The 56,872-nt window shown below is 66.8% G+C and carries 51 protein-coding genes and 1 tRNA gene (1 of these 52 running past the window's edge); 29 read left to right on the top strand and 23 right to left on the bottom strand.

Annotated elements, in window-relative coordinates; translation table 11 throughout:
- The 3 genes from D9V34_RS04695 to D9V34_RS04705 form a co-directional block, all read left to right on the top strand.
- A protein-coding gene (locus tag D9V34_RS04695) for a sensor histidine kinase (protein WP_121687709.1) crosses the window boundary here: on the top strand, window positions 1–615 show its end. It extends 633 nt beyond the left edge of the window; the window shows 615 of its 1,248 coding nt (coding positions 634–1,248); its start codon lies beyond the left edge, outside the window; its stop codon occupies window positions 613–615.
- The gene (locus D9V34_RS04700) at window positions 612–1,319 is read left to right on the top strand and encodes a response regulator (protein WP_121687710.1); all 708 of its coding nucleotides are present in this window, start codon (window positions 612–614) and stop codon (window positions 1,317–1,319) included. The genes D9V34_RS04695 and D9V34_RS04700 overlap by 4 nt, the downstream gene beginning before the upstream one ends.
- Before the next feature lie 69 nt (window positions 1,320–1,388).
- A complete protein-coding gene (locus tag D9V34_RS04705; protein ID WP_121687711.1) occupies window positions 1,389–2,396 on the top strand; it encodes an aldo/keto reductase family protein in 1,008 nt (335 codons plus the stop codon).
- A 60-nt stretch (window positions 2,397–2,456) separates the two neighbouring features.
- Here the strand turns inward: D9V34_RS04705 and D9V34_RS04710 are convergent, their stop codons facing one another.
- Window positions 2,457–3,479, bottom strand: a complete 1,023-nt coding sequence (locus D9V34_RS04710; protein ID WP_183091846.1) for a zinc-binding dehydrogenase — start codon at window positions 3,477–3,479, stop codon at window positions 2,457–2,459.
- Window positions 3,480–3,602: 123 nt separating this feature from the next.
- Here D9V34_RS04710 and D9V34_RS04715 point away from each other — a divergent pair, with 123 nt between their 5' ends.
- Window positions 3,603–4,166, top strand: a complete 564-nt coding sequence (locus D9V34_RS04715; protein WP_121687712.1) for an ABATE domain-containing protein — start codon at window positions 3,603–3,605, stop codon at window positions 4,164–4,166.
- Window positions 4,167–4,213: 47 nt separating this feature from the next.
- Here the strand turns inward: D9V34_RS04715 and D9V34_RS04720 are convergent, their stop codons facing one another.
- Together D9V34_RS04720 and D9V34_RS04725 are read right to left on the bottom strand one after the other, a co-directional pair.
- Window positions 4,214–4,957 carry an SDR family NAD(P)-dependent oxidoreductase gene (locus tag D9V34_RS04720; protein WP_121687713.1) on the bottom strand — a complete coding sequence of 248 codons (744 nt, stop codon included), beginning with the start codon at window positions 4,955–4,957 and terminating at the stop codon, window positions 4,214–4,216.
- Window positions 4,954–6,420, bottom strand: coding sequence for a DHA2 family efflux MFS transporter permease subunit (locus D9V34_RS04725; RefSeq protein WP_121687714.1), 1,467 nt, complete (start codon window positions 6,418–6,420; stop codon window positions 4,954–4,956). Before D9V34_RS04725 ends, D9V34_RS04720 begins: the two co-directional genes overlap by 4 nt.
- Window positions 6,421–6,521: 101 nt before the next feature.
- Here D9V34_RS04725 and D9V34_RS04730 point away from each other — a divergent pair, with 101 nt between their 5' ends.
- The gene (locus D9V34_RS04730) at window positions 6,522–7,175 is read left to right on the top strand and encodes a TetR family transcriptional regulator (protein WP_183091847.1); all 654 of its coding nucleotides are present in this window, start codon (window positions 6,522–6,524) and stop codon (window positions 7,173–7,175) included.
- Window positions 7,176–7,348: 173 nt separating this feature from the next.
- Here D9V34_RS04730 and D9V34_RS04735 read toward each other — a convergent pair whose 3' ends face one another.
- From D9V34_RS04735 to D9V34_RS04745, 3 genes are all read right to left on the bottom strand, one after another.
- The gene (locus D9V34_RS04735) at window positions 7,349–8,422 is read right to left on the bottom strand and encodes a threonine aldolase family protein (RefSeq protein ID WP_121687716.1); all 1,074 of its coding nucleotides are present in this window, start codon (window positions 8,420–8,422) and stop codon (window positions 7,349–7,351) included.
- A gap of 92 nt (window positions 8,423–8,514) precedes the next feature.
- The gene (locus D9V34_RS04740) at window positions 8,515–9,639 is read right to left on the bottom strand and encodes an ABC transporter permease (protein ID WP_281272268.1); all 1,125 of its coding nucleotides are present in this window, start codon (window positions 9,637–9,639) and stop codon (window positions 8,515–8,517) included.
- Window positions 9,636–10,520: an ABC transporter ATP-binding protein gene (locus tag D9V34_RS04745; protein ID WP_121687717.1), complete on the bottom strand. Its 885-nt coding sequence runs from the start codon at window positions 10,518–10,520 to the stop codon at window positions 9,636–9,638. Before D9V34_RS04745 ends, D9V34_RS04740 begins: the two co-directional genes overlap by 4 nt.
- Window positions 10,521–10,681: 161 nt before the next feature.
- Here D9V34_RS04745 and D9V34_RS04750 point away from each other — a divergent pair, with 161 nt between their 5' ends.
- Both D9V34_RS04750 and D9V34_RS04755 read left to right on the top strand, forming a co-directional pair.
- The gene (locus tag D9V34_RS04750; protein WP_121687718.1) at window positions 10,682–11,638 is read left to right on the top strand and encodes a siderophore-interacting protein; all 957 of its coding nucleotides are present in this window, start codon (window positions 10,682–10,684) and stop codon (window positions 11,636–11,638) included.
- 149 nt (window positions 11,639–11,787) lie between these two features.
- Window positions 11,788–13,344 (top strand): LPXTG cell wall anchor domain-containing protein, encoded by a 1,557-nt coding sequence (locus D9V34_RS04755; protein WP_121687719.1) that lies wholly within the window; start codon window positions 11,788–11,790, stop codon window positions 13,342–13,344.
- Window positions 13,345–13,474: 130 nt separating this feature from the next.
- Here the strand turns inward: D9V34_RS04755 and D9V34_RS04760 are convergent, their stop codons facing one another.
- On the bottom strand, window positions 13,475–14,467 hold the full coding sequence (locus tag D9V34_RS04760; RefSeq protein ID WP_121687720.1) for a malate dehydrogenase: 993 nt from the start codon (window positions 14,465–14,467) through the stop codon (window positions 13,475–13,477).
- 126 nt (window positions 14,468–14,593) lie between these two features.
- Here D9V34_RS04760 and acs point away from each other — a divergent pair, with 126 nt between their 5' ends.
- A complete protein-coding gene (gene acs / locus D9V34_RS04765) occupies window positions 14,594–16,702 on the top strand; it encodes an acetate--CoA ligase (protein ID WP_121687721.1) in 2,109 nt (702 codons plus the stop codon).
- Between the two features lie 2 nt (window positions 16,703–16,704).
- On the opposite strand, the gene D9V34_RS04770 is transcribed toward acs, so the two are convergent.
- Entirely contained in the window at window positions 16,705–17,718 is a 1,014-nt protein-coding gene (locus tag D9V34_RS04770) for an Abi family protein (protein WP_220700531.1), read from the bottom strand.
- A gap of 205 nt (window positions 17,719–17,923) precedes the next feature.
- Window positions 17,924–18,376 carry a hypothetical protein gene (locus tag D9V34_RS04775; RefSeq protein WP_121687722.1) on the bottom strand — a complete coding sequence of 151 codons (453 nt, stop codon included), beginning with the start codon at window positions 18,374–18,376 and terminating at the stop codon, window positions 17,924–17,926.
- Between the two features lie 238 nt (window positions 18,377–18,614).
- Between D9V34_RS04775 and D9V34_RS04780 the strand changes: the two genes are divergently transcribed.
- From D9V34_RS04780 to D9V34_RS04785, 3 genes are all read left to right on the top strand, one after another.
- On the top strand, window positions 18,615–19,205 hold the full coding sequence (locus D9V34_RS04780) for a nitroreductase family protein (protein WP_121687723.1): 591 nt from the start codon (window positions 18,615–18,617) through the stop codon (window positions 19,203–19,205).
- A gap of 7 nt (window positions 19,206–19,212) precedes the next feature.
- Window positions 19,213–19,425, top strand: coding sequence for a hypothetical protein (locus D9V34_RS17455; RefSeq protein ID WP_147441615.1), 213 nt, complete (start codon window positions 19,213–19,215; stop codon window positions 19,423–19,425).
- Between the two features lie 136 nt (window positions 19,426–19,561).
- Window positions 19,562–20,491: an aldo/keto reductase gene (locus D9V34_RS04785; RefSeq protein WP_121687724.1), complete on the top strand. Its 930-nt coding sequence runs from the start codon at window positions 19,562–19,564 to the stop codon at window positions 20,489–20,491.
- Between the two features lie 58 nt (window positions 20,492–20,549).
- Here D9V34_RS04785 and D9V34_RS04790 read toward each other — a convergent pair whose 3' ends face one another.
- The 3 genes from D9V34_RS04790 to D9V34_RS04800 all read right to left on the bottom strand — a co-directional run bounded on the left by D9V34_RS04790 (window position 20,550) and on the right by D9V34_RS04800 (window position 24,759).
- Window positions 20,550–22,004, bottom strand: a complete 1,455-nt coding sequence (locus D9V34_RS04790; RefSeq protein ID WP_245991914.1) for an amino acid permease — start codon at window positions 22,002–22,004, stop codon at window positions 20,550–20,552.
- Window positions 22,005–22,199: 195 nt separating this feature from the next.
- A complete protein-coding gene (locus tag D9V34_RS04795) occupies window positions 22,200–22,508 on the bottom strand; it encodes a rhodanese-like domain-containing protein (protein WP_121687726.1) in 309 nt (102 codons plus the stop codon).
- Window positions 22,509–22,620: 112 nt separating this feature from the next.
- Window positions 22,621–24,759 (bottom strand): ATP-dependent Clp protease ATP-binding subunit, encoded by a 2,139-nt coding sequence (locus D9V34_RS04800; RefSeq protein ID WP_121687727.1) that lies wholly within the window; start codon window positions 24,757–24,759, stop codon window positions 22,621–22,623.
- Between the two features lie 309 nt (window positions 24,760–25,068).
- On the opposite strand from D9V34_RS04800, the gene D9V34_RS04805 reads away from it, so the two are divergent.
- Entirely contained in the window at window positions 25,069–26,409 is a 1,341-nt protein-coding gene (locus D9V34_RS04805) for a M23 family metallopeptidase (protein ID WP_147441616.1), read from the top strand.
- A gap of 74 nt (window positions 26,410–26,483) precedes the next feature.
- On the opposite strand, the gene D9V34_RS04810 is transcribed toward D9V34_RS04805, so the two are convergent.
- Window positions 26,484–27,437 (bottom strand): alpha/beta fold hydrolase, encoded by a 954-nt coding sequence (locus D9V34_RS04810; RefSeq protein WP_121687729.1) that lies wholly within the window; start codon window positions 27,435–27,437, stop codon window positions 26,484–26,486.
- Window positions 27,438–27,608: 171 nt separating this feature from the next.
- Between D9V34_RS04810 and D9V34_RS04815 the strand changes: the two genes are divergently transcribed.
- Window positions 27,609–28,865, top strand: coding sequence for a histidine kinase (locus D9V34_RS04815; protein ID WP_121687730.1), 1,257 nt, complete (start codon window positions 27,609–27,611; stop codon window positions 28,863–28,865).
- Window positions 28,862–29,491 (top strand): response regulator transcription factor, encoded by a 630-nt coding sequence (locus D9V34_RS04820; protein ID WP_121687731.1) that lies wholly within the window; start codon window positions 28,862–28,864, stop codon window positions 29,489–29,491. Before D9V34_RS04815 ends, D9V34_RS04820 begins: the two co-directional genes overlap by 4 nt.
- A gap of 10 nt (window positions 29,492–29,501) precedes the next feature.
- Here D9V34_RS04820 and D9V34_RS04825 read toward each other — a convergent pair whose 3' ends face one another.
- The 5 genes from D9V34_RS04825 to dnaK form a co-directional block, all read right to left on the bottom strand.
- Window positions 29,502–30,662, bottom strand: a complete 1,161-nt coding sequence (locus tag D9V34_RS04825; protein WP_121687732.1) for a methyltransferase — start codon at window positions 30,660–30,662, stop codon at window positions 29,502–29,504.
- A gap of 67 nt (window positions 30,663–30,729) precedes the next feature.
- Complete coding sequence (locus D9V34_RS04830; protein WP_121687733.1) at window positions 30,730–31,233, bottom strand: heat shock protein transcriptional repressor HspR; 504 nt, start codon at window positions 31,231–31,233, stop codon at window positions 30,730–30,732.
- A gap of 103 nt (window positions 31,234–31,336) precedes the next feature.
- Complete coding sequence (locus tag D9V34_RS04835; protein WP_121687734.1) at window positions 31,337–32,293, bottom strand: DnaJ C-terminal domain-containing protein; 957 nt, start codon at window positions 32,291–32,293, stop codon at window positions 31,337–31,339.
- Window positions 32,294–32,298: 5 nt separating this feature from the next.
- Window positions 32,299–32,913 (bottom strand): nucleotide exchange factor GrpE, encoded by a 615-nt coding sequence (locus tag D9V34_RS04840; protein WP_121687735.1) that lies wholly within the window; start codon window positions 32,911–32,913, stop codon window positions 32,299–32,301.
- A gap of 4 nt (window positions 32,914–32,917) precedes the next feature.
- Window positions 32,918–34,768 (bottom strand): molecular chaperone DnaK, encoded by a 1,851-nt coding sequence (gene dnaK / locus D9V34_RS04845; protein ID WP_121687736.1) that lies wholly within the window; start codon window positions 34,766–34,768, stop codon window positions 32,918–32,920.
- Window positions 34,769–35,013: 245 nt separating this feature from the next.
- On the opposite strand from dnaK, the gene D9V34_RS04850 reads away from it, so the two are divergent.
- The 3 genes from D9V34_RS04850 (at window position 35,014) to idi (ending at window position 37,538) form a co-directional block, all read left to right on the top strand.
- The gene (locus tag D9V34_RS04850; RefSeq protein ID WP_121687737.1) at window positions 35,014–35,547 is read left to right on the top strand and encodes a TM2 domain-containing protein; all 534 of its coding nucleotides are present in this window, start codon (window positions 35,014–35,016) and stop codon (window positions 35,545–35,547) included.
- Between the two features lie 88 nt (window positions 35,548–35,635).
- The gene (locus tag D9V34_RS04855) at window positions 35,636–36,946 is read left to right on the top strand and encodes an MFS transporter (protein ID WP_121687738.1); all 1,311 of its coding nucleotides are present in this window, start codon (window positions 35,636–35,638) and stop codon (window positions 36,944–36,946) included.
- 73 nt (window positions 36,947–37,019) lie between these two features.
- Entirely contained in the window at window positions 37,020–37,538 is a 519-nt protein-coding gene (gene idi, locus D9V34_RS04860) for an isopentenyl-diphosphate Delta-isomerase (RefSeq protein ID WP_121687739.1), read from the top strand.
- 58 nt (window positions 37,539–37,596) lie between these two features.
- On the opposite strand, the gene dcd is transcribed toward idi, so the two are convergent.
- On the bottom strand, window positions 37,597–38,202 hold the full coding sequence (gene dcd, locus D9V34_RS04865; protein ID WP_121687850.1) for a dCTP deaminase: 606 nt from the start codon (window positions 38,200–38,202) through the stop codon (window positions 37,597–37,599).
- Window positions 38,203–38,327: 125 nt separating this feature from the next.
- Here dcd and D9V34_RS04870 point away from each other — a divergent pair.
- A tRNA-Gly gene (locus D9V34_RS04870) sits at window positions 38,328–38,401 on the top strand.
- 22 nt (window positions 38,402–38,423) lie between these two features.
- Here D9V34_RS04870 and D9V34_RS04875 read toward each other — a convergent pair.
- Window positions 38,424–39,401, bottom strand: a complete 978-nt coding sequence (locus D9V34_RS04875; protein ID WP_121687740.1) for a LacI family DNA-binding transcriptional regulator — start codon at window positions 39,399–39,401, stop codon at window positions 38,424–38,426.
- A gap of 87 nt (window positions 39,402–39,488) precedes the next feature.
- Here D9V34_RS04875 and D9V34_RS04880 point away from each other — a divergent pair, with 87 nt between their 5' ends.
- The 5 genes from D9V34_RS04880 to D9V34_RS04900 all read left to right on the top strand — a co-directional run bounded on the left by D9V34_RS04880 (window position 39,489) and on the right by D9V34_RS04900 (window position 46,937).
- On the top strand, window positions 39,489–40,385 hold the full coding sequence (locus D9V34_RS04880; RefSeq protein ID WP_121687741.1) for a PfkB family carbohydrate kinase: 897 nt from the start codon (window positions 39,489–39,491) through the stop codon (window positions 40,383–40,385).
- Window positions 40,386–40,553: 168 nt separating this feature from the next.
- Window positions 40,554–42,062 carry a purine-cytosine permease family protein gene (locus D9V34_RS04885; RefSeq protein ID WP_121687742.1) on the top strand — a complete coding sequence of 503 codons (1,509 nt, stop codon included), beginning with the start codon at window positions 40,554–40,556 and terminating at the stop codon, window positions 42,060–42,062.
- Between the two features lie 54 nt (window positions 42,063–42,116).
- Entirely contained in the window at window positions 42,117–43,772 is a 1,656-nt protein-coding gene (locus tag D9V34_RS04890; protein WP_220700532.1) for a purine-cytosine permease family protein, read from the top strand.
- On the top strand, window positions 43,769–46,519 hold the full coding sequence (locus tag D9V34_RS04895; RefSeq protein WP_220700533.1) for a hypothetical protein: 2,751 nt from the start codon (window positions 43,769–43,771) through the stop codon (window positions 46,517–46,519). Before D9V34_RS04890 ends, D9V34_RS04895 begins: the two co-directional genes overlap by 4 nt.
- Window positions 46,512–46,937 carry an RbsD/FucU family protein gene (locus tag D9V34_RS04900; RefSeq protein ID WP_121687743.1) on the top strand — a complete coding sequence of 142 codons (426 nt, stop codon included), beginning with the start codon at window positions 46,512–46,514 and terminating at the stop codon, window positions 46,935–46,937. Before D9V34_RS04895 ends, D9V34_RS04900 begins: the two co-directional genes overlap by 8 nt.
- A gap of 243 nt (window positions 46,938–47,180) precedes the next feature.
- On the opposite strand, the gene D9V34_RS04905 is transcribed toward D9V34_RS04900, so the two are convergent.
- Complete coding sequence (locus D9V34_RS04905) at window positions 47,181–48,539, bottom strand: MFS transporter (protein WP_147441617.1); 1,359 nt, start codon at window positions 48,537–48,539, stop codon at window positions 47,181–47,183.
- A gap of 30 nt (window positions 48,540–48,569) precedes the next feature.
- The gene (locus D9V34_RS04910; protein WP_121687745.1) at window positions 48,570–49,469 is read right to left on the bottom strand and encodes an SDR family oxidoreductase; all 900 of its coding nucleotides are present in this window, start codon (window positions 49,467–49,469) and stop codon (window positions 48,570–48,572) included.
- A gap of 81 nt (window positions 49,470–49,550) precedes the next feature.
- Between D9V34_RS04910 and D9V34_RS04915 the strand changes: the two genes are divergently transcribed.
- From D9V34_RS04915 to D9V34_RS04940, 6 genes are all read left to right on the top strand, one after another.
- Window positions 49,551–50,120, top strand: a complete 570-nt coding sequence (locus D9V34_RS04915; protein WP_183091848.1) for a TetR family transcriptional regulator — start codon at window positions 49,551–49,553, stop codon at window positions 50,118–50,120.
- A 119-nt stretch (window positions 50,121–50,239) separates the two neighbouring features.
- Complete coding sequence (locus D9V34_RS04920) at window positions 50,240–51,091, top strand: DUF1684 domain-containing protein (protein WP_121687746.1); 852 nt, start codon at window positions 50,240–50,242, stop codon at window positions 51,089–51,091.
- Between the two features lie 132 nt (window positions 51,092–51,223).
- Window positions 51,224–52,546 (top strand): purine-cytosine permease family protein, encoded by a 1,323-nt coding sequence (locus D9V34_RS04925; RefSeq protein WP_121687747.1) that lies wholly within the window; start codon window positions 51,224–51,226, stop codon window positions 52,544–52,546.
- A gap of 88 nt (window positions 52,547–52,634) precedes the next feature.
- A complete protein-coding gene (locus tag D9V34_RS04930) occupies window positions 52,635–54,185 on the top strand; it encodes a hydantoinase/oxoprolinase N-terminal domain-containing protein (protein ID WP_121687854.1) in 1,551 nt (516 codons plus the stop codon).
- The gene (locus tag D9V34_RS04935; RefSeq protein WP_121687748.1) at window positions 54,182–55,279 is read left to right on the top strand and encodes an S-methyl thiohydantoin desulfurase family protein; all 1,098 of its coding nucleotides are present in this window, start codon (window positions 54,182–54,184) and stop codon (window positions 55,277–55,279) included. Before D9V34_RS04930 ends, D9V34_RS04935 begins: the two co-directional genes overlap by 4 nt.
- Before the next feature lie 153 nt (window positions 55,280–55,432).
- The gene (locus tag D9V34_RS04940) at window positions 55,433–56,059 is read left to right on the top strand and encodes a hypothetical protein (RefSeq protein ID WP_121687749.1); all 627 of its coding nucleotides are present in this window, start codon (window positions 55,433–55,435) and stop codon (window positions 56,057–56,059) included.
- A gap of 15 nt (window positions 56,060–56,074) precedes the next feature.
- On the opposite strand, the gene D9V34_RS04945 is transcribed toward D9V34_RS04940, so the two are convergent.
- Window positions 56,075–56,731, bottom strand: coding sequence for a hypothetical protein (locus D9V34_RS04945; protein WP_147441618.1), 657 nt, complete (start codon window positions 56,729–56,731; stop codon window positions 56,075–56,077).
- Between the last annotated feature and the right edge of the window lie 141 nt (window positions 56,732–56,872).

A 56,872-nucleotide genomic window follows, 5' to 3' on the forward strand; every position in this document is an offset into this window, starting at 1 on the left:
GAGCTGCACGATGTTGTCGCCCACCACGTCTCGCTGATGGGAGTGCAGGCGGGTGCCGCACGAATGGTGCTGGATCGGGACCCCGACGCCGCCCGCACCGCCCTGCACCAGGTCGAGACCAGCGCCCGCCTGGCGATCAGCGAACTCCGTGGACTGCTGGGCACGCTCCGCGAGGTGGACCCGGGCCTCGAGGATGCCCCCTCCACGGTGAGCCTGTCCGGTCTCCCCGCCCTGATTCGAGCCAGCGAGGATGCGGGTCTCCCCACCCGGTTTGAGATTCAGGGCACCGAGGTGCCGGTTTCCAGCCTCACCGGTTTCACGCTGTTCCGGATCGCCCAGGAGTCGTTGACCAACGCCCGCAAGCATGGCGGCCAGGCCGCCACCGCCGATGTGCGCCTCCGCTATCTGAGCGACGGGGTCGAGCTGGAAATCACCAACACCGGGGCGATGCCCCTTCCCCATCCACAGTCCGGACACGGTCAGCTCGGGATGCGGGAACGGATCGCCGCAGTCGAGGGCCGGCTCGAATACGGACCGCGTACCCGCGGCGGATACCTGGTGCGCGCCTTTGTCCCCTACGTCCTCGTATCCGATTCCGAAGGAGTCACCCGATGAGCCCGATTCGCATTCTGCTGGTGGATGATCAGGCTCTCCTGCGCGCCGGTTTTCGCATCATCCTGGGCACCCAGCCCGATATGGAGGTGGTGGGCGAGGCCCAGAACGGGTTGGAGGCCATCGCCGCCGCCGAAGAACTGAAGCCCGACGTGATCTGCATGGACATCCAGATGCCGGGGATGGACGGACTCGCCGCCACCGAAAAGCTGCGTGAGGGTTCGGCGGCGATCCTGGTCCTCACCACCTTCAACGAGGACGCCTACCTGTTCGCGGCGCTGGAGGCCGGCGCCTCCGGGTTCCTGCTCAAGAACTCATCCCCCGAGGAGCTGATCGATGCGGTCCGGGTGGTGCACGGCGGGGACGCCCTGCTCTCCCCGACGCTCACCCGACGCGTCATCGAACGCTTTACCCCGGCTCCGGTCCAGCCGGCAACCGCCACCGCTACCGCGCCGATCGTTGCGCCGCCGATCACCGATCTCACCGAGCGGGAACGCGAGGTTCTGGAGCTGCTGGCCCGCGGGCTCAGCAACCAGGAGATCGCCACCACCCTGTTTGTGGGCGAGGCAACGGTGAAAACCCACGTTTCGCGGGTACTGCAAAAACTCGGGGTACGTGATCGTATCCAGGCGGTGGTGTTCGCCTATGAGCATGGCCTGGTTGTCCCCGGAAGTGCGCGGCAGGGTCCCTCGGGAACCGCATCCTGACCGCGGGCGTTCGCTCAAAGCGAGCGCCACAACCGGTGTGGGGCACGCCCCGAGCGGTACGCTCAAGAAATGGAATTCAGATATCTCGGAAACAGCGGTCTCAAGATCTCGGAGATCATTTTTGGTAACTGGCTGACCCACGCCTCGCAGGTCGAAAACGACATCGCGATTCGCAGCGTGCAGGCGGCCCTCGAAGCCGGCATCTCAACCTTTGACACCGCCGACACCTACGCCAACACCGCCGCCGAGGTGGTTCTCGGTGAGGCCCTCAAGGGTCAGCGTCGCGAATCGCTGGAGATTCTGACGAAGGTGTACTGGCCCACCGGACCCAAGGGCCACAACGACTCGGGCCTCAGCCGCAAGCACATCATGGAGTCGATCAACGGCTCGCTCACGCGCCTGGGTACCGACTACGTTGACCTGTACCAGGCTCACCGCTTCGATTACGAGACCCCGCTTGAGGAGACGATGCAGGCCTTTGCCGACATCGTGCGCCAGGGTAAGGCCCTCTACATCGGCACCTCGGAGTGGAGCGCCGACCAGCTGCGCGCCGGTCAGGCCCTCGCCAAGGATCTGGGGTTCTCGCTGATCTCGAACCAGCCGCAGTACTCCGCCCTGTGGCGGGTCATCGAGGCCGAGGTTGTGCCCGCCTCCGAGGAGCTGGGCATCTCGCAGATCGTCTGGTCTCCGGTCGCCCAGGGTGTGCTCACCGGCAAGTACCTGCCCGGTGCCGCCGCTCCCGCGGGTAGCCGCGCCGCCGACGAAAAGGGCGGTGCCAACATGATCAAGAGCTACCTCACCGAGGAGATCCTGACCGCCGTCCAGAACGGCTTCGTGCCGATCGCCGCCGACCTGGGCCTGACCCCGGCGCAGCTGGCCGTGGCCTGGGTGCTGCAGAACAAGAACATCGCCGGCGCGATCGTGGGTGCATCGCGCCCCGAGCAGGTGGCCGACAACGCCCGCGCCGCCGGTGTGAAGCTCGACGCCGACGTGCTCGCCGCGATCGACACCGCGCTGCGCCCGGTAGCCGAGTTTGACCCGGCCAAGCTGGCATCGCCGGCCGGTCGCCCGTCCTAAACGCTCCACATCATGCGTGTGGCCCCGGGGAAACCCCCGGGGCCACACGCATTTCAGAGACTAGGGAACCAGGACCATTCGGAAGCGCGCGGCACCCGAGGACATCCGCTCATAGGCCGGGGCGGCATCCTCCAGCGTGGCGGTCTCGATCATCGGACGCACCCCGTGTCGGGCGGCAAAAGCGAGGTTATCCTCGTTCTCGATCGGGCTGCCGGTGAGCGAGCCGCGCACCCGAATGCCGCGCATCACCAGGTCCGAAGTAGAGACGGATACGGGATCCGAGGACGCCCCGACAACCATCAGCGTGCCGTTGGCGGCGATCCCGGCGATCAGCGCCGAGGACGAGGCACCGGATGCGGCGGTGGCCACGATCAGGTCGGCCCCGCCGAGCGCGTTGAGCTCGGCGACGGCGGCCGCCGGATCCTGTGCGTCCACATAGTGGTCGGCCCCGAGCTCGCGGGCAAACTCGGCCTTCTCGGTGCCGCGGGCAATCGCAATCGTGCGCATCCCCATCTGGTGGGCGTACTGGACACCGAGGTGACCCAGACCGCCGATACCCTGAATCGCAACGGTGGCACCGGGCACCACGTCTGCCTTGATGATGGCGTTATAGGTGGTGATGCCCGCGCACAGCAGCGGCGCGGCCACATCGGAGGCGAGGGACTCGGGGATCGCGACCAGGCCGCTGGCCCGGGCGATCATCACCTCGGCGTAGCCGCCGTCTACGGTGACACCGGTGAGCGACTGGTCGGTGCAGCGCACAAAGTCGCCGCGGCGGCAGGGGTCGCAGGCGCCGCAGTGCCCGCCGAGGAAGCCGACGCCCACCCGATCCCCAATCTGCCATCCGGCGACGCCCTCGCCGAGCGCGTCGATCACGCCGACCACCTCATGGCCTGGCACCATTCCGGGTTCGGATTCGGGGTGTTCGTGGACCGCCAGGCCGTCGGTGTGACAGATTCCACAGGCCTCTACCCGCAGGCGAACCTGTCCGGCTTCGGGATCGCGCAGCGGTCGGTGAACGAGTTTCAGGGATCCATCGGCGGCAACGGCGATGGCACGGTAGGTGGGGGTTTCGGAAGACAAAGCGACCCTTTCACAAAAATCTAGAAGTTATTGTCTAAAGCTGGTTAACAATAACTTATTAAATTGATGAGTCAATTTGTTTTAACTAAATATTGGTTGTCAATAACCTGATACCCTCGTTCCATGAGTACCCCAGCGACCGACCTCGGCACCCTGATCGTCGACCTGGTGGGCACGCGGGCGGGCACCCATGCCGCCGAAAGCTTCGCCGATCCCGAGTCCACCCGCACCTGGTTTTACCGGGCCGGGCTCATCCCCGAGAACACCCCGGTGTCCGAGGCCGAGGTCTGGACGGTGCGCGAACTGCGCGACGCGGTCACCGCGATCCTGGCCTCCCACCTTCACCCGGCCAAGGACACGGATACCGGATCGGCCACCGCCGCGATCGAACGCATCGCCGCGCTGCATCCACTCATGCCCCGACTCACCCCGGCAGGCATGGAACTCGTAGGTACCCAGACGGGAATGGCCGGCGGCATCGGCACCCTGCTGGCCCGGGTCGCCACGGTTGCCTCCAACCCGCGCGAGTGGGTCCGCTTCAAGACCTGCAGCAACCACACCTGCCACTCGGGTTTCCGCGACAACTCCCGCAACGGCTCGGGCCTGTACTGCGGGCCGGGCTGCGCGGCGCAGGTCAACATGCGCGCCTATCGCAAGCGTCAGGGCGGGGACGCCGCCCGCGCATAAAAACGGGTGCCGCCGGGCCACGCCCCGACGACACCCGCGAACTCGCGCTAGCGGACCATCAACCCGCCACCGTCGATCATCAGGGTCTGCCCGGTGATATAGCGCGAATCATCCCCGGCCAGGAACACCACGGCCGGGGCGATATCGGCCTCAACATCGCCGATCCGCCCCAGTGGCACACTCGCCAGGGCCGCGGCCGCCTGCTCGGGGTAGTTTTCGGTCCACCACTTCACACCCTCGGTGAGCGCGTAGGGACAAACCACGTTGACCCGGATGCCCTCGGGACCCCACTCGTTGGCCGCGACCCGGGACACCCCGCGGATCGCCTCCTTCGCCGCCGCATACGCACCCTGGGTCGGGCTCCCGGTGAGTCCGGCGCCCGAGGCGAAGTTGATGATCGATCCACCGGATTCCGCGAGCAGATCGTGGCAGACCATCATCAGGCGCTGGGTGGGCGTGAAGCTGGACCCGAACGCCTGCGCCCAGATCTCCGGGGTGGTGTCGAGTAGCGGTGCCGGGGTCGAGCGGTTGGCGTTATTCACCAGCACGTCCAGCCGCCCGAAGGCGATCAGCGCGGCCTCGCGAATGGCCTCGGCCGCACCCTCGGTGGACAGGTCTCGATGATGGAACACCGCGCGCTCGCCCAGCTCGGCCTCAAGCGCGAGCCCGGCCTCACGATTGGTGTCCACAAACAGCACCCGTGCACCCTCGCGCACGAATACCCGTGTCAGTCCGCGGCCGATCCCGCCCGCGCCGCCGGTAATAATGGCGACCTTGCCGTCTAGTTTCACTGTGCTTCCTCCTTGTGTGGGTTGCGAATAAACAGCGCCAGCACGATGGCCAGGAGCGACAGAATCGCGCCCCCGGTAAACGCGGCGTGCGCTCCCGCGGCACCGGCCAGGAGCGGGTTCTCGCCCGAGGTCAGGTGACGCGTGGTCTCATTGGTCATCAGCGTGATAAACAGGGCCGTTCCGGTGGCCCCGGCCACCTGCTGCAGGGTATTGACGGTCGCACTGCCGTGGGCGTAGAGCGAGGGACGCAGACTTCCCAATGCTGAGGAAAGCAGCGGGGTCAGGGTGAAGCCGAGCCCGGCATTGAGCAGCATCAGCAGGAGGACGATGTGCCAGGACTCGGTACCGGCGCCCACGGTCCCCGAGAACAGCCAAAGCGCGAGCGATGAGACAACGGTGCCAAACAGCACGATCCAGCGCGGCCCGAAACGGTCGGAGAGGGCACCGGACACCGGGGCGAAGATGCCCATGATCAGCCCGCCGGGCAGCATCATCAGCCCGGTTTGCAGCGCGGTCAGGCCGAGCACGTTCTGCACAAAGAGCGGCAGTACGATCAGCGCACCAAACAGGGCCAGCATGCTAAAGAACACCAGAATCACGGCGATGGTGAACGAGCGGTTGGTGAACGTGCGCAGATCCAGCAGTGCCGAGTCGGTGCGCTGCAGCACCAGCTGACGCCAGATGAACAGTCCGAGCGAGACGACGCCCACGCCGAGCGGGACCAGCGGCGAGACGCCCGCATGCCCGGTCGCCTCCTCGCCCAGGCTGCTGATGCCGTAGATCAGGCCCGCGAAACCCAGCGCCGAGAGCACGGTGGAGAGGATGTCGAGGCTCGCCGGGCGACGCTCGGTGAGGTTGCGCATCTTGAAGATTGCGGCAATCAGGGTCGCGGCGGCCACAGGGAACACAAACCAGAACATCCAGCGCCAGCTGAGGTTGTTGAGGATCAGGCCGGAGACGGTGGGGCCAATCGCCGGAGCGGCGGCCATCACGATGGCGATCCCGCCCATCGTGCGGCCGCGCTTTTCGGCCGACACCACGTTCAGGATCGTGGTACTCAGCAGTGGCGTCATGATCGCGGTGCCCACGGCCTGCAGGACGCGGGCCATCAGGAGCACCGCGAAACTCGGGGCGAGGGCGGCAAGCAGGGTGCCCGCGGTGAAGACGGCGATAGCGGTGATCGCAAGTCCGCGCAGCGGGAAGCGGTTGAGTAGGAAGCCACTGGTCGGGATGACCACGGCCATCGTGAGCATGAAGCCGGTGGCGAGCCACTGGGCGGTTCCCGCGTCGATGGCGAAGTCACGCATGAGGTGCGGCAGGGCCACCCCCATGATCGTCTCGTTGAGGATCATCACGAATGCGGCAATGAGCAGCAGCGCGATGATCGGACGCGGGTTCCCGGCCTTCGCGGCCGGATTTGATGGGGTGGGCTGCGCGATCTGGGCGCGCGGGGTTGCGGTCATGGGGAGTCCTTCGGTGTTGGTGCGTTAACCGTGTCACACTGTGCCATGATGTCGCAAGGTGACAATATGCTGCGCTAAGCTAATTCCAAGCAAGGAGCATCGTGACCACACTCTTCCCCACCCCGGACTCCCCGGGCCTCGACCTGCGCGAGCGCCGACGCCTGGAAACCAGTGCCGCAATCGGCGACGCGGCGATCACCCTTTTTGAAACCCAGGGCGTGGAGCACACCACGGTGGCCGATATTGCCGAGGCCGCGGGGATCTCGGTGCGTACCTTCTTCCGCTACTTCCCCTCCAAGGAGGCCGCGGCGGTGGATGGGCAGCCGGTTTTTGGGCCCATCATGCGCGACCTGTTGGCTACCCTGACCCCAGAAAAACCGCTGCTTCCCCAGATCGAAGCGGCCCTGCATGCGGTCCTGGTGGAGCTGGAACGCTACGACGGTGCCGTGCGCAGCCAGCTGATTCGCGTGCGTACGCTGATGCTTGATAACGCGAGTCTGCGCGCCGCCTCCCTGCGCCATGAGGATGAAAACGATCGCCTATTGGCCGCGGAAATCGCCGACCGCTATCCCCTCGCCGGCGGGGAGAGCGAGGCCTGGATCGCCGTCCACCTGGCCACCTTCACCCTGCGGACCGCCTTCGACGGCTGGGTCCAACAGCCCGAGGACGCCCCCCGCGAAACCCTGGCCGACGCCCACACTCGCCTCATCAACGCCCGCAACGCCCTGGTCGCGGGAGGAAGAACGGACGCCTGAACATCGCAGGGGTGCGCGGGGCCGTCCCGGTTCAAACGCCCACCGCTCAAACCACAAAATCCCCACACGCGGTGGGGATTTTGTGTGAAACGGGGATTCTGAGAACCCTCACCAAATTAACTTTAGGGTGCCTAAAGTTAATTTGGCTGGGAACCCGTAAACCTTAGCCGCCGCTATCGGGCGGGCAGCGCAGCGGCGATCGCCGCGATGAAGGCGTCCACATCGGCCTCGGTGGTGTCGAAGGCGGTCATCCAGCGGACCTGCTCGAGGGAGGCGTCCCAGTCGTAGAAGCGGAAAGACTCGCGCACCTTCTCGGCGGCGGCCGCGGGCAGCGAGGCGAAGATGCCGTTGACCTGGGTGTCCTGGGCGAAGGACAGGCCGGTGATCTCACCGGCGGCGATTTTCGTCTCCAGCCCCGCACGCAGGCGCGCGGCCATCGCGTTGGCGTGGGCAGCACCGCGCAGCCACAGGTCGCCCTCAAGCAGCGCGACCAGCTGGGCCGAGACAAAGCGCAGCTTCGAGGCCAGCTGCATGTTCATCTTGCGCAGGTAGTCCACGCCGTGGGCACGTTCGGGGTTCAGGACCACCACGGCCTCCCCGAAGACCAGCCCGTTCTTGGTTCCGCCGAAGGACACCACGTCGACCCCGGCGTCCGTGGTGAAGGCGCGCAGCGGCAGGTTCAGTGCGGCCGCGGCGCTGGCGATCCGGGCACCATCCAGGTGCAGGGCAAGGCCCTGGGAGTGCGCAAACTCGGCGATCGCGGCGATTTCCTCGGGGGTGTACAGGGTCCCGAACTCGGTGGACTGGGTGATCGACACCGCGTGCGGCTCGGCCCGGTGTACGTCCCCGAACCCGTAGGCCTCGGTGGCGATCAGCTCGGGGGTCAGCTTGCCGTCCGGGGTCGCGACCGGCAGCAGCTTGAGCCCGCCGACCCGCTCGGGGGCACCACACTCATCGGTGTTGATGTGGGCGGAGGCCGCGGTGATGACGGCACCCCAGCGCGGCACCACCGACTGCAGGCTGAGCACGTTGGCGCCGGTCCCGTTGAACACCGGGAACACCTGCGCCTGCTCGCCAAAGTGCCCACGCATCACCTCGCCAAGACGGGCGGTATAGACATCGTCGCCGTAGGCCGACTGGTGTCCACCGTTGGCGGCGACCAGCGCCTCCAACACCTCGGGGTGGGCTCCGGCGTAGTTGTCGGAGGCGAAGTGGCGAACGGAGGAATCGTGCAGTGCGGAGGTCATACCCTCTATGCAATCACGAATTTTGCCGGGCTCGCCACGGGCAGACAAAAGTGGCGGTGTCCCGAAGAACACCGCCACTCTCGCGCCCGGATCTAGCCGCGCAGCGCCTCGCTCAGCTTGAGCTTGCCACCGGTGTGCAGCAGCGATCCGCGGTAGATGCGGGCGGCCAGCAGAATCACCACGACCACCGAGACCAGCAGAATCGCCAGGGCCACCAGCGGCTCCCACCACTGCGCGTCACCGAAGAAGAGCCGCACGGGCATGCCCACCGGGGCGGAGAAGGGCACGTAGCTGAGCACGGTCATAACCACCGGGTTGTCGTTGAAGAAGGCGACCCCGAAGTAGGGAATCATCACCAGCATGGTCACCGGGGTGATCGCCGAGCCCACATCCTCCTGCCGCGACACCAGCGAGGCGAGGCCCGCAAACAGCGCGGCCAGCAGCACGAACCCGAAGATGAAGAACACCACAAACCAGATGATTGGTGCCCCGACTCCGGCCAGCAGCGCGTCCTGACCGGTGGCCGAGAGGCCGATGATCGCGACCGCGGCAATCGCCGCAACCTGGGCAAAGGCCAGCAGCGAGTTCCCCAGCACCTTGCCCGCGAGGAGCACGCGAACCGAGATCGTGGACATCAGGATCTCGACGATTCGGGTCGACTTTTCTTCAACCACCGACTGGGCGATCACGCTGCCGAAGGTGACCGCGGACATCATAAAGATCAGCCCGAATGCGAGCGCCATGATGAAGCGCAGCGGTCCGGTGACCCCGTCCCCTCCCAGCAGTTCGATCTGCGGACGCAGGGTCAGCGCATCGGTCAGCGCATCGGGTGCCTTCTCCTGGGCGATGATGGTGACCCCGGTGGGGTTTTTCTGGGTCGGCTGCTCGGCGATGACCGCCGCATCCACCTTGCCCTCACGCACCAGCGCGCGGGCATCCTCGTTGCTGGCGACGCTTTCCACGTCGAAGGTTTGGGTGTCCAGGATCGCGGCCACCGGACCGGCCGCGGCCACCCGAGACTTCTCATCTCCGGAGAACCCGCCCCCGGCGGCAAACCCGCTGAGCAGCACACCGATTAGCACCAGCACGATCAGCGAGGCGGAGGAGAACAGGAACGCCTTGCTGCGCAGACGCTGGGTCATCTCCCGCTCGGCGACCAGCCAGGTGGTGGACAGGACCGAGGGGGCGGCGGGGGCTACTGGGCGTGTGGTACTCACTGGACTACCTCCCGATAGATCTGGGCGAGCGAGGGACGAACGGGGGTAAACGCGTGCACGGGGCCGCGTTCGAGGGCACCACGCAGCACCAGCTGCGCGCGTTCGGCGGTGTCGGCATCGAACTCGACGTGTCCACCATCAAAGCTCAGGACCGAGATTCCGGGAACCTCACGCACCCAGCCGCCGTCCGCTTCGCTCTCCAGGCTGAAACGGTTACCGCGGTGGGCGTCGCGCAGGCTCTGGGCCGAGCCGACCGCGCGGACCTGGCCGCCGGAGATGATCACGATGTCATCGCAGAGACGCTCAACGATGTCGAGCTGGTGGCTGGAGAACAGCACCGGAACCCCGGCGTTGGCGCGCTCCTTGAGCACCGCGAGGACCACATCCACAGCGAGCGGGTCGAGGCCCGAGAAGGGCTCATCCAGCACGAGGGCCAGCGGATCATGAACCAGCGCGGCGGCGATCTGCGCGCGCTGCTGGTTTCCCAGCGACAGGCTCTCGATGGTGTCGCCCCCGCGCTCGCCCAGACCCAGCTGATCGAGCAGACGCTCGGTGTTGCGCTTAGCGGTCTCGGCACCGAGACCGTGCAGGCGCGCGAAGTAGGTGATCTGCTCGGCGACCTTCATCTTGGGGTAGAGCCCGCGCTCCTCGGGCATGTAGCCGATTCGGCGGCGATCCTGCTCCGAGAGTGGGGACCCGTCCAGCAGCACCTCGCCACTGTCGGCCTCCAGCACGCCGAGCAGGATGCGCATCGTGGTGGTTTTGCCGGCACCGTTGCCGCCCACAAAACCGGTCATCCGGCCGGGCTCGATGGTGAAGCTCATGTTTGTGAGCACCTGACGGGTGACAAAGGATTTATTGATGCCGCGTATCTCCAGCATGGGCCCTCCAATCGTGTTGTCACCCCAGGCTATTCGGGCGGCACCGTGCGGGTCGTCCCTCACCCGGCGGATTTTGCCCCTCCGCCGAATGGCGGATACGCGGCATAAAACGGCCGGAACGGAGGATTGGGTTTCCCCAGAGATTCGCCTAGAGTTAGGTAATGCTCAGCTTAGGAGAATCGCAGGTTTTGGTCCGCACCGATCGCCCCGCCTACCACCCCTGGCCCGCCAAAGTCTCGGCGGTGACCGAGCTCTCACCGCACTTCACCCGGGTCACCTTCCGGGATGATGAGCTGCAATTCTTCGGCACCGACCTGCTGGATCAGCGCATCAAGATCCTCTTCCCGCTGCCCGGGCAGGCCCTGTTTACGCTGCCGAACCTCGACGGCAACGCCTGGTGGGAGTTCTGGCGCGACCTCCCCGAGGAGGAGCGGGCTCCGTTCCGCACCTACACCGTGCGCGACGTACGACCGGCACTCGGCGAGGTCGATGTGGACTTCGTGGTGCACTCGGTTCCCGAGGGCTCCGAGGTGGGCCCGGCCGGGAAGTGGCTGCTGACCGCGCAGCCGGGCGACGAGGTGTACCTGGTGGGGCCGGACGCACGCAGCCTGGAATCCGCCATCGGCATCGACTGGCACCCGGGGGACGCCACCCGCCTCCTCCTGGCGGGGGACGAGACCGCACTGCCCGCGATTGCCGGGATCCTGCGTGACCTGCCCGCGGATGCGGTCGGCGACGCACTGATCGAAGTGCCCACCGCCGCGGATGCCCTCGAGCTGGAGCATCCCACCGGGGTCGCCGTCACGCTGATCGCCCGCGAGGGTGCCGAGCACGGCGCGGGCCTGATCCGGGCGATGGATGAGTGGATCGCCGGCCACGGCGAGCTGATTGAGGCCGCCCGGGCACCCCGTGCGCAGAAGCTGGTCGACGTGGACGTTGACACCGACATTCTCTGGGAGACCCCCACCGATGCGGACTCGGGCGAGTTCTATGCGTGGCTGGCGGGCGAATCCGGCGTAATCAAGCAGCTGCGCCGCACCCTGGTCACCACCCAGGGAGTGGACCGTCGTCGCGTGGCCTTCATGGGATATTGGCGGATCGGAAAGGCCGAGAACTAGGCTCGTTATACCCCGGAAACACGCCGTTTACCCGCCCGTCACCGAATGCTACGAGGCGTATTGACACGGTGAAATATTGGGAGTATTCATTGGGGTAGGAGCGCCGGGACGGGAATACCCGGGGCTCTTCCCCCAACGAACGGATAACCATGACCTCCCCCGTTATTCGGCGGCCCCTGCGCGCGTATGCGCCGGCCGCCGCCCTGGGTGCCGCGGCGCTGCTGCTCGCGGCACCGCTCACCGCCCAGGCACTCCCCGCCGACACCATCACCGTGGCCGCGGGTGACTCGATCCAGGCGGCGCTGAACGCCGCCCCGGCCGGAGCCACGCTCCAGCTGGCCGCGGGCACGTTCCGCGAGGATCTGCGCATCAGCAAGCCGGTGACCATCGAGGGTGCCGCCAGCCGCGGCACCGAGATCCGCTCGGCCGGGTCCTCGAAGACCATCGACCTGACCAACGTGAGCGATGTTGCCCTCAAGCACCTCGCGATCACCGGTGCCGACTCGGATGCCGCGCGCCCCAACGCCACCGGCATCGACGCCAACGGTGCCCGCGGGCTGACCCTCGAGGACATCGGGGTGCGGGAGTTCGGCAAGAACGGTATCGCGATCACCAACCGCTACACCCCGACCAGCCCGGTCATCTCCGGTGACATCACCATCAGCAACGTCCAGGCGCAGCACAACGGCTGGGCCGGCATCGCGTTCTATACCAAGAGCTCGCAGAACACCACCGACAACATCGATAACGTGAGCTTCGTGGGTGCGGCCAACGCCTTCACCGACAACGCCTACAACGTGCAGTTCGGCGACACCGGCAACACCGCCAAGGTGACCGGCGCGCAGGGCGGCCCGGTTGCTCTCGGCACCATCACCGTGGGCACCGCACCCGCACCGGTTTCGGACAAGGCGGGCATCCTGGTGCTCGACACATCGGCCGTCACCGTGTCCGCCGACGCGACCCTGGCGCTAACCCAGCCGCGGGCGATCGTTGCCGCGGACCTGCTGCCGGGCGTCACGGTTGAGGCACCGGTCACCACACCGGAGCCCACCCCGACGCCCACGGTCGAGCCGACCGTTGAGCCCACCCCGGAGCCCACGCCGACTCCGACCGTCGAGCCGACCCCGACCCCGACCCCGACCCCGACGCCCAGCACCCAGCCGAGCCAGACCCCCAAGCCCACCGAGACTCCGGCCGCTCCGGCCCCGGCACCGGCGGGCAACACCAACGCGCTGCTGAACCTGGTCAAGGACCTCGGCCTGAATGTCGCCGCCACCACCGCCTCGGTGCAGGCGGCCCCGGGCGTCGACCTGACCAAGCTCAACCCGGCCGCGCCCTTCACCGCAACCCTGCCGTGGAGCGCAAACGACGCGTTTGTGGATGTCTACGCGTACTCGACCCCGACCCTGCTCGGTAGCTTCCCGGTTGTGGACGGCGCCGTCGTGGTCGCCGGGGCCGACCTCTCCAAGCTGCCCGCGGGTGAGCACCACATCGTCTTCCAGGGCCAGACCTCAAAGACGGTGGCCGTGATCGCCGTGGCCGTCACCGCGGCCCACCCGGTCGCCGCCGGTACCCCGGCGGCCCTGGCCTCCACCGGTGCCGATGGCGTGCTGGGCCTCGGCGTTGCCGGCGGCATCCTGCTGCTGATCGGTGCCGCGGCGCTCGGTCTGGTGCGTCGTCGCCGCTCGCAGGCGGACGCAGCCTAGTCACACCCCACACACGCGGCGGCGGCCGGGAGGGTTTCCTCCCGGCCGCCGCCGTGTTTTTGATGCCCCGGGGCGACCCGGTAACGATCCGCGTAGACGCCGCTCTCGGCATACGCCGGATCGGGATGGCCTAGTCCGGCAGCAACCCGAGAGCCGCCACCGCATCGCGTTCGGCGATCAGCTCGGCCACCGAGGCGTCGATTCTGGCGCGGGAGAACTCGTCGATGTCGATATCCGGAACGATCGCCCAGCGCCCCTCGATGGACTGAGCGGGGAACGAGGAGACCAACCCGGCCGGGACCCCATAGGATCCATCGGACACCAGGGCCACGCTGGTCCAGGCATCCCCGGGGGTGCCGAGCACCCAGTCACGCATGTGATCGATGGCCGCGGATGCCGCAGAGGCGGCCGAGGAAGAGCCACGTGCGGCGATGATTTCGGCCCCGCGCTTGGCCACCCGGTCGATATACGCGCCGCGCGCCCAGTCCACATCCACCGCGGCGAGCGCGGCCACCTCGCCGATGCTGGCCTGGCTGAGGTCGGGATACTGGGTGGGCGAGTGGTTGCCCCACACGGTGATCCCGGTGACCTCGGTGACCGGGACGCCGGCCTCGGCGGCGAGGATCCCCACCGCCCGGTTGTGGTCCAGCCGGGTGAGCGCGGTGAAGCGTTCGGCGGGCAGGTCGGGGGCGTTGCGCTGGGCGATCAGCGCGTTGGTGTTGGCGGGGTTACCCACCACGATGACCCGCACGTCCGCGGCGGCGTGATCGTTGATCGCCCGACCCTGCGGACCGAAGATACCCGCGTTGGCCTCCAGCAGGTCGGCGCGCTCCATACCCGCGGTGCGCGGCCGCGCACCCACCAGGAACACGATGTTGGCATCGGTGAACGCCTCGGTGGCGTCGGTGTGTACGCTGACCTGATCCAGCAGCGGGAAGGCTCCGTCGATCAGTTCCAGCTGTGTCCCCGCGGCGGCGGCTTCGCCGGCCGGGATCTCCAGGAGGCGCAGTCGGACCGGGGTATCCGGGCCGAGCAGATCGCCCGCGGCGAGACGGAAGAGAAGCGCGTAGCCGATGTTTCCGCCCGCGCCGCTCACGGCAATGGTGACCGGTTGTGTACTCATACCGCCGAGTCTAAGCCGGGAAGGTTGCTCCTGTCCCGGATCCTTACACAATCCGTACGCGCATCCGCGTTACGGCCGGTTACGCACGGATCCGCACGCATCCGGCGCGGTGCCTACCCTAAAGATATGTCCTCCTCGCCCACGGTCCCCGCCGTCCCGTCCATCCTCGAGCCGAGTCCGGCGGCAACCGAGCCCGCGAGCCCGCACACCGATTCCGTGCTGTCGGCCACCGAGCCCGCACTGGCCGCACTGCTGGCCGAAACCCGGGCGTTCCCGGCCCCCGCGCATCTCGCGGCCTCGGCGAACGTGGACGCGAGCTGGTTTGAGCGGGCGGATGCCGACCCGGATGCGTTCTGGGCCGAGCAGGCCGCGCGTCTGGACTGGGCCCGCCCCTGGGACACCGTCCACACCTGGAAGCCCGCGACCGTGCAGGAGAACGGGACCCTCTCGGTACCCGAGACCACCTGGTTTGCCGGAGGCACGCTGAACGTCGCGGTGAACTGTGTGGACCGCCATGTGGCCGCCGGCCGCGGCGACAAGATCGCACTGTACTTTGAGGGCGAACCCGGGGACCGCCGCGCGATCAGCTATGCCGAGCTGCAGCGCGAGGTTTCCCGAGCGGCGAACGCGCTGACCGAGCTGGGTATCGGCCGGGGCGACCGCGTAGTCATCTACCTGCCGGTCATCCCGGAAACCATCATCGCGACCCTGGCCGTGGCGCGCATCGGCGCGATCCACTCGCTGGTGTTTGGCGGCTTCAGTGCCGAGGCACTGCGCTTCCGGGTTGAGGACACCCGGGCCAAGCTGCTGATCACCACCGACGGGCAGTACCGTCGCGGCACCGCGGTCCCGGTCAAGGCCAACGCGGATGCCGCGGTCGAGGGGGTGGACAGCGTCGAGCACGTCCTTGTGGTCCGCCGCACGGGTTCGGAGATCGACTGGACCGAGGGCCGCGATGTCTGGTGGCACGAGAGCGTGGACCGCGCCGCCGACACCCACGAGCCCGAGTTCTTCGACGCCGAGAACCCGCTGTTCATCATCTATACCTCGGGGACCACCGGCAAGCCCAAGGGCCTGGTGCACACCTCGGGCGGATACCTGACCCAGGCGTCCTTCACCCACTGGGCGGTATTTGATGCAAAGGACAGCGACGTGCACTGGTGCACCGCCGACCTCGCCTGGGTCACCGCACACACGTATGAGATCTACGGACCGCTCTCCAACGGGCTGAGCCAGGTCATCTACGAGGGCACCCCGAACACCCCGCATCCCGCGCGGCACCTGGAGATCATCGAGCGCTACGGCGTCACAACCTACTACACGGCGCCCACGCTGATCCGCACTCTCGCCAGCTGGTTCCCCGAGGGGCTTCCGGACACCTACGACCTCTCCAGCCTGCGTCTGCTCGGCACCGTGGGCGAGGCGATCAACCCCGAGGCCTGGGTGTGGTTCCGGCACAACTTCGGCCGGGATGAGCTGCCGATCATCGACACCTGGTGGCAGTCCGAAACCGGGTCCGCGGTGCTCGCCCCGCTGCCCGGCGTGAGCACACTCAAGCCCGGCTCGGCGACCCGTGCGCTGCCCGGGCTCAGCGCGATCATCGTGGATGAGCACGGCGAGCGCGTGCCCTTTGGTTCGGGCGGATACCTGGTGGTGGATCGTCCCGGCCCCTCGCTGGCCCGCACCGTCTGGGGCAACCCCGAACGCTACCGCGACGCCTACTGGGAGCGCTTCGCCGACCGCGGCTACTTCTTCTCCGGCGACGGAGCCAAGTGGGATGAGGATGGCGACATCTGGGTCCTGGGCCGCGTGGACGATGTGATCAACGTGTCCGGGCACCGCCTGTCCACGATCGAGATCGAGAGCGCTCTGGTTTCCCACCCGCATGTGGCCGAGGCCGGAGTGGTGGGCATCGCTGATTCGGTGACGGGGCAGGCGATTGCCGCGTTCATCATCCCGTCCCATGATCGTCCGGCCGAGGAGGATCCCGCCGCCTGGGCGGCCAAGTCGGCCGAGGTGACTCGCGAGCTGCAGGAGCACATCCGCGCGCAGATCGGCGCGGTAGCCAAGCCGCGCGAGATCATCCTGGTCCCCGACCTGCCCAAGACCCGCTCGGGCAAGATCATGCGCCGCCTCCTGGTGGACATCGCCGACGCCCGCCCGCTCGGCGACGTCACCAGCCTCCAGGACGACACGGTCCCCGCCCGGATCGCGGCGATCTTCGCCGAGCGCTAGTCTCACTGCGGACGGCGGCTTGGTGCCGTGGCCGGTTTGTCATTCGACCACAACTTCATCGCGCGCCAGTCCTCGGGAAATCCCATCTCCCGCTCGGACCGGTCAGGTAGCTCGGAATAGACGTGTTCGATCTCCCCGCGTACCTTGTGAGCCCAGGGGGATCCCGGAGAAGCGGTGCCAAGCAATTTGGCTATCAGGGTCAACCCACCGAAGAGCTGCTCGCTTTGTCCACGCGGCAGCAGCTGAAGACCCTCCACGGTTCGCAGCGCAGTCGTCGACGTCGGGATGAGGGTCCGGTTCCACATGCGGCCGTGATGCGCTCCAATGTTGCGCAAGACCGTGAGCTGCTCAAGCCATCGTGCCAGCGGGTGGTTCTTCTTCGTCTTCGCTGCCTGGTTGGGTTTGAGTCGCGAGGGGTCGATAATGATGCCCAGACGCTCGGCGACCGCAAATTGTTCGGCCGCGCGCATTCCGTCAAACAGCATCGATAAGTCCGAGAAGTCGAGCACGTCCACCAACACCCAGATCGGAATCACCCCACCATATTTTTCCCGGTGATGCGCGATCACCGGAGAACGTCGCGCCGCGCGGTCAATACGAGAGGTCACATTTTTCATCCACGTTTCATGATCAAAGCCATCGCGAAAATGTGAGCGATCCGTATGCGCAATCGGCGATGATGCGCCCAGAACGTAGCTCAGATGACTCCGCAACGCGACCTCGACACGTTCGATCCCGTCATGTACGAGGGTGCGCAGCTTTCGGTCGAATTCGTACAGGGTCTCGATCGCTGTGAAACTGGTTCCCTCGATAAATCGCTCGGCTCGCCTCACAACACCGGAACCATCACTTTCGAGTACCCGATATGTGTGCCAGTACCCGCTCAGGCGGTAGTAGTTCACCGAGTGGAGCCACTGTTTTATGTCGTGGCTCGGCACCATCCCTCGACCGCACAGAAGTTCAATCTGTTCGTCAAGGGTGAGAAACTTCTTCGGCGAAGTGAACACGAGACTCATGCTGCCAGGTTAAAGAGATCCAGCCCACACCAGCAGAAGCTGGGCGGGCTGAACGATTACCTTCAAGCTAACACACAAACCGCCACCAACCACCAAAAACCGTCGAAATAGGTGGAATGCCACTCACACTCAGGTGGTCGGTTCCGCCCGTCTCATCTCCGAGCAAACAGCGCCGGCGAAGTAGGACATCCCGTCCCACCGCAGACTACAGTTCGTCCTCCGTCGGGCAGGTTCCCGCCTCGGCCTCAGTCGGGCAGCCGTTGCCCTCGGTGGTCATCAGCTGGTTGATCCGCTGCGGGGTGAGCCGGAGCAGGCGCGCGATGTCGGCCTGACGCAGGCCCTGGTCGGCGAGTGCGCGGATCGTTTCGCGGCGCAGGCGGGCGGCCTCGGTCAACGCCGCACGACCGGCCTCCTCCTGGACGGCGGCCGCGGCCCAGAGGGCTTCGGCGTCGCCGGGGAGTTCGATCGCGGTGTCCACGATCACCCGGTCGGGTGCCACGGCCAGACACTCGCTGGCGATCTCGGCCGCGATTTCAGGGATGTCCCGCACGGTGGGCGACTGCCCCGAGGTGTCGAGCTCGGGAATTTCAATCTTCCACCAGCGTCCCGAACGCCGCGCGGTGGCCCGCAGGGGGCGAGCTTCGGTTTCCGCCGACATGATTTTCCTTCCGGCTCGAAGCCTGAATTGAGGCCTCATCTCGAAATCTCTAGGGGGGATAGAGAGTCTTCGTAAATCTTATGCAACTTTTTTCGTCATCCGGGGAATATGCATCCGGGGATGTGCGGTTACAGCTACACGTGCCCCGCGGAATCGCGCCGCACGTCGCACATAATAACCATCGTTCCGCGGGTTCCATTCCCGCATGCGGCAGCTCAGACGCCCGAAAGGACCTCCCATGACCATCACCGACACCTCACGTCACGCCGAAACCTCCGCTCCGATCAACAGCGTGCTGGCACAGCGTTGGAGCCCGCGCGCCTACATCGCCGACACCACCATCGACGAGACCAAGCTCACCTCGGCCCTCGAGGCTGCCCGCTGGTCCCCGAGCGCCAACAACAGCCAGCCCTGGCGCTTCATCGTGGCCCGTCGCGGCACCGAGTCCTTCCAGAAGGTTGTCGACGCACTGGTCGGCTTCAACCAGGCCTGGGCTCACCGCGCCAGCGTCCTGCTGGTGGCCGTGGCCAACACCAAGAACGCCGAGGGTGGCGAGCAGCCCTGGGCCATCTATGACCTCGGTCAGGCAGTCGCTCACCTGAGCGTGCAGGCTCACGAAGACGGTCTGTTTGTGCACCAGATGGCGGGCTTTGACCCGGCAGCCCTGGTGTCCTCGTTCGGTCTGGAGGAGGGCTTTGTGCCCTTCACCGTTTCCGCCATTGGAGAGCTCGCCGCCCCGGAGATCCTCGAGGACGAGTTCCTGCAGTCCCGTGAGGTGGCTCCGCGCGAGCGCAAGCCCCTCACCGAGATCGTTGTTGTCAACGACTAGGTCGCCGATGACACGTCGGCGTCGATTCTGGAAGGCCTGCACGGTCGGTTTGGCCGTGCTGCGTTTCCGGATCAGTCTGCTCCACCTCGGGTTTGTCCGGCAGGGTCTTGCCGGTCTCGAGGCGGACCTGGATTTGAACGCGCGGCCCGCACAGCCGGAAGCCGAACGTATCGACGCCCCAGCGGTGGTGGATAAACCGCTGCTCACCCCGGTGAGCTAACCCCGCAGACAAACGCCACGGACACGAAGAATGGGTTCATCGTGTCCGTGGCGTTCTGCGTTAACCCCGGGGAAATTTCGCCGCAAAACTGCGGCGTGTGCTGTGCGACGCGCCCGAGATGCGCTTGAATAGGGGGATGAAGATTCTCCCCCTTCCCCAGAGCAACCTCCAGGCTTCCAACATCATTCTTGGACTCATGCGCATCGCCGAGCTCAGCGACCAGGACATCCGCACGCTGGTGGGTTCCGCGATTGACGCCGGCGTCAACGTGTTTGACCACGCCGACATCTACGGTGGTGCCCGCCACGCGTGTGAGGAGCGTTTTGGTAACGCGGTGACCTTCACCGGTGCCGAGCGTGAAAACGTCATCATCCAGTCCAAGGTGGGCATCCGTCCGGGCTACTTCGACTTCTCCCGCGAGCACATCCTGACCACCGCCCGCGAGGCGCTGGTCGCGCTGAAGACCGACTATCTCGACGTCTTCCTGCTGCACCGTCCCGACACCCTGGTTGAGCCCGAGGAGGTGGCCTCGGCCTTCGCTGAGCTGCACGAGCAGGGTCTGGTCCGAAACTTCGGTGTGTCCAACCACACCCCGGGTCAGATCGAGCTGCTGAAGAAGTACGTGGAGCAGCCGCTGATTGTCAACCAGGTGCAGCTGAGCATCACCCACGCCCCGCTGATCGCCTCGGGTATCGCCGCCAACATGGCGGGCCTGGACCAGTCGATCAGCCGCGACAACGGTCTGCTCGACTACGCCCGCCTGAACGACATCACTCTGCAGGCCTGGTCGCCGTTCCAGAAGGTATTCTTCGACGGCGTCTTCCTGGGCGACCGCGAGGCCTTCGGCCCGCTGAACGACGTCCTGGACGAGCTGGCCGCAAAGTACGGCGTGACCCCGACCGCGATCGCCACCGCCTGGATCACCCGCCACCCCGCAAACATCCAGGTCGTGCTGGGCACCACCAACCCGGGCCGCGTGGCCGAGGCCGCCGCCGGCTCCGAGCTCCCGCTGACCCGCGAGGAGTGGTACCGCCTGTTCACCGCGGCCGGTCACACCCTGCCGTAATCAGACAAGAAATCCCCGCACGCGGTTCTCCGGGTGCGGGGATTTTTGCTGCGGAAACCTAGAGCTCGACAGGTGCGTCGGAGATACCTAGGGCCCGTTCCCGCGCCACCGCGTTGATGCGGCCGCGGGTCAGGAACCAGCCGATGATGAGCAGCGGGATCAGTGCCAGCGAGCCCACGAGCACCCAGCGACCCTGCTCGCTAAAGCCGAGTGATCCCAGCGCGAATCCAAGGAATGCCAGGGTGATGTAACCGCTCCAGGGAGCACCGGGCATGCGGAACGTGGGGCGCTCGATTTCCCCGCGGCGCGAGAGACGGTAGAGCCGCAGCTGGCAGAGCACAATCGTGGCCCAGCCCATCAGCACCGCGATCGAGGCCACCTGGATCACGATCTCAAACGCGGCCTCGGGCAACAGATAGTTCAGCCCCACCCCGAGCACCGCGCAGGCCACGGTCAGCGTGATCCCCCCGGTCGGCACCCGGTGTTTGGAGAGCTTGCCCACAAACCTCGGCGCCGAGCCGTTAACCGACATCGAACGCAGGATCCGCCCGCTGGCATAGAGCCCGGCGTTGAGCCCCGAGAGCGCCGCGGTGAGGACCACCAGGTTCATGATTGATCCCACGATTTCGCCGGTCTGCGCCGACCCCAACCGGGCGAAGAAGGTCACAAAGGGCGATTCCCCGGCGCGGTACTGGTCGGTCGGAAGCAGCAGGGTCAACAGCAGCACCGAGCCCACATAGAACACCGCGATGCGCAGGATCACGCTGTTGACCGCGCGCGGCATGACCCGCGCCGGCTCGCTAGTCTCCCCGGCGGCGACCCCGACCAGCTCAATCGAGGCGTAGGCAAACACCACCCCGGTGAACACCACCAGCGCCGGGAGAATACCGTGGGGCATCCAGCCACCGCTCTCGGCGATCATGTTCCAGCCCACCGGGCCCGCATCCGTCTCGGCGCGCAACACCAGCAGCACGATGCCCACGATCAGGAATGCGATCAGCGTGCCCACCTTGATGATGGAGAACCAAAATTCCAGCTCACCAAACACCCCGACCGCCACCAGGTTGACCGCAAACATCACCGCCAGCGCGATCAGCGCTAGGACCCACTGCGGGGTATCGCGCAGCGGCGCCCACAGGTGACCCCAGAAGCGCAGATAGAGGGCGACCGCGGTGACATCGGCAATCGAGGTCATCACGTAGTTCAGAAACACCATCCAGCCGGCGACAAAGGCCAGCTTCTCCCCGAAGAATTCGCGCGCATAGGAGACGAATGAGCCGGAGGTGGGCCGGTGCAGCACCAGCTCCCCCAGCGCCCGCAGGACAAAGAAGACGAATATGCCGCAGAGAAGGAAGACCAGGACGAGGATCGGCCCGGCCTCGTGCAGGCGGCCTCCGGCACCCATGAATAATCCGGTGCCAATGGCCCCGCCGAGGGCGATCATCTGAATGTGTCGGGGACGCAGCGAGGTGCTGTATCCCGTATCCGCGTCCCGGAACGGCGCGCGAGGCACGGCACCGGTCTTCCCCGCTGCCGACGCGCGTGTGTGCTCGCCCGATTGTGACCGTTGCATCCTTGCCCCCGTTGTCCACCGCGGGGGCGAGTCCCCCCCAGACGGCAGTGGGATCCTACAGAGCAAGCCTGGGGGACACGCGCCCAGAACGCTCAGACTGGCGAGTGCATGTCACATATCAGCGGGAGGGGCGCTCTAGACCCCCGGCGCGATAACCGGCAGGCCCGCCTGAGCCCAGGCGTTCATGCCGCCCTCGACGTTGACCACGTTCAGGCCCTTCTGTTCGAGGTAGGCGCCGACGCGGGCGCTGCGCACGCCGCCGGCGCAGATCAGGTACAGGGTCTCGGCCTCGGGGAGCTCGCCCTCGCGCTTCATGAAGGTGCTCATCGGCAGCAGGGTGGCCTCGGGGGCGACACCACCGGCGTGCTCCTCGGGTTCGCGCACGTCGATCAGCGCGACTCCGGGGTTCAGGGCGGCCAGTTCGGTGACGGTGATTTCCTGCATGTCCTAAATTCCTTCCCGGGACCGAGCGGCCCACGGCTTCGAGCGTATACCTGCGCCCAGGCTAACGCGCGATGGCCCCGGGTTATGCCCCGAGGCCATCGCGTGTTGTGGGCTATTCGCCGGTGCGAATTGCCAGGCTCTCGCCGTCGAGGTCCACCACCACGGTGTCCCCGTCGCGCACACTGCCCGCGAGCAGCGCGGTGGCCAGGCGATCGTCGATCTGCTTCTGCATCAGACGACGCAGCGGACGCGCACCATACAGCGGGTCGTAGCCGCGTTCGGCGAGCCACGCCCGGGCATCCGGGGTGACCGCGAGCTCGAGTCGACGTGCAGCCAACCGGCGCTGCAGTCGGTCGATGTACAGCTCGACGATCTGGCCGAGGTCCTCCTCGCTCAGTGCCTGGAACACCACGATGTCATCAAGCCGGTTCACAAACTCCGGTTTGAATGCCTGCCGCACGGCCTGCTGCACCATGCTCTCCTTGGTGTCAGCGGAGAGGGTCGGATCGATCAGGACCTGGGAGCCGAGGTTCGAGGTGAGGATCAGGATCGTATTGCGGAAGTCCACCGTGCGTCCCTGTCCATCTGTCAGACGCCCGTCATCCAGCACCTGCAGCAGGATGTCAAAGACCTCGGGGTGGGCCTTCTCCACCTCATCCAGCAGAACCACCGAATACGGACGACGACGCACGGCCTCGGTCAGCTGACCGCCCTGCTCATACCCGACGTATCCGGGCGGGGCACCCACCAGGCGCGAGACGGCGAACTTCTCACCGTACTCGCTCATGTCGATGCGGACCATCGCCTTCTCATCGTCAAACAGGAACTCGGCCAGGGCCTTGGCCAGCTCGGTCTTTCCCACGCCGGTCGGGCCCAGGAAGAGGAACGATCCGGTGGGACGGTTGGGATCGGAGACTCCGGCACGGCTGCGTCGCACGGCGTCGGCCACGGCGGCCACGGCCTTGCGCTGACCGATCAGGCGACGGCCCAGCTCCTGCTCAAGGTTGAGCAGCTTCTCGGTCTCACCCTGCAGCAGTCGCCCCACGGGGATCCCCGTCCAGGCGGCAATCACCGCGGCGATATCATCGGCACCCACCTGGTCGTTGACCATCTTGTCCGCGGTGTTCTCCGAGGACTCGGCCTCGGCCAACTCCCGCACGATCACCGGAATCTCGCCGTAGAGCAGCTTGGAGGCCTTCTCCAGCTTGCCCTCGCGCTGGGCGCGGTCGGCCTCGATCCGGGCGCGGTCAAGCTTTTCCTTGAGCTCTCCCACGCGGTTCAGGCTTGAGCGTTCCAGCTCCCACCGGCTTTGCAGATCGGTCAGCTTCTCCTGGCGGGCAGCCAGGTCCGCGCGCAGCGCCGCCAGACGCTGCTTGCTCGCCTCGTCCTTCTCCCGCTTGAGTGCAAGCTCCTCGAGCTTGAGGCGGTCCACGCTGCGGCGCAGCTCATCGATCTCGACCGGGGCCGAGTCGATCTCCATCCGCAACCGGGACGCGGCCTCATCGATCAGGTCGATGGCCTTATCCGGCAGCTGACGGGCGGGGATGTAGCGGCTGGAGAGCGAGGCGGCCGCGACCAGTGCGCTGTCGGCAATGGTCACCTTGTGGTGCGCCTCGTAGCGCTCCTTGAGTCCACGCAGGATCGCGATGGTGTCCTCAACCGAAGGCTCCCCCACATACACCTGCTGGAAGCGACGCTCCATCGCCGCATCGGCCTCGATGTACTGCCGGTATTCATCCAGCGTGGTGGCACCGATCAGGCGCAGCTCGCCACGGGCGAGCATGGGCTTGAGCATGTTCGCGGCGGCGACCGAGCCCTCGCCGGCCCCGGCACCCATCAGGGTGTGCAGCTCGTCGATGAAGGTGATGATCTCACCGTCGGCATCGTTGATTTCCTGCAGCACGGCCTTGAGGCGCTCCTCGAACTCGCCGCGATACTTGGCACCGGCCACGAGGGCGGCCAGATCGAGGGAGACAAGCTGCTTGCCCTTGAGGGAGTCGGCCACATCTCCGGCGACGATGCGCTGGGCGAGCCCCTCCACCACGGCGGTTTTACCCACGCCGGGTTCTCCGATCAGGACCGGGTTGTTTTTGGTACGCCGAGTGAGCACCTGGCTGACACGACGAATCTCGGCATCGCGGCCGATGACCGGGTCGAGCTTGCCGGTTGCGGCAATCGCGGTGAGGTTCACGCCGTACTGCTCAAGGGCGCTCTTTGCTTGTTCCTGGGGTGGCTGCTGGCCTGGTTGCACGGGTTCTCTCCTTCTCCTGGTGCTAGCGGGAATCGTCTCCCACAAACTTGAGCCTTGTTGACTCAAGTTTACATCCTGCGACGATTTGATACCAGTCGTTAAGGGTAAATAAAACTCAGAATTCCCTGATTGAACGCCGATTCGATGCCGGGTGTTTTCTACTCATGGGCCCACACTAAATATCAAACACACCCGGAGGCCCTCCCCCAATTGGGGAAATCCGGGTTAGGTTGGAGGTACTCGACTGTCGGCGCGTCGCGCGCGCCAGCCTGCTTTGATGCGGGAAAACCGGCCGGAAGGATTAGATTCTTGAGAACTCGTAGCCGCGTAGGCACCGCCCTACTCGCCCTCGGGGTGCTCGTCTGCACCCTGGGGATTACCTCGCCGGCAAACGCCGCGGGGGCCGACTACCCCAGCTGGGATGACGTCCAGCGCGCCCGACAGAACGAACAGACGGCCGCCACCGAGGTCACCAAGGTGGAGGGCCTGATCAAGGACCTCAACACCAACGTGGCCAACACCCAGGCCGCCGCCAACATCGCCGCCGATCAGTACCAGGCGGCCGACGCGGTGGCCACCGAGGCCGAGATCAACTCCAACCGCCTCGCCGCCGAGGTCAAGGATGCCACCGCCGCCGCCGAGGAATCCGCCGGCCAGGTCGCCGTGTTGATGTCGAAGATGGGTCGCAGCACCGGCAGCTCGGTGTCCCTGGAACTGCTGGGCGACCCCAAGAACGCCGACGACGCCCTCTATAAGCTCGGCGCGATGACCAAGCTCACCGAGCGCTCCACCGAAACCCTGGACCGCGCCAAGCAGGCGGCCAACCTGGTGACCACGCTGAACGCCCAGGCCACCGTCGCCACCGACATCCTTACCCAGGCTCGCGCCGACGCCGAGGGAGCCCTGAACCGGGCCACCGCCGCCTCGGCCGCCGCCCAGAGCGCCGTCGCCGAGCAGGAGGCCAACCAATCCCGCCTGATCGAGCAGCTGGCCACCCTCAAGGGAACCCGCGTGGAGGAGGAACAGCAGTACGCCGTGGGTGTGGCTGTCCGGGCCGAGGAAGCCCGTAAGCGCGCCGAGGAGGAGGCCGCCCGCAAGCGCGCCGCCGAGGAGGAGGCGCGGCGACAGGCCGAAGCCAATAAGCCCAAGCCGGGCACCGGCGGAGGCGGCGGAGGCGTTGTCCTGCCGCCGACCCCGCCCCAGACCGGTAACGGAACCGGCACCTACTTCGCCCCGTCCAGCTCGGGCTGGTGGCGTCCGGCACCGGGTGGCATCACCTCGCCGTACGGTCCGCGTCCGGTCATGTGCCCCAAGGGCTGCTCGGCACCGTTCCACGCCGGACTCGACTTCGGTGGGGCCAGCGGCACCCCGATCAAGGCGGTGCAGGATGGCACCGTGGTCTTCGCCGGCAACGCCGGGGCTTTTGGTAACCGCGTCATCGTCGACCACGGCGGCGGAATCCAGTCCTACTACGGCCACCTCAGCGGCTTCAACGTGAGCGTGGGTAGCCGCGTCAGCGGCGGCACCGTGATCGCCTACATGGGCCAGACCGGCGTGGCCACCGGCCCGCACCTGGACCTGAAGATCTACGTCGGCGCGAACCACACCGACCCCGCCGCATTCCTGCGGGCACGCGGCGTGCGCATCTAGTCTCGGCGCAGCCCGGCACCAACACAGAAATGGCCCCCGCTTTGGCGGGGGCCATTCGTGTTGAGGGGAGGGCGTTACGGTGCGGGGGTGTGGGCCGAGAGGTAGGCGATCGTCTCGGTGGCGATGGCCTCGCTCTGGGTGTGGTGCAGGTAGTGCTCACCCTTGAGCGAGATGACCTGCCCCTGACTGGTCGTGGCCGCCTGCTCCTGGTGCAGCTCAAGCCATCCTGGCACCTCCTCGTTGTCGCTGTTGGCGACAAACAGGAGCACCGGAAGGTCCGTCGGGAAGGACTGCTTCCGGGCCGCCTCGAAGTTCTGCCCGGTCAGGCCCGCCTCGCTCACGGCCACATCGTTCAGCGCATTGTGACGCGCCAGAATCTCCATCTGCTCCTTCTGGGCGGCGGAGTAGGCGTCGATTCCCTCATACATGCTCGGTGCCAGGCTGTCCAGCACCCGCATCAGGCCCAGTGGTTTCAGACCACGCAAATCTTCGAGCCCCTGGATGCTCTCGGATCCGGGCTGGTTCGGCACACTCGAATCGATGCCCACAAACGCGGTCACCTCACTCGGGTAGGTGTTCACGTAGTCCAGTGCATAGATCCCGGCGATCGAGTGCCCCATCAGCGCGTACTTTGTGACGCCCAGCTCGGCCAGGGCCGTATGGACCTCCTTCACGATGTTGTCGCTGGTGCGCGGCACCTCGGTGTCATCGCTCAATCCGTAACCCAGCGGTTCGACCGCGACCACCCGGTAGGTGGGTGAGAGCTTGTCGATGACCGGGGCGAAGTCCACGGCCGGGGCCCCGGTGCCGAGGCCCGGCAGCATAACGATGGTTTCGGGACCATCGCCCTGCACGAGTACGTTCATCTTCTTCCCGTCCACCTCGACCAGCTGGCCGTAGTGCTCCAGGCCGCCCATTTCACGCTGGCTGGCCACCGCGTTGACCACGCTGGTGGTGCCAAGGCCGGCGGCAATCAGGGCCGCAATCGACCCGATGACGATGAGTGGAACCTTGATGATTTTCTTCATGATGTACCCGTGCTTCCTGCGGGTCCCGGTGTGGGTTTTCCGCTGATGCCTTCAGTCTGTCGACCTCGGCCTTCGGACGGCAGTTGCACGGTGTCACCTTCATCCATGACACATGTCACGGTTCCGCAGGATTCCGCCCCTGCGGCGGACAAGCGTCGCTAGGCTGGGGTCATGTCAGCCGCGTCTGCTCCGCACCCGGGACCCCTCGATTCGGGCGACCCTGCCGCGCGCCGCGGGGTCACGGACCTGGTCCGCGGACGCCGCTACACGGCCTGGAGTCTCTGGTTTGTGAACCTCAGCTTTGGCCTCATGCAACTGGTACTCGCCGATCCGCGCACCGAACCGCAGCGGATGCTGGTCCTCTCCACCCTCACCATCATCACCACAGCGCTTGCCTGCGCGCTGGTGTCCCGGGTGATCCGTGAGATGGCACAGGTCACCGCCCCGGGCGGGGTTCTGCGTCCGCTGCCAATCGCGCTCATGGTCTCGGCCCTCGCCACCTGGGTGATCGGAGCTTCCTCCTCGGTGGTCGCCTGGAACTGGGCGCTCACCCTGACCGTGGCCACCGGGATGGTGCTATGTCTGGTGCCGGTGGCGGCCCGGTTCTGGGTCTTCCTGGGCAGCGTGGTCCTGCTGGTGGGCATCTTCGCGCTCGGCGCCGTGATCGCCGGTCGCCCGGTGGATCTTCGCGCCACACTCTCGGATATCACCCTGCTCATCCTGCTCAGCATGGGCCTCGTCCTGCTCCCACTCACCTATGCCTCGCTCATCTGGAGCCTGCGTGTGCTGGAGCGGATGGATCGGGCCCGGCGGATGGCATCGGATCTGGCGATCGCCCGCGAACGCCTGCGCTTCGCCACCGACCTGCACGATATTCAGGGGCACAACCTCCAGGTGATCGCGCTCAAGAGCGAACTCGCCGAACGCCTTCTGGAGCGGGACCCTGCCGCAGCCGCGGCCGAGCTGTCGGCGATTCGTACCATCAGCCGCGCCGCGCTGGAGGACACCCGGGCGGTCGTGAACAACTACCGCACGGTTACCGTGGCGGTCGAGGCACGCGGTGCGGCCTCGGTGCTGGCCTCGGCGGGGATCGACTGCACGGTATCGATAACCGACGCGGCGATCCCGGCGGATATCGGAACGGTCCTGGCCCTGGCGATCCGCGAGGCCACCACCAACCTGCTGCGACATGCCCAGCCCACCCGGGCAGCGATCACCCTCGCCGAGGTCGGAGGAGGGTTCCTGCTCACCGTGGAAAACGACGGGGCCACGAGGCGACGCCAGGAGAATGCGGGCACGGGATTGGCGGGGCTTGGGGAACGCGCCGCCGCAATCGGCGGAACCGTTGCCGGCGAGCGGCAGAATGGTAACTTCACCCTGACCGTGCGTGTGCCCGGCAGCATCTCATCCGCGAGGGAGCAGTCATGAGTACGGCACCATCGACGCCCGCGCCGCTGCGACTGCTGATCGCCGACGATGAGGAACTCATTCGCGGAGCCTTGGTCGCGCTGCTCAGTCTGGAACCCGATCTTGAGGTGATCGCCGATGTTTCCGACGGCGGCGCGGCGGTCACCGCGGCCGCCGAGCACCGCCCCGACGTGGTGCTGCTGGACCTGGAGATGCCCGTACTGGATGGCGTGGATGCGGCCATCCAGATTCGGCGCACCCTCGACACCCGGATCGTGCTGGTCACCCGGCACGCCCGTCCGGGCACGCTTAAGCGTGCGCTGTCGGCGGGGATTTCCGGGTTTGTCCCCAAGTCCACCCCGGCATCCGAGCTCGCACAGATCATCCGCGCGGTCGCCCGTGGGGAACGCTATATCGACCGCGATCTGGCCGCCGCGGCGCTCACCGAGGACGAAAACCCGCTCACTGCCCGCGAGCGTGACGTGCTGCGGCTGACCCGAGAGGGCCTACCCACCAAACTCGTGGCGAAGCATCTGCACCTGGCCCACGGCACCGTGCGCAACCACACCTCGGCGGCGATGCTCAAGCTCAACGCCGAATCCCGCGTCCAGGCGGCGGCGATCGCCTGGGACAACGGCTGGATCTAGTCCGCCAACGCTAGCTTGCCGGAGCCTCGGCCTTGACGGACAGGGTCACCGTGAACTTGGTGGTGCGCAGGCGCTGGTTGGTGGGGCCGACGATCCGGCCCAGCGCTCCCCGATATCCCAGGTGCGTGTTGTAGACGGTCCACAGCTCCCCGCCGGGACGCAGCACCCGGGCAGCCTCGCGGAACAGGGCCTCGGCCAGCCCCGCGTGCACGGTCGCACCGGTGTGGAAGGGCGGGTTGAGCAGCACCAGGTCAACGCTCGCGTCGGGCTGCTGGGACAGGCCGATGTCGCGGCGCGCCTCAACCCGGTCAGCCACCCCGTTGGCCTCGGCGGTTGCCCGCGACGCGGCCACCGCATCGGCGGAAATATCCGTCGCAATGACCTGGATGTCCGGGCGCGCCTTGGCCACCGCGGAGGCCACGATGCCGGTTCCGCTGCCCAGATCCACCGCCACCTTCGCCCAGCGGGCGTACTTGGGCAGGAACTTCAGCAGCTCCCGGGTACCGATATCGAGGCTCGCGCCGGCGAAGGTCTGCGACCCCGAGCACACGGTCAGCTCCAGCTCGGGGATCTCGGCGCGGGCAGGCACGCGAGCCTCGACGGCGCGCGGACCCGAGGCGATCAGCAGACGCGACTTCTGCCGGGCCAGTGAGGCCCGCACCTCGGTGAAGGACTCACCCAGGACCGTGTTCATCGCCGGGCTCAGGTGCTTGATCCGGCCGCCGGAAACCACGAGTACCTCGGGGTCGGCGTGGATCGCGATCAGACGCGAAATCTCGTCCAGAGCCGCGATCTGACGCGGAAGCTGCACCAGAACAAGCTTGGCACCGGCCAGCAGTTCGGCACCCAGCGGCAGCGAGGTAAAGGCATCCGCGTGGCCGGTACGCTCGGCGTTTTCGATCAGTGCACGCTCGCCGATCAGCGAGTCCTGGAAGACGCGCACGCCGGTCAGGTTGTGGGCGGCAATCGCCCCCAGGGTGAGGGCTCCGTAGTGGTCGCCGATGACCACCACGTGTTCGCCCGAGAGCGCATCGAGAGTTGAGGCGGCCTCGTCCAGGATCAGCCGGTCGGTCGCATCGACCGCGTGCAGGTTGTCACCCTCCACGTCGGGGTGACGGCGCAGGGCAGAAAAGTCGAGGGGACGGGGCGCGGGGGCAGGGGATTCACTCACCCCACAACACTACCCGCGCGATTTCGGGCCGCCGACCCATTCGGGGGATGGGGAGGTCGGGCAAACGCTAGGCGCGAGCGGGGCCGCCGGGAAACTCGGCCTCGAAATCCTCGTCGAGATCACCCTCGGAGTCCTCAATGTCCTCGTCTTCGGCGAAGAAGGCAGCATCCGGACGCCACACCACGAGTTCGGTGCGACGCTGGGTACGCACGCCGTTGCGCAGGCTGATGACGTCCCCCGCCTGACCGGCCGCAAATACGCGCCGACCCGGGCTCTTCAGCATCTCGTTAGCCAGCGCGCTCTCCAGCTCGCGCACCCGACGGGTGAGCGCATCCACCTGGTTCTCCAGGCTCAGCAGGCGCGCGATGCCCTCCAGGCTCACACCCTCGTTGCTCAGCCGAGAGACGGTCTTGAGCTGCGCGATATCACGCATCGAATAGCGACGAGACTTCCCCGCCGTGCGTCTCGGGCTCACCAGCCCGATGCGGTCGTACTGACGCAGGGTCTGCGGGTGCATTCCCGCAAGCTCGGCGGCCATCGCGATGGCAAACACCGGGGAGTGCTCATCCATGTCGATTCCTTCCGTGCGGTTGTCCCACAGGATACCCGTGTGGGGTGAGAAAACGTGAGGCCGATGCCGGGAAGGGCACCGGCCTCACGTTCGGGGGTGGGTGTTAGCCGCGAGCCCGAGCGATCAGGTCCGCGCGCGGGTTTTCGTTCGGCTCCACGGCGTGGAACGCCTTGAGCGCCTCGGTCGCCTCGGCACTCAGGTGTGCCGGTACGGCAACCTGAACGATCGCGAGCAGGTCGCCCGTGCCCGATCCGGTGGCAACCCCGCGGCCCTTGACCCGAAGGATCCGGCCCGAGGGGGTACCCGGCGCAACCCGGAGCTTCACCGGGTCCCCACCCAGGGTGGGGACCTCGATGGTGGCTCCGAGTGTGGCCTCGACGAAGGTCACCGGGACGGTCACGCGCAGGTTGTTGCCGTCGCGCTCAAACACCGGGTGCTTACGCACGTGCACGGTCAACACCAGATCGCCCGGGGCACCGCCGTCCTGAGAGGGACGACCCTTACCCCGCACCCGGATCTTCTTCCCATCGGACACACCCGCGGGGATCTTCACCTTGATGGTGCGACCCTCGCCGGTCTGCAGGGTGATGGTTTCACCCTGCACCGCGGTAATGAAGTCGATCGTGGTGGATGCGGTCACGTCCTGACCCGGGGTCGGCCCGCCAAACCCGCGGAATCCTCCGCTGGTCTGGCCGAAACCGCCGCCGCCGAACATGCCACTGAACAGGTCCTCGAACCCGCCCTGCTGGCCGCCACGACCGCCGAAGACATCCTCGAACCCGCCGCCGGCGCGGCCACCGCCGGGAGCGGTGAACCGCGCCCCGGCACCCATGGCGCGCATCTGGTCATACTCGGCCCGCTGCTCGGAGTCGTTGAGGACCGAGTAGGCCTCGCTGATCTCCTTGAACTTGGCCTCGCTGGCGGCATCGCCCGGGTTGGAATCCGGGTGATACTTGCGCGCGAGCTTGCGGTAAACCTTCTTCAGCTCGGCGTCGGAGACATCCTTAGACACCCCGAGTACCTTGTAGAAGTCCTTGTCGAACCAGTCCTGGCTAGCCATAGCGGTTACTCCGCAGGAACCTGGACGACCACCTTGGCGGGGCGCAACAGGGTTTCACCAATGAGGTAGCCGGTTTCGACCACGTCGGCCACGGTTTCCACCGTGACATCGGCGCTGGGCTGCTGGAAGATCGCGTCGTGACGGTTGGGGTCAAAGACCTCACCGGCGGCCGCGAAGGAGGTCAGACCCATCTTCTCGACGGTGCCGCGCAGCTTCTCGGCGAGCAGCGCAAACGCGGATCCCTCGGTAAGGTCACCGTGCTTGGCGGCGCGATCCAAGTCGTCCAGGACCGGCAGCAGCGAGGTCAGAACGGCACCCACGGTGCGCTCCTTCTCGATGCCACGGTTGGCCTCGGTGCGCTTGCGGTAGTTCGCGTATTCGGCGTTCACGCGCTGCAGGTCGGCGAGGATCTCGTCGGCGGAAACCTGGCCGGACAGCACTGCCAGTTCCTCGTCGGAGATTTCCTCGGCCTGGGCATCAGTCTCGACCTCGGGAGCATCCTCGGATGCCCCGAAACCGGGGGCCTCAGCGGCCCCCGGTTCCTGGGTCGAACCGTGCTCGCCGGACTCGGTGCCCGTGGTGGGCTCTTCGTTTTCGGGAGTGGGGTTCTGTTCGGTCATGTTGTTACTTCTTCTCCGACTCGTCGTCCTCGATGACCTCGGCGTCAACCACGTCCTCATCGGACTCGGCTGCTGCCGGGGCACCCTCGGCCGAAGCGGCTTCGGCCTGGCTCTGGGCGTAGATGGCCTCGCCCAGCTTGACCTGCGACTCGTTCAGCTTGTCGAAGGCGGTCTTGACCGCGTCCTCGTCCTCGCCGGCCAGAGCGGACTTCAGTGCGTCCACGTCGCCCTGAACCTCGTTCTTGACGTCCTCGGGCAGCTTGTCCTCGTTGTCCTTGATCAGCTTGTCGATCGAGTAGGCCAGCTGCTCGGCGGAGTTGCGGGTCTCGGCCTGCTCGCGACGCTTGGCGTCCTCGGCGGCGTGCTCCTCGCCCTCACGGACCATGCGCTCGATGTCTTCCTTGGACAGCGACGATCCACCCGAGATGGTGATCTTCTGCTCGGTGCCGGTGCCCTTGTCCTTGGCGGACACCTGGACGATACCGTTGGCGTCGATGTCGAAGGTGACCTCGATCTGCGGCATACCGCGCGGTGCCGGTGCGATACCGGTCAGCTCGAAGGTACCCAGGTTCTTGTTGTCCCGAGTGAACTCGCGCTCACCCTGGAAGATCTGGATGGCCACCGAGGGCTGGTTGTCATCGGCGGTGGTGAAGGTCTCGCTGCGCTTGGTCGGGATCGCGGTGTTGCGCTCGATCAGCTTGGTCATCATGCCACCCTTGGTCTCGATACCGAGGCTCAGGGGGGTCACGTCGATCAGCAGAACGTCCTTGCGCTCACCCTTCAGCACACCTGCCTGCAGGGCTGCACCGACGGCCACAACCTCGTCCGGGTTGACACCCTTGTTGGCGTCGCGACCGATCTCGGCCTTGACCAGCTCGGCCACGGCCGGCATACGGGTCGAACCACCAACGAGCACCACGTGAGCGATGTCGGAAACCTTGACGCCGGCCTCGCGGATAACGTCCTGGAACGGCTTCTTGGTGCGGTCCAGCAGGTCCTTGGTCATGTTCTCGAACTGCGCGCGGGTCAGGGTCTCGTCCAGGTTGGCGGGGCCCGACTCGGTCAGCGAGAGGTAGGGGAGCTGGATCGAGGTGGACATCGAGGAGCTGAGCTCCTTCTTTGCCTGCTCGGCCGCTTCCTTCAGACGCTGCAGCGCGATCTTGTCGTTCGAGACGTCGACGCCGGTGGTCTCCTTGAACTTCTTGACCAGGTGGTCAACCACGCGCTGGTCCCAGTCGTCTCCACCGAGGCGGTTGTCACCGGAGGTCGCGCGGACCTGAATGGTCGAGAAGTCGTCATCCTTACCAACTTCAAGAAGAGAAACGTCGAAGGTTCCACCACCGAGGTCGAAGACCAGGATGAGCTCGTCTTCCTTACCCTTGTCCAGGCCATAGGCCAGGGCGGCAGCGGTGGGCTCGTTGATGATGCGGAGCACGTTGAGGCCCGCGATCTCACCGGCCTCCTTGGTGGCCTGACGCTCGGCGTCGTTGAAGTAAGCGGGAACGGTGATGACGGCGTCGGTGACGGTGTCGCCCAGGTACTGCTCGGCGTCGCGCTTCAGCTTCGCGAGGATACGAGCGGACACCTCCTGCGGGGTGTACTTCTTGCCGTCTACGTCGAAGGTCCAGTTGGTACCCATGTGACGCTTGACCGACGCGAGGGTGCGGTCAACGTTGGTGACGGCCTGGCGCTTGGCGGTGTCACCGACGAGCACCTCGCCATCCTTGGTGAATGCAACAACGGACGGGGTGGTGCGAGCACCCTCGGCGTTGGCGATAACGGTGGGCTCGCCACCTTCGAGGACCGAGACCACCGAGTTGGTGGTACCGAGGTCAATGCCTACTGCACGTGCCATGTGTTTTCTCCTTCGTTCTCGCCCGGAAGGGCGAATACCGTGAACTGGTCCCGGGTCCGGGTAACCGAACCCGAAGTCGGCGGCAATCCCATAGTTGAGTTGCCTAGGCTCAAGTTTACCGAACGCAATACCGGTGTCAAGCTGCTCTCAGGGAATCTTGAGCCTTCACGACTCAACTTTGGTTTTCGGCAGCAAAATCCCCGTCGCTACGTCAAAAATGACGGACCCTCGCGTACCCTGGAGTCATGAGTACGACCGATCCCACGGGCGCGGATCACACCGCCCAGCCCCAGGATGCCGCACCCGAGACCTCGGCGGCGGCGTCAGAAATCCCCGCCGACACCGACCCGTCGCGCGCGCTGCCGCACTTTCCGGCACCGCTGACCGGGCAGGTCCCCACGACTCCGGCCGCTACCGCCGGCTACCCGGCAGCCCCGGGCACCCCCGGCTACGGCCAGCAGGGCACCGCGGGCGCCTACCCGCAGCAGGGCGCTCCCGGCGGACCCACCGGCTACCCGCAGCAGGGCAACCCTGGCTATGCCCCCTACGACCCGGCCGCCAAGAGTCGCCTGACCGCGGGCCTGCTCGGCATCTTCCTCGGCTCGATCGGCGTGCACCGCTTCTACCTGGGGTACATCGGCATCGGCCTGCTGCAGATCGCCGCCACCATCGTGACCTTCGGTACCGCCGCACTCTGGGGCCTGATCGAGGGCATCATGATCCTCGCCCGCGCCCGCGCGTTCAACAATGACGCCGAGGGGCGCCCGCTGCGCGATTAGTGCACCGACGGGGCGGGGCACCCACCGCCACCCCATCGGTTTACATATTGGTTGCCATTGATTCGCTTCGGGGCAGTACCCTGGGGCCATGACCTCTGCCCTGCGCACCCCCTCCCCCGAACCGCGGCTGCTCTCCAAGCCGGTCTTAGCGTGGGGAATGTGGGACTGGGGCTCGGCCGCCTTCAACGCCGTGGTGACCACCTTCGTGTTCACCACCTACCTCACCCGGACCCCCGCGTTCGGCGGCGAGGCCCACGTCTCCGCCCAGCTCTCCTGGTGGATCTCGGGGGCCGGCGTGATCATCGCGCTGCTGGCACCGGTCACCGGACAGCGTGCCGACCGCAGCGGCCGCCGCAAGTTCTGGCTCGGCGTCAACACCTACCTGGTAGTCGCCGCGACCGCGGGCCTGGCCTTTGTCGCCCCGGAACCCGACCTGCTGTGGCTCGGACTGTTCCTGCTGGCCGCCGGAAACATCTTCTTCGAGTTCGCCTCGGTGAACTACAACGCGATGCTCGGCCAGATCTCCACCCCGGCCACGATCGGCAAGATCTCCGGCTTCGGCTGGGGCCTGGGGTACATCGCCGGCATCGTACTGCTGGTCATCCTCTATGTGAGCCTGATTGGACCCGATGTGGGGATCTTCGGCATCACCTCGGACAACGGCTGGGACGTCCGGATCTCGATGTTGATCGCCGCCGCCTGGCTCGGCCTCTCGGCCATTCCGGTGCTCCGGGTCATCCCCGAGGCCCCGGGCACCGCGGCCCCGGGTGCCAAGATCGGCATCCTCGGCTCCTATAAGAAGCTCGGTCGGGACCTGGTGGGGCTCTGGCGTGATGACCGGACCACCGCGCGCTTCCTGATCGCCAGCGCCATCTTCCGCGACGGCCTGGCCGGCGTCTTCACCTTCGCCGGGGTCCTGGCCGTGGGAACCTTCGGGTTCAGCGGGGGCGACGTGATCCTGTTTGGGATCGCCGCCAACGTGGTGGCCGGCGTGGTCACGATCGCCTCGGGCCGGCTGGATGATCGCTTCGGTCCACGCACGGTCATCATGGCCGCACTGATCGGGCTGGTGACCTTCGGCGTGGTGGTGTTTGTGCTCCACGATGGCGGCCACACGGTCTTCTGGATCTTCGGCCTCGGCCTGGCCGCGTTTGTGGGGCCGGCCCAGTCGGCCTCGCGGTCCTTCCTCGCACGCATCATCCCGCCGGGCAAGGAGGGCGAGCTGTTTGGGCTCTACGCCACCACCGGCCGCGCGGTTTCCTTCATCGCCCCCGCTGCCTTCGGGATCGCGGTCACCCTGGGTGGCGCGCAGTACTTCGGCATCCTGGGCCTGATCCTGGTGATCGCCCTGGGCCTTGCGCTGATGATTCCGGTGCGCCTGCCGCAGTCAGTTCGCTAGCCCGCGGTCCAGTCGCTTACATAGCGAGCGTGCTGCATTCGCGCGCCGAGCCGTGACCAGCGAGAATAGGGGTATGTCAAACCGCGAGTACGTGCAGCTGCTGTCCGAGGACGGCGAACCGATCGGCATCGCCGATAAGGCCCAGGTGCACGATCACAACACCCGGCTGCACCTCGCGTTCTCCTGCCACATCACCGATGAGCAGGGCCGAATTCTGCTGACCCGGCGCGCGCTGAGCAAGGTCGCCTGGCCCGGCGTCTGGACCAACGCGTTCTGCGGACATCCGGCCCCCGGAGAATCCTTTGAATCGGCGATTTCGCGGCGCGCGGCCGACGAGCTGGGCACCACGGTGACCGACATCACCCCGCTGCTGCCCGACTTCCGCTACCGCGCGGTGGACGCCAGCGGCATCGTCGAGTACGAGATCTGCCCGGTCTTCTCCGCCACCCTCGCCTCGGACCTGGTGCCCAACCCCGACGAGGTGGCCGAGTACCGCTGGGTTGAGCCCGCGGACCTCGCGCAGCTCGCGCGCATCGCGCCCTGGTCGATCAGCCCGTGGCTGGTAGAGCAGCTCGAACAGCTCGACGCCTAAACGTAAAAACGGCAATCGCCCCACCGCATGGTGGGGCGATTGCCGTTGGGCCGGAAGACTAGGCGCCGAGCGCACCCTGACTGGTCTCGGAGATGTCCGTGCGCTTGAAGTTCTGGAACGAACGCGAGGCGGTCGGACCGCGCTGACCCTGATAGTGCGAGCCGGTGGTGGCGCTCCCGTAGGGGTTTTCGGTTTCCGAGGTCAGCTGGAAGAAACACAGCTGGCCGATCTTCATGCCGGGCCACAGACGGATCGGGAGGTTGGCGACGTTGGCCAGCTCCAGGGTCACGTGGCCGGTGAAACCGGGGTCGATGAACCCCGCGGTGGAGTGGGTCAGCAGACCCAACCGGCCCAGCGAGGACTTCCCCTCGAGGCGCGCGGCAATGTCATTGGGCAGGGTGACCCGCTCATAGGTGGCCCCGAGTACAAACTCGCCCGGGTGCAAAATAAAGGGCTCGTTGGGGTCGGTCTCGACCATCCGGGTCAGCTCCGACTGCTCCTCGGAGGGATCAATGTAGGAGTACTTGTGGTTGTCGAACAGCCGGAAGAAGCGGTCGAGGCGCACATCCACACTGGAGGGCTGAACCAGCTCGGGCGCAAACGGCTCAAGGCCAATGCGGTTGGCGTTGATCTGGGCTTTGATATCACGGTCGGAGAGCAGCACGTGGCCCATCCTACAGCGGATTCCCGCGGAACCTACCGCACTCGGCACGCCCATTCACGCCGCGCCGCCTTGCGCGGCGTTCGTTGTCTAGTAGAGTGGGGAAATCGACGCTCCGGCGGCGATACGCGAATGTAGTTCAATGGTAGAACTCCAGCTTCCCAAGCTGGTAGCGCGGGTTCGATTCCCGTCATTCGCTCCAGTTTTGAAGTGGGTTCCCGCGGCTAGTGACCGGTGGACTCGCGCACCAGCACCCGCGGGGTCACCAGCAGACCCGTGGTTCTGGTGCCGTCAACGATTTCCAGCGACGCGCGGACGATCTCATCCACGACCGAGTCCAGCGTGGTGAGACCCGGGCTCGTGACACCAGAGAGCGCGGTGCCGTCGAAGGTGGCCAGGGCGATGTCCTGGGGGACACGCAGTCCCGCATGCTGGAATGCGGTGAGCAGGCCCAGCGAGACCACGTCGGCGGTGCAGATCACGGCGTCCGGCATGTCCGCGGATTCGCGCAGGATGCGGGCCGCCTCGGTTCCGCTGTGCATCGAAAACGTGGGCATCTGGAGGACCGTGCAGCCGAGCCCGGCCACCTCGCGGAACGCTTCGGCCCGCTCGCGGCTGGCCGAGGAGCGCGGCTCGGCATCCACCAGGACGATGCGCTCGCGGCCGCCCTCGCGCAGGTGCTCAACCAGCAGTCGGATTCCGGCGGCGTTGTCCAACCTGACCGCGGGAGCATCCACGCCGGCGGCGATACGGTCTACCTGAACCACCGCGTGCGTGGCCGCGAGTGCGGCAATTGCCGGAGCGCTGCCCTCATGGTCCACCGGGGCGATCAGGACCGCATCCACCATCACCCGGTCCATATCCGCGAGTTGACGACGTTCACTCTCGACCGAGTCGTTGGTATCGAAGGTCACCACGCGGCGACCCTCGGCGTCCAGGTGCCGCGAATAGGAGGCGACCAGCTCGGCGTAATAGGGGTTGGCCACCGAGGGCACCACGAGCGCGATCGAGCCGGTGGTCTGCAGGCGCAGGGCACGGGCCGCGGCGTTCACGCGGTAGCCGAGTTCCACGGTGGCGGCCTGGACGCGTTCGGCCAGCTCCGGGGCCACGTTCCGATCTACGCCGGAGAGCACCCGGCTGGCGGTCGTCGGGGAGACACCCGCGGCGGTTGCCACATCCTTGAGACTCACGCGTCTGGCCATCGGTCCTCCTGCACGTCAATCTTTTTAGAGTACCAACAACACGGCCTCCGGCTTGACAGATTTGGAACCTCATGCGACATTTGGGAAATGCATTTCCCACACAATGATGTTGACGTTTTGGTGATCGGCTCGGTAAACCTCGATACCGGATTTACGCTGCCCCGCGCCCCGCGGGTGGGCGAGACGATCGCCGCGCTCGACATGGTGGAACGCGGCGGCGGAAAGGGCGCAAACCAGGCCTATGCCGCCGCTCGCGCGGGCGCGTCGACAACGCTGCTGGCGGCCGTCGGGCACGACGCCGATCCCGCCCTCGCGGACCTGCGCACCGTGAACGTGGCCCTGGGAGACCTGGTGAGCGTCCCCAACGTGCCCACCGGACGCGCGGTCCTGCTGCTGGCCGGCGGCGAAAACACCATCGTGGTCAACGCCGGGGCCAACGCCCACCTCACCGCACAGCACGTGAGCGACTGGGCATCAACCCACACCGCACCGAGCGTCGTGGCCCTGCAGCACGAGGTCGAGGCCCCCGTGATCGATGCCGCCCTCGACGCCTTCGGCGAGCGCGCCCGCATCGTCCTGAACCCCTCCCCCTGGCGCGACGGCGCGGCCGAGGCCGTGCGCCGAGCCCACGTCGTGGTGCTCAACGAGGTCGAACTGGAGCAGGCCCTGGGCCTGGAACCGGTCACCGATGAGGAGCCCCTGGCCATCGCCCACCGCCTGATCGGTGACCTGCCCGGCGGCGACGTCGTGGTCACCCTCGGCGGCGACGGCGCCCTCGTGCGCCAGGGTGGCGAGGTCACCCACGTCCCCGCGATCCGCACCACCCCGGTCGACACCGTCGGCGCCGGCGATGCGTTCCTGGGAACCCTGACCGCGGCCCTCGCCCGCGGCGAAGACCTGGTGTCGGCGGCCACCGCCGGGGCCACCGCGGCCGCGGTCGTGGTCACCATTCACGGCGCTCGAGACACAACTCCGATGCCCTAGCCACCACCACCGGGCGTTCAGCCCGTTTCCAGCGGCGCACCTCATCGTGGACTCCCGTCCACGTCCCCCATCTTCGTGAACCCGACAACGCGATCACGATCCCGGTGCTCAGTCACCCCGGTTTCCGGGCACCACCACTCCCCACAACCGCCATTTGAAAGGCACATCATGAGCAACGAGGCTCAGGCTCGCGACACCGCAGGCTCAGCCCTCACCGTTGAAACCAACGGTGTAAACCCCGTCCCCGACAGCGAACGTCGAGGTTCCCCCCGGGGCCTGTTCGCCGTGTGGTTCGCCTGGAACATTTCGATCCTGGGCATCAGCTACGGCATCTTCGTTTTCACCCTGGGACTGGACGTCTGGCAGACGATCCTGGCCGGCACCATCGGCTACATCATCTCCGCCTCCCTGGTGGGGGTGCTGGCCGTCGGCGGTCCGCGCACCGGCCTGCCGACCCTGGTGCAGACCCGGTTCGCGTTCGGCCTGCGCGGTAACGTGGTGCCCGCCTTCTTCGCCTACCTGTCGAACATGGGCTGGAAGGTGACCATCATCACCCTGGCCTCCACCACCGGTGCCAACCTGTTCTCGACCCTGTGGCCGAGCGTCTTCGGTAATGGTTCGGGCAAGCCCGCGACCTTCATCGTGGTCATCTGGTTTGTGGTTGTCCTCGCGGTCACCATGGCCGTGGCCGTGCTGGGGCACGAGTTCATCATGAAGATCGAGGTGTGGATCTCCTGGGTCACCGGCATCATGACCATCGCCTTCCTGGGCTTTGTGCTGCCCGAGGTCAAGTGGGACCAGCTGGGTCAGACCCCGGCCGGCGGCCCGCTGGTCTTCATCGGCGGCGTGATCATGGCCATGACCATGGTGGGCATCGGCTTCCTCAACTACGGCGGCGACTTCGCCCGCTACCTGCCCAAGAAGACCCCGGCCAAGTCGGTCATCGGCTGGACCACCCTGGGCCTGTCGCTGCCGGTTGTGGCCCTGCTGATCGTGGGTGCCCTGCTCGTGGGCAGCGATCCCAAGCTCGGTGCCGCCGCCGCCTCCGACCCGATCGGTGCGCTCACCGCGCTGCTGCCGATGTGGTTCTTCATCCCGTTCTCGATCGTCATTGTGATCTCGCTGATCTCGGCCGCCATCACCGGCGTCTACAGCTCGGGCCTGGCCCTGATGGCCGTGGGCTTCCCGCTGCGCCGCTCGATGACCACCGCAATCAACGCGCTGATCATCGCCGCCGGAGCCTTCTACCTGCTCTTCATCTCCGACTCGTTCCTGGCGACCTTCCAGTCCTTCCTCTCGCTGATCGCGGTCATGATGGGCACGATGGGTGGCATTCAGCTGGTGGACTTCATCCGTCAGGGTCGCCTGAACTGGGACACGCGTCTCGCGCTGCCCGCCGGTTACGGTGGACGCACGGTGCGCTGGACCGCCCTGGCCAGCCTGGCCCTGGGCACCATCGTGGGCCTGGGTACCGTGACCAGCGCCGACCCCAACTTTGCTCACGTCACCGGGTTCCTGCTGACCCCGGAGGCACGCGCCGGGGTGATCGGCTCCAGCAACATCGGAGTGATCATCGCCCTGGTACTCGGTGCGGCAAGCTACGCTCTGCTCACCTTCGGTTTCAAGATTGATCCGAAGCCCGATTTCTCCAAGATCGACCCGTCGATCACCAAATAACATCCTCGGGGCGCGGCACCCGCCGCGCCCCTTCGGTTTCCTCAAGGGAGCAACATGAGCGACAACGCAGCGGGCGCCATCGGCACCCCCACCAGCAGCACGATGGGGGTCGAGGCGAACGGTATCAATCCGGTTCCGGACGCCGAGCGTCGGGGTAAGCCCAGCGGGTTGTTCCCGGTCTGGTTCTCCTGGAACGTGTCGATTCTGGGGGTGAGCTACGGAATCTTCATCTTCACCCTGGGGCTGAATGTCTGGCAGACGATCATCGCCGGAACCCTCGGTTATCTGATCTCGGCCGCGCTGGTGGGCCTGATCGCCGTGGGTGGTCCGCGCACCGGCCTACCCACGCTCGTGCAGACCCGCTTCGCGTTCGGCTCCAAGGGCAACTTTCTGCCCGCCTTCTTCGGCTACCTCTCCAACACCGGCTGGCAGGTGACCAGCATCACGCTGGCCTCGACCACCGGGGCGAACCTGTTTGCCAAGGTGTGGCCGTCGCTCTTCGCCGGAGACGGCGGTGCTCCCACCGTGCCGACCACCGTGGGCTGGTTCATCGTGGTGCTCGCGGTCACCATGACCGCTGCGGTGTTTGGCCACGGATTCATCCTGGCCATCGAGGTGTGGATCGCCTGGATCACCGGCGTGATGACCATCGCGTTCCTGTTCTTTGTGCTCCCCGAGGTCAAGTGGGGTCAGCTGGGCACCGCCCAGGCCGGCGACCCGTTTGTGTTTGTGGGCGGCATCATCATGGCCATGACCATCGTGGGCATCGGCTTCATCAACTCTGGCGGCGACTTCTCCCGCTATCTGCCCCGCAAGACCCACGCCCGCGGCGTGATCGGTGCCACGACCTTCGGTATCGCCGTCCCGGTGATCGCGATGCTCGTCGTGGGCGCGCTGCTGGTCGGCAGCGATGCCAAGCTCGGTGAGGCCGCCGCCAACGACCCGATTGGCGCGCTGACCTCGCTGCTGCCGATGTGGTTCTTTATCCCGTTCTCGATCGTGATCGTGCTGTCCCTGGTGTCCGCCGCGACCACCGGTATCTACAGCTCGGGCCTCGCCCTGATGGCCGTGGGATTCCCGCTGCGGCGCTCGGTCACCACCGCGATTAACGCGCTGCTAATCGCCGCCGGGGCCTTCTACCTGCTCTTCATCTCGACCTCGTTCCTGGCTACGTTCCAGTCCTTCCTTTCGCTGATCGCCGTGCTGATGGGCACCATGGGTGGTATCCAGCTGGTCGACTTCATCCGCCAGCGTCGCCTGAACTGGGACATCCGGATGATCAACGGGTCGGGATTCGGCGGCCGCGACTGGCGCTGGACCGCGTTTGTGAGCCTGATCATCGGCACCATCGTGGGCCTCGGCACCGTGACCAGCGCCGACCCCAACTTCGCCCACATCACCGGGTTCTTCCTCACCCAGGAGGCCCGTGAGGGTGTGATCGGAGCCAGCAACATCGGCGTGATCGGCGCGATGGTCCTCGGTGCCGCGCTCTACGCGCTGCTCACCTTCGCCTTCAAGGTGGACCTGCCGCCGGACCGCTCAAAGCTCCCGGCCTCCGAGCAGGGTGACCTGCCCGCGGACGCCGAGATCCTGGCGGTCGGGGTAGCCGTGGCTGCTCCCGCGGACGCTCCCGCGGACGTCGTAGCAACCGAGGCCCCCGGAACCGCCGAAACTCCCGAGGCCGAGCTCGACCCCGAGGCCGCCCGATGAGCGCCGAGCGCGCCGCCGACGTTGCCAGCACCACCGACGCTGCCAACACCGCTGACGCAGACACGGTGTTGGCCACCGACGCGGCGTTTGTGACCCCCGACGCCTGGCACTCCCCGGCGACCTACTGGTTCTGGCACCACCTGCCCGACGAGGAGCAGGTGCGCACCCAGGTGCGGCAGATGCACGCGGCCGGGATCAAGAGCTTCCAGGTTCAGGCGCGCCTGTCGTTCCCGATGCATGAGTATCTGGAGCCCGCCTACCTCACCGCGTGCCGCTGGGCCGTGGAGGAGGCCGCCGCGCTGGGCATGATCGTGGGCTTCTACGACGACTACAACTGGCAGACCGGTCAGGCTGGCGGCCGCGCGGTAGCCGGACACGATCACCTGCGCGAACGCCACCTGTTCTGGACCCGGATCGAGCTTTCGCAAGGCGCGGGAACCGGGGAAATCTCCGGCATCGTCTCGGGCACCGAGGGTCTCGGTCCCGCCGCGATGGCCTGGCACTACGACGGCGGCGTGCCGCTCTGGACCGACTGGCGGATCGAGCGGGCGCTGGCCGTCGACGGCACCGAGACCGCTGCCCCCACCAACTCAGCGGACGTCGTGGACATTACCGCCGCGACCCGCATCGAGGCCACCGATACCGAGGCGGCGCTGAGCATCACCGGCACAGACCCCGCGCTGGGGTCGGCCCTGGTCCTGGTGTCCGCTCGGTCGTCAACCTCGCACCTGGTGAATCCGCTGGATCCCGAGGCTGTGGATCGCTTCATCGAGGCGGGCTATGAGCCCTTCCGCGAGGCCGTGGGCGATCACTTCGGTTCCACGGTGCGCTACGTCTTCTTCGATCAGCCGCACGCGGTGTACTACGACTGGGCGCAGCGCTCGGGCGGAGTAGGCTCCTCGGTCCCGGTCCACACCACCACGCTGGATCTGGCCCGCGCGCTGGGCGAAGACACCCATGCGGCAATGATCTGGGCGGTCTTTACCGAGACCGAGGATCCCGCGGCCCTCGCCCTGCGCGCCCGATTCTGGCAGTTCTACGCCGAGCTCTCGATGGAGGGTTTCCTGGGGAAGCTGCGCGACTGGAGCCACCGCTACGGCCTGCTGCAGTCGGGGCACGAGGTCCTGACCCACATCGGCACGTTCACCCCCGGCACCGAATTTGGCGACTGGGATCTGCGGGCAAACTTCGGCCTCGACCACTTCGGCGTGGACGCCTACCGCGACCTCACCGCCGTGGATGCTCAGGATGGCGTGGCCCAGCTGAGCCCGCGCCTGGGCGATTCGATCGCCCGCGCGACCGGCCGCACCGGCACGATCGTCGAGCAGTACTTCCTGACCCCGCCCGAGGGCGGCACCCCCTGGTCGGGCCACTGGGGCCTGACCCTGGACGAGCTGCGCTCCACCACGATCCGGCACCACCTGGCGGGCATGCGGCAGATGGTCTTCCACGGGTTTTATCAGACCCATGGACACGGCAACGATCATGAGTCGATGGCTAACCCTCGCTTCGACTTCCCGCCGGGCATCAACTTTGAGCCCTGGTTTGCCGACTTCCACGCGGCCTATGCGACCGAGTCTGCCCGGCTGAGCGAGTTCCTCGAACCGCTCTCCGATGAGGCCTCGGCGCTGCTGTTCTGGCCGCTGCGCACGATCTGGACCCACGGTCAGTCGGGAGACCACTTCGACCAGTTTGGTGCCTGGGCGAAGGCATTGGACACCGCCGGGATCCCCTGGCGGGTGGTGGATGAGCGCGCCCTGTCCGATATCGCGGGAGGCTCGATCCCCACCGCCAGGGTCCTGATTCTGCCGGGCGTACGGACCCTCGCGAGCGCTGCGAGCATCGCGGCGCTGGAGGCGATCGACGCCGCCGGAATCCACGTGTTCTCCACCGGCTTCGGTCTGGAAACCCTGCAGGACGGTGGCGAGGTTCGAACGATCCCCACCACCCAGCTGGACGCGGTCCCCGATGCTGCGAACCTGGCTTCCCGGCTCGGGGTTTCTCGATCCGGAAACTCGGGATTTGTGCCCGCAGGCTCGTCGGCCGGGCTGCGGATTCGCTCCGGGGTCGACACCTCCGGCCGCATCCGGGTGGCGCTCTTCAACGATGGGGTGAAACCCATCGAGGGATCACTGTTGGGTGCCAACACCGTGGAGTGGGAGCCCGCGACCGGGCTTGCCGCTCCGCTCCATGACGCCCACCTCACGCTGGCACCGGGCGAACTCCGACTGTTTGTCTGGGACTCGTCCGGACCCGGTGCGGACGCCGATACAGAGTCGGCGTCCGCAGATCTTGCCACCGTCCGCCCGGAGGCCGCAAACCTCCGCGTCCTGGCCGGCGACTGGGCCCTCACCACGGCGGGCAGCGGCTCAAGCGTCCCGGTCGATGTGACCGCCGGCTGGCAGACCGTGCTTCCGGAATACTCGGGCGCGGCCACCTACCGCACCACCTTCGAACTGGCCGAGGTTTCGGGGGCGATCCTGGAATTGCCCGCGGTGTCCGGTTCGGCACGACTGACGATCAACGACACCCTCATCGGCGAACGCGGCTGGCGCCCCTACCGTTTCGAGATCCCTGCGGAGCTGCTGCGAATGGGTACCAACGAGGTGGCGATCACCGTATTCGGATCCGCCGCCAACGAGTTTTATGCGGGAACCGGGCTGCGTCCCGAACCCGAGCTCAACGGGCTTCTGGCCGCCCCCACCCTGTTCCTTACTCCCCCGACGGAAGGCTCACACCATGCTTAAGGGAATCGATCCGCTGCTCTCGGCAGACCTGCTCTATGCGATCGCCCGGATGGGACACGGTGACGTTCTCGCCGTGGTGGACCGCAACTATCCGGCCCACGCGGCCGGAGTAGAGGTCATCACCCTGCCGGGAATCGACGTGACCCGGCTGGCCGAGGCGCTGTTTACGGTGTTCCCGGTGGACACGTTCATCCCCGAACCGATCGGCCGGATGCAGGTCGTCGGTGAGCCGGACACGCTTCCCGAGGTACAGCGCGAGCTGTTCGCCGCGGCCGAGACGGCCGAGGGGCGCGAAATCGGAATCGAACCGATCGAACGCTTCGAGTTCTACGAGCGTGCCCGCTCCGCCTTCGCGGTGATTGCGACCACCGATGACCGACCCTACGGTTGCTTCCTGATCACCAAGGGAGTGGTCTAACCCCAAACCGTACCTATCCCCAGGCGGTTGCTTCCTGATCACCAAGGGTGTGGTCTAACCCCAAACCGTACCTATCCCCAGGCGGCTGCTTCCTGATCACCAAGGGAGTGGTCTAACCCCAAACCGTACCTATCCCCAGGCGGCCGCTTCCTGAACACCAACGACGTCACTTCACCCGACTCCCCCGCCACGGGCGGCCAGCTTTCGCTCAGCCGGCCGCCCGTGGGAGTGCGGGGCGCGGATTCAGGCGCGCATTCGTGGCATCGCCATGAGGACGGCCAAGGCCGCCGCGAGGGCCAGGACTGCGGCCACAACAAAGGTCCATCCGAGGCTCACTCCGGCGGCAAGCGTCGCCAGACCGGCCAGACCCAGCGCCGCACCCACCTGCTGCCCCGCCGTAAACACGGCCCCCGCCAGACCACGCTGATGCGCGGGCACTGCGCCGGTGATCGCCAGAGCCGCGGCCGGATAGGCCAGTCCCACCCCGATGGCACTCAGCACAAGGCCGCCAAGCACCGTGGGCACGTATCCGCTAGCGGGGGTAAGGGTCGCAAGCGTGCCCTGTCCGACGGCCATCAGTCCCAGCGCCAACGCGATCTGACCGCGGGTTCCTGCGCGTGGCAGCAGGCGTGGATTGAGCCAGGTCGAGGCGGCAAACGAAGCCGCCGTGGCCGGGAGCATCGCCAGACCCGTCTGTATGGCACTCATCCCCATCTGCTGCTGCAAATAGAGGGCAATCAGATAGACATATGCACCAAGCAGTGCGCCCACCACGAGCGTGGCCACGATCACCGCCCAACGTCCCGCGGCAAACAGAGAACCGGGGAACATCGGGTCACGGCTAGATCGCTCCCCGAGGACGCAGGCAACCCCGGCGCACACCGCCACAAGCCCGGCACCCCAGACAGTGGGGTCGGTGATCGGGGTATGTTCCAGCCGCGTGACTCCGAAAATCACCGCGGCCAGGGCCACCGTGATCCAGACGCCCCCGAGCAGTCCCAGCCCGCCCGAGGCGCGCACGGCCCCTGCGGTACGCATGCCCTCCGGCGCGACCAACAGTATGGCCAGGATGAGCGCGGCCACCAGCGGCGGGTTGATCAACAGAACCCATCGCCATCCCGCCAGTCCCGTGAGGATCCCTCCCAGTACGATGCCCGCCGAGGCACCAACCGCGGCGCTTGCCTGGAACAGCCCCAGCGCCCGGGTTTGCTCGGGGGACCCGTGATAGGCGGTTCGGACAATCGCCAGGGCCGCGGGGGCCACCAGCGCCGCCCCCGCACCCTGGACAAACCGGGCGGCAACCAACAGCGATGCGGTGGGCGCGAGACCGCCCACGAGCGAAGCGGCCCCGAACAGGGCCAGGCCGATCAGCAGGGCCGTGCGGTGACCAAATCGGTCGCCGAGTCGGCCGCCGACGATGAGCAGCGCGCCGAAGGTGAGCGCATAACCGGTCGCGACCCAGGGAAGATCCGCCGCGGCGAATCCGAGGTCGGCCTGGATCTGCCAGAGCGCAACGTTCACGATCGAAAAGTCGAGGGCCAAGATGAACTGTGCGATGGCCATCAACGGCAGGGTTCCGCGGTGGCCGGGATGTGACGGCACGGCCGTCTCCTTTCTTGGGCGGGGTAGACGCTAGATCGCGTCGTAACAGCCGGCCGCGATGTCTTCCAGAAGGGTCGGAGCGGTGGGTGTCCATCCCAGCAGGTCGCGGGTGAGCGCGGAACTGGCGCGAATATCCTGGCCAAAGAACCGACCCACCGGGCCAAAGTGCGCCAGCGCCTCCGCCGGAGTCACCGTCGCGGTGGGCACACCGAAGTGCAGCGCAAGCGCCTGTGCGATCACCCGGGTCTCGATCCCCTCCTCGGCGACGGCGTGAAGCCGGGTGCCGGCCGGTGCGCGTTCGATCCCCAGACGGATCAGTCTTGCGGTATCGGCCACCCCCACCGCGCTCCACGCCTGACGGCCATCACCGATGAACCCCGAGACGCCACGGGTGCGCATTGCCCGCACCAGGCCACCCACGAACCCACGCCCATCACCGTGCCCATGCACGCTCGGTGCAAAGCGTGCGGCAAGCGCTCGAACGCCGCGATCCGCATAAGACAGGGCGAGATTCTCGCTGCCCCCGCGCATCGATTCCGGGCCCTCGGCCGGGGACGGGTCGGTCTCGGATGTAAGTGCACCGGGGGTGACTCCGGCAACCGCCGAGGCGATGAGAAGGGGACGGCCGGTCCCCACCAGGGCGTCGCCCAGGGCCTGTACGGCGGCCCGTTCGGCACGGTTCATTTCGGCCGGGTTTGCCCAGTCATGCTTATTCGCAAGGTGGACCACGGCTTCGGCGGTGGTGGCACCGTGGGTGAGAACGTCTAGATCGTCCAGCGTGCCACGCAGTACGGTCCCACCGGACTGCGCCAGTGCGCTCGCCGCATGATCCGAGCGCACCAGTCCGGTGGCCGTGTGCCCGGCCGCAATCAGGTCGGCGACAACCGCCGTGCCTACCCATCCGCTAGCACCGGTGACAAATACGTGCATGAGTTTTCCTTGTCTCGTGATTTAATGTCAGTGACAGACGTTAAGACTATATGTCAGTCACTGACATTTGGAAAGGACATCATGGCACGCGACGGCGACGCAACCCGCAGCAAGCTCCAGCACACGGCACTCGGGCTCTTTGATGAGCGCGGCTTCGACGCGACCACCGCCGCCGATATCGCCGCCGCCGCCGGGGTCACCGAGCGCACCTTTTTCCGCCACTTTGCCGATAAGCGCGACGTCCTCTTTACCCCACAGGATCGCTTCGAACGACCCTTTATCGAGGCGATTTCCGCGGCCACCGACCCCCGGCCGCGCGCGCTGATCGAGGCTGCAATCCTCGCCGGGTCCCAGGCCTTCCGGGAACGCGAACGCGCCTGGTCCACGGTGCGCTGGCGCGTCCTTGAGGCCAACTCCGGTCTCCAGGAACGCGAGCTCTCCAAGCATGCCGAGCTCGCGGTCGCACTCGCCACCGCACTCGCGGCACGGGGGCTCGACACCACGCGAGCAACCCTGGCCGCCGAGGTTGCCGCACTGTCATTCAGGCAGGGGTACGCGCGCTGGCTAGAGCACCCCGAGGGCACCGATCTGCTGGATGTCCAGCGTGAAACCCTGGCCGGTCTCGACGCCCTCTTTTCCCCCACCCCCTAACCGCAACACCCGCGGCCAACCGGAACGCGGTCGCCGGTTCCCCCCGCACCACCGGCCGGGTGTCATAATTTGTCATCAAACTCGCTGCCCCCCGGAAGTGGGGCAATGATGAGAATCCCATGATTCTCTCCCCCGACTCCGGTTCCCCATCGGCCGCCTCCTTCGACCCGGCCGTCGCTCACGCTGCCTGGCAGACAGAGCGGCTGAGCCAGGTCTCCGGGCGCACCGGGGCCGCGGCGCTGATCAACTATGTTCCGCTGGATGCCACCGAGCAAAAAATCACCGAGTTTCCGCTGAGCGCTCGGCGGATCCAGGCCGAGGCCGGCGTCCGGGTGCGAGCGCACACCGACGGCATCACCCTACGGACCTCCGCAGGAATCACCGAGCTGGCTCCCGGCGTCGAGACGCTGGTGGACCGCCTCGGGTCCGACGGCCTCCCGCTGATCGAGTTCGGCCGCTTCACGATCGATGCCTTCAGCCTCGACGGCACCGACGTTGAGCTGCGGATCTACGATGCCGAGGCCGAAAATCTGCGCACCCTCACCGGGATCGAGACGAACCCGTATGACCCCGCCTGGGTCCTGACCGGCACGTTCCACGCCGGCGAGCCCGACGCCCGGGTGCCCTGGGGCTTCACCCGCGAATCCGATAACGGCCACACCAAGGCGGTCCCCGGGACCATCGCCATCCGGGTGGGCGAGGCCGACTACTCGCTGCTGGTATTCGCCGACGGTCCCGCGCTGGTCCTGGTGTTTGCCGATGCCACCACCGGATCAATCAGCTACGCCCCGGGCCGCTTCATCCGCCTGGACCCGGTGCCCGACGGCGACCCGATCGTCCTCGATTTCAACCGCGCCTTTGTCCCACCCTGCGGCTTCAGCGATTTCTTCAGCTGTCCGATCCCCCCGGCCCACAACCGGATTGCGGCCGCGGTGATCGCGGGCGAGAACCGCGCCCAGCGCGCCCCCTAATCCTCCTGCACGCCGCATACTCCCCCAGGATGCGGCCAGACCGGTCCCCACCGGATCCCCTCCCCGTCACCGGGTATCCCCGAATCCGGCCCGACACCCTCCCCGATCCCCACATCTTCAAAGGACCCCACAATGTCCCAGTCATCCTCCGACGACTTTGCGCTGGCCCGCGTTCCCTCCTCGGCCCGCCGCCACTGGTTTGGCATCGCCGTCCAGCGCTTTGGCATGGTCGGCGCTCTCGCCCAGTTCCTGATCGGCGCCACCCTCGGCTACGGCATGAACTTCGCCACCGCGTTCCTGGCAATCCTGCTCGGTTCGCTGCTGGTTGAGCTGATCATGCTCGCCGTCGGCATCATCGGACAGCGTGAGGGCCTGAACACCTCGCTGCTGGCCCGTTGGACCGGCTTCGGCGACATCGGTGCGGCCCTGGTGGGCCTGGCGATCGGCATCAGCCTGATCGGCTGGTTCGGCATCCAGTCCGCCATTTCCGCCGACTCGCTCAACGCCCTGCTGCCCGGGGTCATGCCGTCCTGGGCATGGAGCCTGATCTTCGGCCTGATCGTGACCGCGATCGTGGCCTTCGGATTCCTCGGCATGCAGTGGCTCGCGAACATCACGGTGCCGCTGTTCCTGATCCTGGTGGCCTGGTCGGTCACCTCCGAGCTCTCCCGCCACAACTTCGCCGACCTGCTCACGGGACCTGCCCCCGGCCCCTCGCTGAGCCTGATCGCCGGTGCGGGAATCGTCGCCGGTGGCGTGATCGTCGGTGCGATCATCACCCCCGACATGACCCGCTTCAACCGCTCGGGATCCGACGTGGTCAAGCAGACCGTTGTCGGTGTCTCGCTCGGTGAGTTTGTGATCGGTCTGGCCGGCGTCCTGGTCGCCCACGGTGCCCGCAGCGGCGACATTGTGGCCATCATCACCTCCTCGGTGGGCCTGATCGGCCTGATCATCGTGGTCTCGGGCACGCTCAAGGTCAACGACTGGAACCTGTACTCCTCAACTCTCGGCGTGATCACCTTTGTGCACACCCTGTTCGGGGTGCGCCTCAACCGCCTGTGGACCACCGTGATCTTCGGTGTGGTGGGATCGATCCTCGCCGCCGCCGGAATCCTCGGCAAGTTCACCGACTTCCTGGTGCTGCTGGGGGTCGTCTTCCCGCCGATCGCGGGCATCATGGTGGCCGAGTACTTCGTCGTCAAGGCGTTCCGCGGGCTACTGGATCAGCGCGGTGAAGACGAGACCGCGCTGCCCGAAACCGCCCCGCGCTGGGTTCCGGCCACGCTGATCATCTGGGCCGTCTCGGCCCTGGTGGGCCACTTTGTCACCTGGGGAATCCCGGCCGTTACCAGCCTGCTGCTCTCGATTGTGCTCTACGTGATCGTCGGCAAGCTGGGCCTGGTGCGCGGGGTCGGTGTCGCCCACACCAGCAAGATTGAGGTGAGCGCATAGTGCGTGATTTGATTTGCACCGACGGGCGGGTGATCGCATGAGCGAGGTTCAGATTCCCGCCACCGTCCCCGCCCCCACCGCGCGGGCCCTGCGCATCGGGATCGACGTGGGTGGCACCAACACCGATGCCGTCCTGATGGATGGGCGCACAGTCCTCGCCGGGGTCAAGCGCTCCACCACCGCGGATGTGACCTCGGGCATCGGCGACGCGATCCGGGCCCTGCGCGAGCAGTCACCGTTTGAAAACGCGGATGTGCGCGCGGTCATGATTGGCACCACGCACTTTGTTAACGCCCTCGTCCAGGCCCGGGACCTGGCCCCCACCGCTGTGGTGCGGCTGGGCCTTCCGGCGAGCGCCGCGCTGCCGCCGCTCACCGACTGGCCTGAGACCCTGGTGTCCGCGATTTCCGCAAAGGTGTACCTGGCACACGGCGGTCACGAGTTCGACGGTCGTCCGATTTCGCCGCTGGACCCCGCTGAGCTGCGTGCCCAGGCCGCGGACATGCGTGCCGCCGGGGTGCGCTCGGTCGCGATCGCCTCGGTGTTTAGCCCACTGAACGCCGAGCTGGAATCCGCCGCCGCCGAGATTCTGCGTGCCGAGCTGCCCGAGTTCGTGACCTTCTCGCTGTCGCACGAGATCGGCCGGCTGGGGATCCTGGAGCGCGAAAACGCCACCGTGATCAACGCGGCCCTGCGCGAGCTGGGGGCCGAGGTGATCGAGGGCCTGGCGACCACCGTGCGCGGGCTCGGGATCACCGCCCCGATCTACCTCAGCCAGAACGACGGCACCCTGATGGATGAGGACTTCGTGCGCCGCTATCCCGTCGCAACCTTCGCCTCGGGTCCGACCAATTCGATGCGTGGGGCAGCCGAAACCACGGGCCTGGCAACCTGCGCGGTCGTGGATGTGGGCGGCACCACCGCGGATATCGGCCTGATCGAGGGTGGGTTCCCGCGCGAGGCCGCGGCGAGCGTCGCGGTCGCCGGGGTACGCACCAACTTCCGTATGCCCGATGTGATCTCGATCGGCATCGGCGGCGGCTCAATCGTCGACGTCGACAGCGCCGAGGTGGGTCCCGAATCGGTCGGCTTCCGGCTCACCGAGAAGGCCCTGGTCTTCGGCGGCGACGTGCTGACCGCCACGGACATCGCGGTCGCCGGGGGCCGGGTCACCCTGGGTGATCCCGCCCGAGTAGCCCACCTGGACCCGGCGCTGGTGGAGCGCGTATTGCACCGAATCGATCAGCGCATCGCCGAGGCCATCGACCGCATGCGCACCTCCCCGGAGCCGATCCCCGTGGTCGCGGTGGGTGGCGGTGCCGTACTGCTCGCGCCGACCCTGCCCGGACTGGGCGCGATTGTCCGGCCCGAAAACGCCGGGGTGGCCAACGCGATCGGTGCCTCGATCTCGCAGGTGGGTGCCGAAATCGACACGGTGGAATCCATCGTTCCCGGCAGCCGCGACACCGTGCTCGCTGCGCTCAAGGAGCGGGCCATCGCCGAGGCGATTGCGGCCGGAGCCGACCCGGCAACGGTCTCCATCCTCGACGTGGATGAAATCCCGATCCCCTACCTCCCCGGCGGTGCGACGCGTGTGCGCATCAAGGCCGTGGGCGACCTCGAAGGAGTCTCCGCATGAGCTGGGAACTGACCCGGGCCGACCTGCCCGACCTCGCCCGCGGTGCCGCGTTCCTCGGCACCGGGGGTGGCGGCGATCCCTACATCGGTCACAAGCTGGTTGAGCTGGCCCTGGGGGAGGGATCGATCACGATCCTCGATCCCGACGAGATTGCCGACGACCTGTTTGTGATCCCGGTCGCGCTGATGGGTGCCCCCACGGTGATGATCGAGAAGCTCCTCGCCGGCCACGAGCCGCTGACCGCGCTGCGCCACCTGGAAGCGCACTACGGCCGCCAGGCCGACGCGACCATGCCGATCGAGTGTGGCGGGGTGAACTCGCTGATCCCGCTGTTGGTGGCCGCGCAGACCGGCCTGCCGGTTGTGGACGCCGACGGGATGGGGCGTGCGTTCCCCGAGCTCTCGATGGAGACCTTCGCGGTCTACGGGGTGAATGCGTCACCCATCGCGTTGACCGCCGAACGCGGCGAGCACATCATCCTGGATACCGGTGCCGACAATAAGCGCATCGAGCAGCTTGCGCGGGCTCTGACGGTCGAGCTGGGCGGCTCGGCCGCAATTGCCGAGTACGCGATGACCGGGGCGGATGTGCGCCGCACCGGCGTTCCCCGCACCATCTCGATGGCCCTGTCGATCGGCCGAGCGATCCGCGAGGCGCGCGCCGAGCACCGCTCCCCGTTTGAGGCCATCGCCGACGCTCTGGCCCCCACCCTGTACTCGCACGTGCGGGAGCTGTTTGTGGGCAAGATCGTCGACGTCGAGCGCCGCACCGAGGGCGGCTTCGCCCGCGGCCGCGCCAAGCTCGTCTCGGCGGACGCCACGGACACCAGCGCGTTCGAGATCGACTTCCAGAACGAAAACCTGGTGGCCCGACGCGACGGCCAGCTGGTCGCGATCGTGCCGGACCTGATCTGCGTGGTGGACCAGGAAACAGCCGAGCCGATCACCACCGAAACCCTGCGCTACGGCCAGCGGGTACGGGTGCTCGGGGTCTCCACCCCGGCGCTTATGCGCACCCCCGAGGCCCTCGACACCTTCGGGCCGCCGGCCTTCGGGCTGACCGATGCCTTCGTCCCGGTGGAGGAGCTGAGCTAGCCTGAAATAGCTCGTTCAGAATCTCTACACCTCGGGGGTTCGCCGAGGGGGAGTCACGGAAACCGAGGACACCACGATTCGGGGCCAGCCTGGCCTCCCCTATCATGGTGATAACTCCGGTCCACCGCTGGCTCGGACACTCATCGGGGGGCCATGATGAACGCACTGACCACACTCGACCGTCGCATTTCCTGGCGCATCGCCGGCATCCTGCTGATCGTATCGGCGATCACACTGGGAACGCCGGTGCCGCTGATCCCGTCCCCACTGGTGCCCTCCCTGCTGCTGGTGTCGGCGCTCATACTTTTGGGATGGGGCGGTGGTTCGGGCGGAAACATCGTTGGGGGCAAGCGTTCGGGCACCATTGCTCTGGCCATCCTGGCCGTGTGGACGGGACTGGCAACGCTTGTCACCGTGTTTTGGGCGTCGTTTAGCCCGCTGAACCCCGCGCTTCTCACCCTCTGGACCGCGATTGGTTTTCTCCACTTCGCCCTGTTGGCGATCGTTGCTGTGCAGATCGGGCAAAACCGCGCCCTCCTCATTGGATGGCGCTGGGTCCCGCTCTCCGTCCTCACCGCAGCGGCGGTGATCTCGGTGATCACTGTGGCGGTGGCTCAGGCAGATTTTGGTGCAATCGGCCCGGTCACATCCATCATGGCCGGACTCAGCGCTCTTGTCAGTGCCCTCGCCCCGGCGCTGATCGGAATCCTCGCGCTTCTCACCCCGGTCCCGTCGACCGACACCAGCCCTCGGCAACCCGAGTCCCACGTCATCATGTAGCGCCGCGGGGCGCGGCTACAGCAGCCCGCCCACCGCCAGAATCGCAGACTCCGGATCGGCCAAAAGCATTCGCTCACCCGGTTGATCGGCAAAATAGCGGATGATCTCCGCCACGCACACGGGGTCGGAGGTGGGAAGCGCCGCGGTCACATCGTGTGAACTGCCGTTTTGTTCGGTGAGGATCAGGCGCAGTTTTCTCCGCCGCGGCTCAAGGGTGAGCGTGCCCACGCTCACCCACGGGATCGTGGCGGTAGTCCAGCCGCTGCGGTACAGCACCGCATCGGGGGTGAGTTCGAGTCTGGGCGCGGTGCGGGTGAGGAGGAGCTGGAGCAGGATAAAGGCGAAGCCGATCACCGCAAAGAGCGCGGGAAGGCGGAGCGCGTCAAAGTCGGTCCCGAACACGGGCCGGACCGAGTCGAGATACATCGATGCCACGGCAACGCCGGCGGCCGCAACCATCAGGCAGCCGGCAATCGTGAAATATGCCCAGTTCCGAGCCCGGGTCACAAAAACGAACTCGTCCCTGGACGCCAGATACACGATGGACCCGCTCGCGCGCTCGGGCCACAGATACCGCACAACGCCCAGGATCACCACGGTTGGTGTGGCCACGATCAGGGCCGCGACCAGGCGACCGGGAAACAGGTATGCCGAGGGGGAACTCACCAGCATGAACAGGGCTATAGCCGGAAAGATCGCGAGCAACCGAGCACTATAGGTCCGCGTTCGCGGGCGCTTCGGGGCATACCCTTCGGGAACGCGCACCCGAGGGTTCGCCACCCACACAATCTGAAGCTTTGCCACGTCCCGCCC

Origin of the sequence: Mycetocola lacteus (assembly GCF_003667575.1) — a bacterium.
Classification (GTDB): domain Bacteria; phylum Actinomycetota; class Actinomycetes; order Actinomycetales; family Microbacteriaceae; genus Mycetocola; species Mycetocola lacteus.

Excerpts from the sequence above, each read along its gene's own strand:
- D9V34_RS04700 (WP_121687710.1), top strand. The coding sequence starts at position 612 with ATGAGCCCGATTCGCATTCTGCTGGTGGATGATCAGGCTCTCCTGCGC.
- D9V34_RS04705 (WP_121687711.1), top strand. The coding sequence starts at position 1,389 with ATGGAATTCAGATATCTCGGAAACAGCGGTCTCAAGATCTCGGAGATC.
- D9V34_RS04715 (WP_121687712.1), top strand. The coding sequence starts at position 3,603 with ATGAGTACCCCAGCGACCGACCTCGGCACCCTGATCGTCGACCTGGTG.
- D9V34_RS04725 (WP_121687714.1), bottom strand. The coding sequence starts at position 6,420 with ATGACCGCAACCCCGCGCGCCCAGATCGCGCAGCCCACCCCATCAAAT.
- D9V34_RS04735 (WP_121687716.1), bottom strand. The coding sequence starts at position 8,422 with ATGACCTCCGCACTGCACGATTCCTCCGTTCGCCACTTCGCCTCCGAC.
- D9V34_RS04745 (WP_121687717.1), bottom strand. The coding sequence starts at position 10,520 with ATGCTGGAGATACGCGGCATCAATAAATCCTTTGTCACCCGTCAGGTG.
- D9V34_RS04750 (WP_121687718.1), top strand. The coding sequence starts at position 10,682 with ATGCTCAGCTTAGGAGAATCGCAGGTTTTGGTCCGCACCGATCGCCCC.
- D9V34_RS04755 (WP_121687719.1), top strand. The coding sequence starts at position 11,788 with ATGACCTCCCCCGTTATTCGGCGGCCCCTGCGCGCGTATGCGCCGGCC.
- D9V34_RS04760 (WP_121687720.1), bottom strand. The coding sequence starts at position 14,467 with ATGAGTACACAACCGGTCACCATTGCCGTGAGCGGCGCGGGCGGAAAC.
- acs (WP_121687721.1), top strand. The coding sequence starts at position 14,594 with ATGTCCTCCTCGCCCACGGTCCCCGCCGTCCCGTCCATCCTCGAGCCG.
- D9V34_RS04770 (WP_220700531.1), bottom strand. The coding sequence starts at position 17,718 with ATGAGTCTCGTGTTCACTTCGCCGAAGAAGTTTCTCACCCTTGACGAA.
- D9V34_RS04775 (WP_121687722.1), bottom strand. The coding sequence starts at position 18,376 with ATGTCGGCGGAAACCGAAGCTCGCCCCCTGCGGGCCACCGCGCGGCGT.
- D9V34_RS04780 (WP_121687723.1), top strand. The coding sequence starts at position 18,615 with ATGACCATCACCGACACCTCACGTCACGCCGAAACCTCCGCTCCGATC.
- D9V34_RS17455 (WP_147441615.1), top strand. The coding sequence starts at position 19,213 with ATGACACGTCGGCGTCGATTCTGGAAGGCCTGCACGGTCGGTTTGGCC.
- D9V34_RS04785 (WP_121687724.1), top strand. The coding sequence starts at position 19,562 with ATGAAGATTCTCCCCCTTCCCCAGAGCAACCTCCAGGCTTCCAACATC.
- D9V34_RS04795 (WP_121687726.1), bottom strand. The coding sequence starts at position 22,508 with ATGCAGGAAATCACCGTCACCGAACTGGCCGCCCTGAACCCCGGAGTC.
- D9V34_RS04810 (WP_121687729.1), bottom strand. The coding sequence starts at position 27,437 with ATGAAGAAAATCATCAAGGTTCCACTCATCGTCATCGGGTCGATTGCG.
- D9V34_RS04815 (WP_121687730.1), top strand. The coding sequence starts at position 27,609 with ATGTCAGCCGCGTCTGCTCCGCACCCGGGACCCCTCGATTCGGGCGAC.
- D9V34_RS04820 (WP_121687731.1), top strand. The coding sequence starts at position 28,862 with ATGAGTACGGCACCATCGACGCCCGCGCCGCTGCGACTGCTGATCGCC.
- D9V34_RS04830 (WP_121687733.1), bottom strand. The coding sequence starts at position 31,233 with ATGGATGAGCACTCCCCGGTGTTTGCCATCGCGATGGCCGCCGAGCTT.
- D9V34_RS04835 (WP_121687734.1), bottom strand. The coding sequence starts at position 32,293 with ATGGCTAGCCAGGACTGGTTCGACAAGGACTTCTACAAGGTACTCGGG.
- D9V34_RS04840 (WP_121687735.1), bottom strand. The coding sequence starts at position 32,913 with ATGACCGAACAGAACCCCACTCCCGAAAACGAAGAGCCCACCACGGGC.
- dnaK (WP_121687736.1), bottom strand. The coding sequence starts at position 34,768 with ATGGCACGTGCAGTAGGCATTGACCTCGGTACCACCAACTCGGTGGTC.
- D9V34_RS04850 (WP_121687737.1), top strand. The coding sequence starts at position 35,014 with ATGAGTACGACCGATCCCACGGGCGCGGATCACACCGCCCAGCCCCAG.
- D9V34_RS04855 (WP_121687738.1), top strand. The coding sequence starts at position 35,636 with ATGACCTCTGCCCTGCGCACCCCCTCCCCCGAACCGCGGCTGCTCTCC.
- idi (WP_121687739.1), top strand. The coding sequence starts at position 37,020 with ATGTCAAACCGCGAGTACGTGCAGCTGCTGTCCGAGGACGGCGAACCG.
- D9V34_RS04875 (WP_121687740.1), bottom strand. The coding sequence starts at position 39,401 with ATGGCCAGACGCGTGAGTCTCAAGGATGTGGCAACCGCCGCGGGTGTC.
- D9V34_RS04880 (WP_121687741.1), top strand. The coding sequence starts at position 39,489 with ATGCATTTCCCACACAATGATGTTGACGTTTTGGTGATCGGCTCGGTA.
- D9V34_RS04885 (WP_121687742.1), top strand. The coding sequence starts at position 40,554 with ATGAGCAACGAGGCTCAGGCTCGCGACACCGCAGGCTCAGCCCTCACC.
- D9V34_RS04890 (WP_220700532.1), top strand. The coding sequence starts at position 42,117 with ATGAGCGACAACGCAGCGGGCGCCATCGGCACCCCCACCAGCAGCACG.
- D9V34_RS04895 (WP_220700533.1), top strand. The coding sequence starts at position 43,769 with ATGAGCGCCGAGCGCGCCGCCGACGTTGCCAGCACCACCGACGCTGCC.
- D9V34_RS04900 (WP_121687743.1), top strand. The coding sequence starts at position 46,512 with ATGCTTAAGGGAATCGATCCGCTGCTCTCGGCAGACCTGCTCTATGCG.
- D9V34_RS04910 (WP_121687745.1), bottom strand. The coding sequence starts at position 49,469 with ATGCACGTATTTGTCACCGGTGCTAGCGGATGGGTAGGCACGGCGGTT.
- D9V34_RS04915 (WP_183091848.1), top strand. The coding sequence starts at position 49,551 with ATGGCACGCGACGGCGACGCAACCCGCAGCAAGCTCCAGCACACGGCA.
- D9V34_RS04920 (WP_121687746.1), top strand. The coding sequence starts at position 50,240 with ATGATTCTCTCCCCCGACTCCGGTTCCCCATCGGCCGCCTCCTTCGAC.
- D9V34_RS04925 (WP_121687747.1), top strand. The coding sequence starts at position 51,224 with ATGTCCCAGTCATCCTCCGACGACTTTGCGCTGGCCCGCGTTCCCTCC.
- D9V34_RS04935 (WP_121687748.1), top strand. The coding sequence starts at position 54,182 with ATGAGCTGGGAACTGACCCGGGCCGACCTGCCCGACCTCGCCCGCGGT.
- D9V34_RS04940 (WP_121687749.1), top strand. The coding sequence starts at position 55,433 with ATGATGAACGCACTGACCACACTCGACCGTCGCATTTCCTGGCGCATC.
- D9V34_RS04945 (WP_147441618.1), bottom strand. The coding sequence starts at position 56,731 with ATGCTGGTGAGTTCCCCCTCGGCATACCTGTTTCCCGGTCGCCTGGTC.